Genomic DNA, 57,471 nt, shown 5'->3' with positions numbered 1-57,471 from the left:
AAATAATAAAAGCTAACGGAAAAACACCCACAACAAGAATTCTAAACGAAGATGAATACATAGAGGAAATCTGCAAAAAAACACAAGAAGAACTAACCGAATATCTAGAAGCAGACACAAAAGAACACAAACTAGAAGAACTATCCGCCTCCTAGAACTAATAAACGCCCTAGTCGAACACGAAGGCACAACACTAGAAGAAATCAACAACATCCGTAAAAAGAAAGCAAAAGAAAGAGGCGGCTTCTCAGATCGAGTCTTTCTAATTGAAGTAACCGATAACTAGCCCCTCATAAGCCCCTTCCAAGCCCCTACCAAGTAATAAATCACTAAGAAAAAACACAACAAAAACAAAAACACCAACAAACACCGTAGTAGTAGTCAAAAAAATTTTTAAAATAACACGCCAAAAACCCGCTCAGTCTCCCATATATATTATGAAGGGGCTTTTAATTTTGAACGGAGACGGGAGGAATTAGGATGGCGGTGTATCGTAATGTGCAGGTGAATTTTTGGCAGGATGATTTTGTTTTGGATTTGACGCCGGAGGAGCGGTATTTTTATGTTTACTTATTAACTTGTTCGAAGACGACGCAGTGTGGGATTTTTCCTTTTCCGAAGCGGTTAGCTGAGATGGAGACGGGTTATAATCGGGAGACTGTTGATAAGCTTGTGCAGCGCTTCATTGATTATGGGAAGATTCTGTATGATGCGGATACTCGGGAGTTATTCGTTTTGAATTGGCTTCGTTATAATCCTGTGACGAATACGAATGTGGAGAAGTGTGTGCTACGTGAGCTTAAGGGTGTGAAGAATAAGGAGTTTGTACATATGTTTCTTCAGAAGTGCGTAGAGGAGGAGCTGAATGTTCCGATGCTTTTAGCGCATTTCGGTATGCCGAGTGATTTAGCTGTGGATGATGTTGAGCCAGATCCAGTTTGTGAGGAGACAGAGGAAGAAGAGGTTATAGAGGAAGAAACGGGAAGTCGCGTGTTTTCTTTTTATGAGCAACATTTCGGTAGTTTGTCTCCGCATACTGTGGAGGAACTGAGTGCGTGGATGGATGATTTGTCAGAGGAGCTTGTGCTGAAGGCTCTTCAAATTTCGTATGAGAATAAAAATCGGAAGATGGCTTATGTGAAGGGGATTTTGCGTGGTTGGCACGGGAAAGGGTTTACGAAAGTGTCTGAGGTTGAGGCGGATGCTGCGAATTTCCGGAAGAAGGGGTCGTCTGTTAGTACGGGGGAGACGGAGGAGTTTTTGGCGAGGTGTGAGGAGTGGGAGAAGAATGCGCCGTCTGAGGAAGAGTTGCAGCGCTTTTTAGCGGAGCGCGGGTGGCGTCCATGAGTATTCAAAATGTGGAGGCGGAAAAGACGGTGTTAGGTTCTCTATTACTTGATGGAGAGCTTATTAAGGAGTGCCGTTTGACGGAGCAGTATTTTTCTCTGTCAGTGCATAAGTCTATATTTCAGTTAATGCGAAAAATGGAAGAAGAGGGGCAACCGATTGATCTTGTGACGTTCATTTCTAGGGTAGATCCGAAGTTTTTAGAGGGGATCGGGGGAATGGAGTATTTTATAGGGTTAATGGATGGTGTGCCTACAACTGCCAACTTCTCTTATTATGAGGGGCTTGTTCGAGGTGCCTGGAAAATGTATCAGGCTGGTGTTCTCGGGCACAAGATGGGGGAGCGTCTTATTGCGGAGAAGAGTGAGAAAGTTATCGGTGAGACGATTACGGCACTTTGTGAGTTAGAGGAGAAAGACTCTGTATGTGAGTTTGATTTGAAGGATGCGTTAGTTGATTTGTATGAGGAGCTTCATCAAGATGTAAAGGAGATTACTGGTATTGAGACTGGTTATACATCGTTAAATAAAATGACGTGCGGATTGCAGGAAGGTGATTTTGTCGTTCTTGGTGCGCGTCCTTCTATGGGGAAGACTGCGTTTGCGCTTAATGTTGGACTGCATGCGGCGAAGTCTGGAGCGGCGGTTGGATTGTTTTCGTTAGAGATGAGTAGTAAGCAATTGTTAAAAAGGATGGCTTCTTGCGTAGGCGAAGTGTCAGGAGGTAGGCTGAAAAATCCGAAGCATCGTTTTGCGATGGAAGATTGGGAGAAGGTAAGTAAGGCGTTTGCGGAGATTGGTGAGTTGCCATTTGAGATTTACGACAATGCAGGCGTTACGGTACAAGATATTTGGATGCAAACTCGTAAGTTAAAGAGGAAACACGGTGATAAAAAGCTTTTAGTCATTGTAGATTATTTGCAGCTTATTACAGGCGATTCGAAGCATAAGGGCAATCGATTTCAAGAGATTAGTGAGATTTCTCGTAAGCTTAAGTTATTAGCGCGTGAGTTAAATGTTTGTGTAGTAGCGTTATCACAGTTATCTCGTTCTGTAGAGTCGCGGCAAGATAAGCGTCCGCTATTATCTGATTTAAGAGAGACGGGACAAATTGAGCAAGATGCGGATGTCATTATGCTTATGTATCGAGAGGATTATTACGATAAGGAAACAGTGCAGAAAGAGATGACGGAGATTCATGTGGCGAAGCACCGGAATGGGCCTGTGGGGAGTTTTAAGCTGAGGTTTTTGAAGGAGTTTGGGCGGTTTGTGGAGAGGGAGAAGTAGTGAGAGGAAGGTGTTTTGAAAATAGCATGTGCATGTGAACCAAAGTTGTAACGCTAATTTTATAAGTTATATAATAAAGAAAATGGTAACTAATAGTTAAGGGGGATTAGCTATTGGCAGGGAATGATATTTCTTATCATAATAAAGATATTCTGATGAAGTTTTTAAGTGAATGTTATAGGGATAAAGGGCTTGAAGCATATGGGTTAAAAGGTTATCCAAGAATAAAAGAATTGTTGCTAAATGAATTTTCGAGAGTTCGTGCAGATCAAAGGCGCTCAGATACTTTATTTGAAATGGAAGATGGTTCAATTTTAATGTTAGAGTATGAAAGTAATAACCGTTTCCTCGAAAACCATTTGAAGTATATGGATTATGCGAATCAAATTATGTATCGTTACTATAATAAGAGGAAAGAGTTACCGGATATTCGAATCGTAGTTATTTATACAAGTGAGGTAATGAATCCTATAGAAGAAATAGATGTATGTAGTATACGTTTAAATTCTAAAGCGGTTTTACTAAATGAATACAATGGTGATGCCATTCTTCAAAAGATTATTAGAAAAATGGAAGAAGGAAAATTTTTGACGGATGAAGAAACCATGAAATTAATACTTGTACCACTTATGCATAGTAGAGAGAAAAGACAAATTTTAATTGAAAAAACGATAGAAGTAGCAAAGTGTATCTCCGATGAGCAAGAACAAATTCAAGTTATTGCTGGGATTCTTGTAGCTACAGATAAATTTATTGATGAAGACTACGCGAAAAAGGTAAAGGAGTGGTTACGGATGACAAAAGTAGGTCGTTTATATGAGCAAGAGAAGCAAGAAGAAATTGATAAAGCACTTTCGGCAGCTGGAATGCTCTTTAAAGGAATGAGTGTAGAAGAAATAGCTAAAAAATTAGATGTAACAATTGAAAAGGTAAAAGAGTGGGAGAAGCGTTTATCTCATTAATCGCCGGGGGAATGGCAGCGTTTGTATAAATTTATATAAAAATAGCCGACTGTTTACTATATAATAGTCGGCTATTTTTGTACGGAGAAGTTGTTAGGTTTAATACGCAAATCTTTTGGTTTGCTCTTGAATATGTTCCTCATTTCCCCATAAAGAAAGATCTTCTCTCTGCAGTAATCCATTGCTGCAAGTCATCTTGGCTACGTCGGACAAGTCGATTTACTAAAACATCATGCCATACATAATCCTCTAATAAGTATATATGAACGGGGTCATCTGTATAAAAAGCAATATTACGCTCTTCAAGTGATGGTCCATAAATCATTTCTTTAGAATCTATCGATACAATAAACCAATGTTCTGTAGACAAGGTTTCTGTATAAGGTGTTATGCGATGGGCTTCTAGATTTTTAATGGGATTTTCAACATGTAGGGTAATACCTTGTATTGTAACTTTATCAGCTACTTCAGATAGATCTTCTTTTAACGCTTCATACATCTCATCCCACATTGAAATGACAATACGTCGTTCTGCTTTTTTTATTAATGCCTGACAATAGCTAATGATTGTTTGATTGTCTTTTAAAGTAATCACTCGATTATCTGTTTTTTCTTCGGAAGTTTCTAGTTTTTTTAATGAATCACTTATTCCTTCATATGTAGACTGCCATTCTGATTGCGCCTTCTGTAAAAAGATTTCAACAGGTAGAGGTGAATAGCGAGTGGTGTCATTTATTTCTTCTTTCATGACAATTCCTTTTTCTACAAGGTTACCTAAAATCTCATAAATTCGCGCTCTTGGGACACCCGAATCTTTACTCACTTGGTAGGCTGTGACAGGCCCTTGTTTAACAAGAGATACATAAGATTTAGCTTCATATTCATTGAAACCAATTTTTTTAAGCTGTTGCACTATGTAGTCCACTTTTTTCGTCCTCCGATGTTTGCTTTTATATTTCAACGTTACAATAACTGTTTACATTTAGCAAATTATTAGTTACTATTCGAATAGTGACTAAAGGGGAGGTTAATAGTATGGATTTTTATTTAGACCCATCTGTATTAATGATTTTGATTGTTTTTGGATTTGTAGCTGCATTTATTGATTCAGTTGTAGGTGGTGGCGGACTCATTGCTTTACCAGCTTTATTATTTACAGGATTGAATCCAGCAAGTGCAGTAGCCACGAATAAATTAGCATCAACAATGGGGAGTGCAACTAGTAATATTGTGTTTTATCGTTCTGGTAATCTTGATTTGAAATCGGCGTTTAAATTAGTTCCGCTCACTTTCATAGGTTCCATAATAGGGGCATGGACCGTTCATTTAATGAATCCAGAAGTATTGAAGCCATTAATGCTGATCATGCTTGGTGTGGTCGCTATTTATACGATATTCAAGAAGGATTGGGGAAGTATTTCCACTCATAAAAAAATGTCTGGTCGACACGTCATTATTTTTACCTTTTTTATTTTTGTTATTGGTTTTTATGATGGATTTCTAGGTCCTGGAACAGGTTCGTTTTTAATGTTTTCTCTTTTATTTATTGGGTATGACTTTTTAAAAGCAGCAGGTAATGCGAAGCTTCTTAATTTAGGAAGTAATATTGGTGCATTGTTGATGTTTATGTATGTAGGGCAAGTAAACTATGCATATGGTTTTATAATGGGGATTGCTCAAATTGCTGGAGGGATTGTTGGCTCCAAATTCGCTATAAAAAAAGGCAGTGGGTATGTTCGTGCTCTTTTCATTACAGTAACTTGTTTATTGTTAGCGAAAAATCTGTATGACTATATTCAGTAAGTAATTAAAGAACGTAGAAAAGGTCAAATATGTAGATTACATAAAATATAAGAAGACACTAGGGAGAAAATTCCTTTTAACATTTTTTAGATGCTACCTTATTTGAAGATAGCATCTAAAAAGAAAATCTAAGTGAAGAGAATGAAAATAATATAAACTCATATTTTTCTATGTAAAATTTCATTTGTTTTGTTTACATAATATCTTTACAATCATTTGATAAAATAAAGTCAACTGCATATTGTGAGAGTGGATGGTTATCCCTTCTTTCTATTCGGAAGGAAAGGAGGTGATAATATAGAGTTTTTGTTTGACCTTGTAAAAGAGTTTGTCAAAGCGACTGTGCGCGAAGTTTCAGCGTATTTTTTGCGGAAGCAACTTCTGGATAAGGACAACAAAAAACCCACTCCGCGCCGTAGGAAGCAAAAGGGTGGGTTTCGTAAAAAGAAATAGCTTATAATAACTACCACCCATACGGTAGCAGTTAGGGAAGAGATGTTAGTGCATCTCTTCTTTTTATTATATGCCATTTTATTTGATGTCACACTTATATAGTATTCTACGGAAAATATATCATATTCCTATTTTGTGGTCAATTTGATTGCATGATTGAAAAGGTGTAGTCTTATTCCTCTTCAAACTGAAAAATATCCCGATTAATAAGTTGATGGAGATACCTATCCATTTCAGCAGCAGAAACTTTTCTTTCACTTTTAAACCACCATGCGCTTAATGAGGTGATTGCCCCTGAATAAAATTCAATGATTAAATCATTGGGCATCGTATGATTTTTGTGCAGTTGATTTAACGCTTCTATTTCTTGTTTTCTCGTTTCGTGACTTAAATGCTGTGTTCGGTTAATAAATTGTTCATCAGACATTTGCGTTTCTAATATTTTACCGATTTCTTCATGGTGTAGAAATTGTTCCATTACTTGAAATGGTTTACTTAATCGATCTGAAACCGGTATTTCAGCAATCATCTTGCTGTATCGTTTAAATCCAAATGCTAATAAAGCATCTTTATCTTCGAAGTGTTTATAAAAGGTTGTTCGGTGTACCATTGCGCGGTCACATATTTGGTTAATCGTGATCGTACTATATTTCTGTTTTGATTGCGTCATTAATTCAAATAAGGAATCCCACAGTAATTTATGTGTACGTCTAATACGTAAATCAAGTTGTTTTTCACTATCGTTCATCTACAATTCTCCTTTTTTGTAGATTAAATATACAGTGGCTGAAAATTGATTCTCCCTTTTTAATCTACATATGTATATTATATTACATGTGTTTAGGTATATTTAAAGTTTTTTAAGTAAGAAACAGGAGGAGAATCTGTAAATGAATATGACAACTAAGAGCCCTGCAAGTGGCAAAGTTGATACTTCTAATTTGAAACATACCCCCATTTTAATTGCGTTACTTTTAGGAGCAATGGTTGCATTATTAAATGAAACATTACTTGGTAATGCGTTAACGGTATTAATGAAAGAATTTGACGTAACAGCTTCAACGATTCAATGGCTTTCTACAGCATACATGTTAGTAGTTGGGGTTTTAGTTCCAATTACAGCGTTACTTCAGCAATGGCTCACAACGAGACAAATGTTTTTGATCGCTATGGTAACGTTTTTAGCTGGTACATTAATTGCGGGATTTGCACCGACATTTTCCGTTTTATTAATTGGCCGTATCGTCCAAGCTGTAGCGACGGGGTTAATTACACCGTTATTAATGAATACGATTTTAATCATCTGTCCACCTGAAAAACGTGGTGCGACAATGGGGTTAATCGCACTCGTGATGATGGCAGCTCCGGCAATTGGCCCTACATTATCTGGAGTAATTGTGGATTCATTAAATTGGCGCTGGTTATTCTATATTGTTATTCCTATCGTGATCATTTCCATTATGATTGGGATGAAGTACATTCAAAATGTTTCAGAGTTAACAAGGCCAAAAGTAGATTACCCATCTATCCTTTTATCGACATTAGGATTTGGCGGGCTTGTGTATAGCTTTAGTGCATCGGGTGATTTAGGATGGTCCGATGCAAAAGTGTATGGCACTTTAATTGTTGGGCTTATCTCATTATGTATTTTTGCCGTTCGACAATTGAAAATTGAGAATCCAATTTTAGAATTACGAGCATTTAAAGTTCCGATGTTTACATTATCAGTTGGATTAATTGTCATTGTGATGATGTCGTTATTTTCAACGATGACTTTATTACCGATGTTCCTGCAAACCGTTTTACTCGTTACAGCTTTTAAATCAGGAATTATCATGCTTCCGGGAAGTGTTATTAGCGCCATAATGGGACCAATCGCAGGTAAACTATTTGATAAATTTAGTCCGAAAGTTATTATCGTTCCCGGCATTGTCTTAGTAGGAATTGCAATGTTCTTATTTAAAGGCATTACTCCTGATACATCAATGGTACAAATTATTGTCATGCATAGCGTATTAATGGTTGGACTCATGTTTGTCATGACAGCACAAACATACGGTTTAAATCAATTAACACCAGATTTATATCCGCACGGAACAGCACTATTTAGTACGTTGCAACAAGTAGCTGGTGCAATTGGTACAGCTATCTTTATTTCGAAAATGTCTTCAGGAACAACTAAGTATATGGAAAGCTCCGCAAATCCACTGGATCCAGTAGAGAAGTTAAACGGTTTAACTTCAGGGTTCCAAGGTGCATTTGCACTTGGGTTAATCTTTATTATTGTTGCATTTATCGTGTCGTTATTCTTAAAAGAAGAGAAAGAAGGAGTAAAGGCAGCGAGGGTTTTACAGAACGAACATTAAGGTTTATATAAAAAAGACATCTTTCCCTAGAAAAGATGTCTTTTTTATATTTTTTTCGTAACACTTGTTTTGGGTGTCTTCATACATAAGAATTGGTATGTACAATAATTATCCTTTTTGAGAATAAGGATGCAAAGCCGTACTAATAACTAATAGTTCACCAGATGATTTAGTGACATCGTATATAGATCCTGTTATGAGAATAGGCATAGCGATGATTATAAAGTTATTATATTTGCATTAAACGATTTGCGCGTTTTTTATAGTAAAAATTAGAGCCTCTTCAATAAAAAGGAATTAAATATGGTATTCTTTAGTTAATATATTTAAACGAAGACAGGGGAAATGAAGATGGACAAGAAGCTAACGTATTGGCTAGCATCTATTATAGGGGGAGTAGTACTTGCAACTGGTATGACTTATGGAATGTTACAGTTTGCTGAAGTCCCGCTTGGGAGTGAGGACCATGTTTTTGCAGAGGTTAATAAAGAAGACACACTATCGAATGAAGCAGAAGTGAAAGGCTCAAATGCACAACTTCACATTACAGTAACTTCTACTGAAGAAGAAGTGATTTCAGCTATGCATAGCATGACTCATCAAAAAGTAAAAGCGTGTGAAGGAAAGGGAGCAACCCCTATGTCCAAAAAGAATGCAGAGAAAGTAAGAAACATTCTAAACGGAAACAATTTCAAGAATAAAGAAGAGCTATTAGAAATTACTGAAAGATGGGCAAATAGAGATTTTAGTAAAATTTTAGAAGAACATAACTATTTTATTAAACTTCAAGGTGGCAAGATAGGTGAAGCTACAGTAATGGATAAGATAGACGAGAAAGTATTCTGTTTCAATACTTTCGGTGATGATGTAACGGCCGCATTAGTTAAATCAGGAGATCTTCAGCCACGTTAAAGTGTCTTTCTCAATTATAAGAAAAGCCTCAAGTATTCATATACTTGAGGCTTTTCCAATGGAAAGATAGGAATGATCCGAATTCCTTACATTAAGAACAAAGTGGAATTACTCCTAAACCAATTAATAAAGCTGCAGCAACTGCTGGAATTGGTACAGGAATTTGAATACCTTCTACAAACAAGAAATACTGACCACTTACTATTTTAAAACAAACTAATTGCATGGCTATTCCTCCCTTCTTTTAGAATTAATACATTATATTAATTTATCTATTTATTGTTATAGTTGAATTATTCATTTTTAAAAATATAGTTAATATGTGAATAGTTTTCGAAAGGACCTGCTCAATCAATACGAAAAAACATAAGATGAAACGAATCCATTAAAATACATGAGTGAACCTTAGTTTTCCCCTCTTATCTAAAGGAGGAACTATTATGGGTTATGGTGGTAGTTGTGGCGGTTGTGGCTTCTCGGGAGGCTTTGCTTTATTAGTTGTGTTATTCATTTTATTAATCATCGTTGGAGCTTCTTGCTTCTGCTAAAAACTATTGGAAAAGACACTCATATGGAGTGTCTTTTCTTTCGTGCAAAATGATTCCTGATAATATCCAACTGTATATAGTATACGGTATATTTTTTCCTCATTAGACATATAAAAATGTTGGAGGGATGTTATGAAACTAGTAGGGAAGCACATTTATATTCGGCTTTATAAAACTGCTGATGCTAACGAGTTAGCTAACTTACATATTAGAAATCGCGAATTTTTTCAACAAGTTTGCCCGTTGCTCCCAGAAGTTTTTTATACAGAAGAACATCAAAAAATACGTCTTGAACAAGCTCTAAAAAAGACAGCTGAAGGGCAAGTATACCCTTTCGGAATCTTTTTAAGAGAAAATGATAAACTGATTGGAGACATTTCATTAACTCAAATTGTTAGGGGAGACCCCCAAAGCTGTTATACGGGATTTACTTTAGATAAGGAGCATAATGCAAAGGGCTATACAACAGAGGCTCTTCAACTTGTTGTAGATTTTGCTTTTAGGGAATTAAAGCTACATAGAATTGAAGCAGGAGCGATGCTTGATAATATAGCATCTATTCGTGTATTAGAAAAAGTAGGGTTTAAAAAAGAAGGTATAGCGAAAGAAAATATAAGGATTAATGGCAAATGGACAGATCATCAAATATTAGCTATTATCAATAGTTTGGATGTGTAAGCTTATTTTGATTCCAATAACGATAATTATGTAAAGGGCTGTCTATATCGACAGCTTATTATATTTTTTGCTTAGCGTGATTTTTTCGGAATGCTGGCGGCAGCCCATCGCTATCAAGTTAATAAATTGATTGTTCCCTAAAGCAAAAAAATGAACTTAATTCTCATAGATAAATATAGAGAGAAGAAATTCTGTTTTTGGAGTACCTCAAAATCTTGGCTTGATGGGCATGGGGTAGCGTCAGGCAAAGTCGGATTTAAGTTCACCCATACTAGATGTGAAAGAACCCAATAAAAAAGCAATGACCCTTTTTTATAGTTATGATGTAATCACTACAAAAACATAATAACCAACCAAAAGATCATTGCAATGGATAACATTATTTGCTTACAACTAAAGGTTTATAAACTTTCTTGTCAAACAAATACATAATATGGCTAAGTACCAAGAAAAATACTATAAGGCCACCGATGTAGACAAGGGATTTTGCTCCTATTCTGTCATAGTCAAAGAAAAAGTAAGCATAATGTACTGGCTTCCCATCAATTGGCGATATATTGTACACATATCCCATTAGACCTGCGATAGTAGCAAATGCCACATATGAGAGCGGGTATATCAAAACATAATATACATCTCGGTATTTTAAATGATTAGATTCTGTAAATAGAAAATAATCCACAAGGCAAAGAATAGGTGTAATCAAATGTACTGCAAGATTATCAAATTTCCAAAGATAAAAACTTCCACCCATTGTAAAGGTAGTAGGAGCAAGCAACACCCAATAAACGATAAGTGTTAAAAGTAAATCAATTACACATATCATTTCAAAGCGTGGAAAATAGCCAGCACTTCCCGTCTTCCCATCATTTATCAATCCCTTAACTGTACGTATAGTAAGTATACTAAACAAGATCAGTGCTAAAAAATTACTTTGGATAGTATAGTACATAAATATCTTAAAATTCATTTCGCCCGATTGGATGCCCATACGTGATAATAGACCATATAATGCAAAAATAAGGCTACCAATTCTAAATAATACTGCTATCACTCTATTATGTATCATACGATTCCTCCTAATTTATATTAATATCATTTCATTCAACCAAATATTCATCCATCATTTCATCTTAAATTTTTACATGAAACGTTATTTTAGCGTTTTAGCGAAGCTTTGTCAAAAATTTACCCTTACCTTCATTTGGATTTTTAGATTGACTGTTACTATTCAGCCTTAATGATTAAATAAAAACTATAAATAGACCAGTCTATAGTTGGACTGGTCTACCTGTAAATGCCTTTTCTATTGATTCTAGAATAGAGAGTTGTTTCCTTTTACAAGTCTCAACAAAGCTCATAACCGTGCAATATAATTCATTTCCGCTTTGTTTTCTAAAGCAACCCGATACCTTCTGTTTCAGCTTGCATTTTCGTAAATCTCGCTCGGAAAGATTATTGTTATATGCTATCTTGAAATCCCTTAAGAATAGCAAATGATTCGATTATACTTCGTTAATCTGTTCAGAAGAGTCTTTTTGGATTCCTTGGCATATTTCCCTTTAGTTTGGATATTTTCTTCATACCCTTTACTAAGCAGATTATCATATCTGGTTTCGTATGCTATAATTTCTTCTTCAGGGTAGCAGGTCGTTGCAAGAGTAAGTGAATGCTAGTGAAATATATAATGGTTGAATGCAGAAATAGGAGAATAAATGGTTCACATAACGACTATGTACTTAGTTCATCATTAAATTAGAGTTAAATTATTTTTTGAGGTATTTTTATTAAAAAGGTATTTTATTTGTTTGAAAGGAGTTAGAAAAGTGAAAAAAAAACATCAAGAACAACCAACCTCATGGCGGCCTAGAGGTTTTATTCAATGGTTACTGACAATCCTTGCAGTAATTGTATTTCCTATTATCAGCATTATGACATACTATATTTGGAATCCAGGCGGTTTTCCTAATATAATGAGTGCCCTCGGAGCGGGTGCATTGATAATACCTACGTTGCTATTAGGTATAACTGTTGTGATAATCATTTTATTAGTATTAGCTGTCTGGAGGAAAGCTTTACTAGCTCGTGCAATTTTGATCCCTTTAGTTTTATTATTAAGTTTTCTAACTGTCGAGCCAATCATTAAAATGTTAAACTATGCAAAAAACGAGAATGTTTCCGTTTCACTTAGTTCTCATTTTTTTGGTAAGACAGAAATCACATCAAAATTCACACAGGACGTCGTATACGAAACAACACCTGATGGCGTGGAATTAAAGCTTGATGTATGGCGAGCCCATGGAGACTCAAAACAATCACTACATCCCGCTATTGTAAAAGTGCATGGAGGTGGATGGGTTGAGGGTGATAAAGAAATGGCCCCTCACTGGAGTCAATGGTTAAGTGAATTAGGATATACTGTGTTTTCTATACAATATCGTATGCCACCTCATGCAGGATGGAAAGATGAAGTAGCTGATGTAAAATCAGCAATAGGATGGGTAGCAGAACATGCGGATGCTTACAATATTGATCCTGAAAAAATAAACGTAATGGGACAGTCAGCAGGTGGAAATCTAGCTATGCTAGCCGCCTATAGTATGGGAGATACAAAGTTACCTCCTTCAACAAATGTACCGTCAGTAACTATTAACTCTGTGATTAATATATACGGTCTGTCTGATATGGAGGGAATTTATAAGAATAGTCCAAGTCCTGATTATATGCAAGATGTAATGAAAAAATATATTGGGGGTACACCTTCACAATTCCCTGATCGTTATAAAATACTTTCTCCGATCAGTTACATTCAGGAAAAAACACCTCCAACTATTACACTTTTAGGAACAAGTGACCGAATTGTACCAGAAGAACAGGCTGAAATTTTGGATAAAAAACTAAAAGAAAATAACGTTTCTCATGAACTTTATCTTCTTCCAAGAGCTGACCATGTTTTTGATGGAGCACCAGATAGCTTGAGTACTCAGTTTGCTTATGAAAAAGTAAAAGCCTTTCTTCAAAAGTATAATAAATAAACATGGGGAAGAATAATCCGGGAAGCTTTATTTACATCATTGTAAAAATTTAAACAAGCATTTTGATGAGTTTTTTCAAAATGCTTGTTTTTTAGTATAAATCCAGTATTTATAGTTTTGGAATTTGATTTACACTTCCCAGTGTAGGTGCTCCTTCTAGACCTAATATGGTGTTAGTGGGGTAGCGCCACATGGCTATCAAGCTAACATTTTTAAGTACCCCCTAAATGAAAATTTTGTGTTTTTATAGAACCAAAGTTTATTTTTATCGTTTTGGAGAACAACAGATTTTTTAACTTGATAGCAAGGGGGTATTTCAATAGCATAGCTTAATGGATGTGTGGTGGGCCCCAATAAGGTTGTTTAAAATTCGGCTTTGGAGACATTTTCAAATACGTTCAACATCCAAACTAAGCTAAGGTAATTACAAATGAAAGTGTCCTATTAATATATTTCAAAAAACATATAATTCCATTCTCTTGCTATATTTTTAGTTAACCCACTTGACTATAACGTAACGTCATAGTGCATAATTTTAACTATATTAAATAAGGAGTGAAAGAAATGAATATAAAATCATTACGGTCCGATAAAATATATCGAAAAATTTTACAAGCTCCAAAAGAGGAAAAGGTTGAATTATACAGACAAGAAATGTTGGCTCCGTTTATGGGGAAATGGGAAATTCAATATGTTCCTTTTAAAGCTGAGGAGCAAAATGGCTTTGATGTTATTACATTGAATAATATAATGAGCATTTCTCCTAATCAGATTACAAATGAGATTACACCAGAATTAGAATTGATTTCGTCTGATTCTTTTTGGTCTGAGTGTAAAGAAGCTGTTAGGAAAAGCCTTCATTTATTTAGAGAGCATGATGTGAACCTTCGTGTATCTGATTACTTATTCACGATTCTATTAGGGGATCCAAATAGCCCTTCATTAATGTTAAATGAAGGATATAGTGGTGATGGAGGTATCCCTGGCTATATTTTGTGTACATTTGTGCCAAATGAATACACAATACCTCGAATGAAGGCTGCTTTAGCACATGAATGTAATCATAATGTTCGATATCAATTTATTCAGTGGGACCATACGGTTACTTTAGGTGAATTAATTGTTAGTGAGGGTTTAGCAGAAAACTTTGCTACTTCTATTTTTGGGGAAGATCTACTCGGTCCTTGGGTATCGAAAACAACTATGGAAATGCTTAATAGACGTATTAAACCCGTGCTCAAGGAACAATTACAATTAACAGGATTTGATAAAATTGCACCGTATCTTTATGGTGATGAATTAGCAAAACTTCAAAACTATATACCAGTCAATATGCCTTATGCTGCTGGTTATGCCTGTGGATACTATTTAATCAAATACTATTTAGAGAAAACAGGAAAAAACATCTTTGAAGCCACAATAATTCCTGCCAATTTAATACTAGATGAAATAAAAGGATTTTGGGATGAAGAAACAATTATTAACGGTTAAAGATATTGTCCAAATTACAGGCATAACCAAAAGAACCTTACAATATTATGATAAAATAAATCTATTAAAGCCAATTTACTTAACAGATAATGGTTATCGACTCTATGATAGGAACAGTTTAGCACAGCTTCAAACGATTCTATTTTTTAAGGAAATGGAATTTTCTCTAAAGGAAATTGCGGATGTATTGAAGCTTACGAGAGAAGAACAGCAACAATTGTTAAAGAAGCATAACCAAACTTTATTGTTAAAAAAACAACGTTTAGAAGCAGTTATTACTGCGGTGGATGAGTATGTATCAGGAAAGGATATTTACAACTTAAATATTTTTAATAATTCATCCATTTTACCATTACAAGAACAATATACTCATGAAGCGAAATTCATCTATGGGGAAACAGAAAAATACAAAGAATTTGAGGAGAAATTGAAAAATCTCTCTCCTAATGAAAAAGCGAACTTATTTCATGAATTCGAACAAAAAATGGAAAGAGTGTTTAGGAAAATTGCTTCCTATATTAATCAATCACCTACTTCCGATGAAGTACAGCAATTAATTGTAGAGTGGAAAAGTTATCTCGAACAATCTATTGTGTGTGATTCTGAAATGTTGACATGTATTGCAAATGCGTATAAATTTGATAATAGATTTAAAAATTACATAAATCAATTTAGTAATGAAGACTTAGCTGAATTTTTATATAATGCAATTATATATTATATAAATAAAAAGAAAAAAATAATGTCATACTATTTATAATAGGGGGTCACCTTACATGGCCGTCAACTTAAGAAGAATAAACGCCACCAAAACAAAAAAAGCCCCAACTTATTTTTTTTGAAAATAAGTTGGGGCTTTTGAAACAGAAAAGTATATTTTTAACTATGAAAACTACGATAAATTTTTCCTTTTTTCCTACTTGCTAAATTCAGCAAGTAAAATTTTTTTAAAAGGATTAGGACTGTCAGTTCTACCCAAACTATTCCAATTGACGACCAACGTATGCTTGCCTCCAAGTTTACCTCCAACAAGAGTAGTAAACCCTAGAATGCCACCTGTGTGTCCCCATATCGAGACACCGCTTGGAAGCTTAGTTTCATAGATTCCAAGACCATATCCATCGATTCCTTCTTTTCCTGTAGGAACTGTAGTAAGCATTTGTTTTAGTTGCTGTTCTTTCAGTAATTTGCCACCGAGCAAGTAAGAGAAGAATTTGTTTAAGTCGTCAGCAGTAGAAATCATATCTCCAGCAGAGCTACCTGCACTTGGGTTATAATAAGTAACGTCTTTTAGCTCACTTGCTCCGTCTGGTTGGACATATCCACGGGCATGGTTAGTGCCTGGAATAACACTTGAGTTGCCTGGTAGGAATGTATTCGACAATTCAAGTGGTTCAATAATTCGATTTTCAACCTCTTCCGCATAGCTGTTTCCAGTTACTTTTTCAATAAGAATGCCCAGTAATACGTATCCTGTGTTTGAATAAGACCAGCCCTTTCCTGGAGCAAAGTCTGGGGGAAGAGAAATCCCCATCTTCACTAACTCTTCAGCCGTATACGATTTTTTTGTATCCGTAAAATCAACGTCTTTTGACCTTGAGTATTCAGCGATACCACTTGTATGGTTCAATATCTCCCGGATAGTAATCTTGTTACCATCATATCCATTTCCTTGAATGACACCAGGCAACCAGTCTTCGATGTGGTCGTCTAGCTTCAGGCGATTCTCTCCAACTAATTGAAGTACAACTGTTGCGGTGAACGTCTTCGTTACACTCCCAATGCGAAAGCGAAAATCTGTTTTCATTGGTTTCTTAGTTCTCAGATCCGCTATTCCAGCGGCATACCCCCACGTTTTTCCACCCTCAGAAGTTTTAGCAAGTATCCCCGGGTATCCAAATTGCAATGTATCCCGCATTGCTTGCTTGACGGAAGTACGATCTCGTTGAGTATTTGTTTGTAACGAACTAGATACATTTTGAGTAGGCTCTGCTTTTACAATTGAGGTTGGTGTTGTATATAACAGGGAACTTCCAGCTATTAAAAGGGCCAGACTTGCACATGTAATTTGACTACGTATTTTCATATGGCATTCCTCTCCTTTATTCATATTGTATAAGTGTTTGCTTACTGTTCCTTACTTCCTGACAAGACTTAGGGAAAGGCCCTCACGCATATAGATTAAAGCCCCAGTACAAAGGTATCTATTAATACCAACAATTTGAGCCAGTTAAATCTCCATCCCTTCTACAACTAAATTATTCAAAGGTATGAAAGCATATTATGTACCCTTAGTTATTGTTAGGATTAACACAACATGAGACATAGCCCCAACCCATATTTTACTTTATTTATCCATGATATGTATTGAGAAAGAATGTAAATTCGAATCCTTTCCGTACCCCAACTATTGATCGTTTTTTTCACCTATTATAATTAGTTATTTAGAATTTCATAATAAAAAACTGTAAACAAATAACGAGTTCCTTAGCGAACAGGAAGTGGTTGGAAAATGTATCTAACGTACAAGTTACTTTTTTTGATATGGTGACCCCATCGCCATCAAGCTAAGGTTTTGAAGTACCTACTAAATGAAATTTTTCTTTCTCTACAGTTAGTTATTTTGAGAAGTCAGCTCATTTTTTGTTTTTGGGGTGTTTATTTTTCTTAAGTTGATGGATGTATGGTGCTACCCCTATAAGCTCAATAGGTCATAGTTGGAAAAAAAGTAAGGCTATGGCCTATTTTTACACGTATCTCGGCTGTACCCCTTCTACAGCAAAACGGGTGAAAATCTCATCGATATGAGAAAAAACGGTTTTTGATATATTAGGTGTCGTTTACAATTGTACCCTTTCTGATAATCAAGCCGCTTAATTCAAAAAAGTGAAACCCGTTAGGGTTTATTTCGTATGCAAATCTTTCAATCACCTACACTTGCCCTTTAGAAAAAAGAAACAATCTCACCTAAAATTGATTTTACATAAACTTAGCTTGATAGCGATGTGGCGATACTCCTAACAGACATAAAAATGATTCGTTTGTTTTTTTATTGAATATATACAAACATTATTATAATATGTTTGTATATATTCAAACGAAATAAACTTATGTTTATTTATATTCGAAAGAGATAGGAAGTGTTAATAACAATAAAAAAATGGGTATACCACCAACAACAAAGAGCTGCAAAAAGAATGAAACCAATACGGAAAAGATGCTTTCTTGAGAAAATCGAAAAATAAGCATTATTAGCTCTTGAAGAAAAATAGCTAGAAAAGTTACAACCATATGGAGAACGAAGATATAGCCAAAAAAAGTCTTAAAAAGGGGACAAAATTATGGAAAAAAGAAAGTATTCAGTAACACCTCAAGATCGAATGAATTATTTATTAGGTCTTTATTCTGCAGATCAACAAATTAATGCAGTTCTTTATTTTCCTGTAGGTATATCAAAGAAAATACTTGAACAATCAATAAGGATAACGTTACAATTGCAGCCGGTTTTGAACAGCCGTTTTGTAGAAAATGATATTCCTTACTGGGAGGAACATTCATCTGGTACTAACGCACCTATTTGTCTTTTTGCAGAAGGAAATGATCAAGAACTTGAAATGATGGCAATAGATTTTATTAAGGAATCTGGAGATCGTATTCAGGGGCCTATGGTTCAAGCAAAATTATTACGAGGCAATACAACAGATATGTTAGTTGTGAAATTATCTCATCTATGTTCAGATGGTGCAGGAGTCAAGGAATATATTAATTTGCTGGGAGCAATTTATACGCAACTTTCCTTGGGACAATCTAAGGATCAAATTATAAAGGAATTTGGTGAGGGGAATGAGAGTTTTCGTGATCAATCACCTGTGTTCAAATATGCTGGAATATCAGACGTAAAAAGTGCGTATCGTCCTAACCAAGAACAACAGGCATCGTTATGGTCTTTTCCATCTCAACCGAACAAAAATACATACCCAAAAATGTCCGTACGGCGATTGAGCCATGAGCAAACTCTACGTTTAACCCAATGGACAAAAGCACAACAGGCTACCTTGAATGATACAATCATGACTGCATACTTCCAAGCTTTATCACGTTTCACTGTGTATGCAGAACCTCGCACCACAGAAAAAATGATCGGTTTAACAATTGATTTACGTCGATATCTGCCTAACTATACAACTGGTGCTATTTGTAACTTATCCGGTATGGAAATGCCAGTGATTAAAATGGAAGACGATGAAACATTTAATCAGACTCTTGTTCGAGTTAAACAATCAATGGATAAAATAAAGTCTCAAAATCCAGGTCTTTCTTCAGCAGCAGGAATGGAGCTACTGGCAGAAATGAAGCTATCTACAGTGAAGGAAATGTATAATCAGCAATACGAACAGGCTGTACAGATGGGGATGGCGTTGCCATTACTGACAAATTTGGGAGTGATCGCTGATAAACCTATTGAGTTTGGTGAAATTCAAGCTGAGGACGGGTATATGACATCACCTATTATGTATGCACCATTCTTTTCAATGGGAGCAAGCTCTTATAATGGAAGACTTACATTTACGATTGGTTATCATGCGCCGGATACATCAAAAGAAAAGGTAGAAAAATTTTTAGAATGTGTGGTTAATCAACTATCATCATTGTAAGGTTCTGGTGCAAAGATAAAATAAAAGAGAATATAGCGCAAATATTTCTAGCGGAATTGTATTTTAGGGGCTCGCCCTCATGCCATCAACTTAAGAATTCGGAATTACCCCAGAACGAAATTTTAGCTTGATTGCGATGGGGTCACCATACCCATAAAAGAAAATTGTACGTTTAGACATAAAATTGACACATTTCGCTTAGTTCCTTGTATGTTAAGGAAGTAGTTTGTATATTTGAGGAGATGTGCGAGACAAGTGTAAATGTAGGAGAATCCAATATTTTCTATTCAAATATGATAGAATAGAAGTATATCCAAAACGGAGGAATAACAAATGAACTCAAACACAAAACAGTTTATTTATGATATCCAGCAAAGAAAGAACAATTATATAGAAAATGTATTAATAGCAATACAACACCCTAAAAAAGAGCAATCTGAACAAGTCATTCAAAATATAGTAGAGAAGATGGATATGATGATTAGTTTAGTTACTACTTACATGGCTATTGAATCAGAATCTACAAAAGAATTAAAAGAGCTTCAAGAAGAACTTATTCATGCTCAGGCATATATTCAAAAACGGAAATTTGAAGAAACACAGAGATAAAACCCTGTGTTTTTACTTGGTGGACTATGACATTAATTTTTTATAAATTTGATTATTGCTTTGGCATAATCCATACAATTTGTTGAATGAATACAATATATGGCGCCGTATCTTCAATGAGCAAATGATCTGGTTTCACATCCTTTAATTTACCTCTTATATTGCCTCTTACAGTTTCAATAACCACATGCTTACCAATTACTGATTGTAATGTCTGATATACATAGGGGTTAGGTGTACTTACCATATGTTGTTCACTCAAGTCATTTCCTTTCGAATAACTCATTCTATAAGACTCCTTTCTAACTTGCATTCTTTCTACTAATATATGATATAAATCTTATAAATATGCTAGAAGGATAATTCATTATAGGAACGAAAATAACATTTTAATAGAGTACGGTTTCTATTTCTACGTTGCTAAAAAAATGATTTATATAAAGTTTCTTTTACCAGTTAATAGGAGGTGATAAAGGGATATTTTGAATATACATCTAGGTTGTTCCTTTCTGGATATGTATCATTTTAAATACGCCCTTTATTAGAATAGTGCTCATACTTTTTTTGAGATTCTTTCGTAATACGTGCGTTAAGTAAAATTGCTAATAATAAAAACACTCCATATTTTCCTCCTGTAGCTCCTATGATAATCACACTACTACAAACAAGTATAATTAGTAGGATAAACGAAACTGAATAAATACGGTCACAATTCTTTGACATCTTTTCGTATTTTATGCGTTCTTTCCTTGCATTCATCTAAATTCCTCCTTTAAATTATCCATTTCACTATCAAATAAATCTCACCCTTAAAAAGGAAATAATATATCGTTATATAAATTAGTTTGTTTTTTTATCAACTAATTTATATAACGTAAAAAGAAATCCTACCAATATTAAGCTTTCCAGCATGATAATCTCGACCCTCTCCTTCCTTTTAATCCCAACACATCAAATGAAAGTTGCAGCAAACAAAAAGGATCATCCCTTTTCGTAAAGGATCATCCTTTTCTTCATTCAACAATTTTTAGGTATTCTTGATTAATTAAAATAACAGCCGGTCCATCTACAACAATTCCACCAACTTCAATTTTTTCATAAGGCTCAATCTTAATAGAAGTAATCCCTTTCCGCTTCTTTAACTCGTTACTTAATTCTTGCGTTGGCATGCGTTTCATATCTTCACTCCTTCTTATTGTTTCATTTAATCTTATTATGTTAAATAAATTGTAAAAATGGGTTCTAGTTCTAGAAATCCCATCAATTTATATCGTTGACCATATATTTAGATGTTACCAACTCGCGTATCTCTCTTATGAAAAGAAGATAAACAATTACTATTCACTGTCTCAGTAAATGTAAAAATTCTTAAAGATAGAGATGAGATTGATTTTTTTCTAGAAATAATGACTTAGATATATATACCTAAAACAATGAAAGCCCTACCTCTCTTTCATCCTTACGGCTCCTTGTCCGTGCCAGTGTGAATCAGGATTACAAAAATTCAAGTGACTATTTGATCGAGTTATTTAATGAAACTTAGAACGTTCGTAAAAGAAATTTAAAAATAAAAATGGATTAGATTGAAGTAATAACAAAAGAGGTTCCTACTCTAAAAGTGAGTTGAAGAAATTGAATGTCTTTGAAATGATTTGCTTTTAATACTCATCATATTCCCGAAAGATTTAGAATGTTTTCAGAGGATATAATACATTATTTATAATGAACCTTAACAGAAACTTTTTATTTGATTTTCAGTGATTCCTTTAATTAATTCTAGTTCGCTGACCAAAAATCTATATGCATCATCCAGCAATTTTTTTTCGCTTGTATTGAGTGCTTTTTCTTTCTTCATACGCATTAAATCCCGTACAACTTCAGCACCTTCTTGTATTTCACCCGTTTTTATTTTTTCCGTGTTCACTTTATGCCTTTGTTTCCACGGCAGTAATTTACAGGATTCTTCATGGTGAAAAATGTGTATAATGTGCTTTAATGCAAGTATATCAGTAACTGGGCGTATATTCGAATTCACTATTTTACCCGTAGGAATCATGACTTGCATCTTACTGATCGACATTTTTATGACAAAATACTGTTGTTTTTTTCCTGAGAATTCTTTTTCTTCTATGGCTTCAATTATACCTGCTCCGTGCATTGGATAAACAATGTTATCGCCAATTTGAAACATATAATCCACCTCCATATATGGTAACCTTCTTAACCTTAACACATATGTAGTTTTTTAACAAATATTTTATAATATCATAAAATTATTTTTATTGTCAACCATTTTTTAACAAAAAATTAAATTAAGTAAAAAACACCCCCAAAACAATAGGGAGTGTGTCAGATTCCCCATAAAGGGAAAGGGAATTCCCCCGCTTATATTCTGAAATCTCTACTCATTAACGTGGATTAGTTTTCCCTTGAAAACGACCAAATCGATCCCGTATTTTTTTCAATCTTGTGTGGTATTCCAAAATCTCAATTCTTGCTTTTTCAGCTAAAGGTGCAATTGGTCGTAAGTCTTTTAACCCCCAATAATCAACCACTACATCAAGTACTTGATCAAAATATTGTAGTGGTCCATAATTCGATTCTTTTGCAATTACAGCCATTCTATTTTCAAAATCAGGCATGACGGCACCTGGCATTTTAAAATTCTTAATCACATTGGCAATATGATAGCAATAATTAGGTTCTAATTCCAAATGTGTTCGAATGACGTCTCGATAAAACGCATAATGAAGTGTTTCATCTTTTGCAAGACGACGTAATAATGTAGCAAGATCTGGATCATGCTTACTTGCAACCTTAGCTACATTATTGTAAAACACCATCGTTGCAAGTTCTTGTAGCGTCGTATACGTCATGGCTTCGATTGGTGTATGAAAATCAGGCTCAAATCCACCCTCAACGACTGACTTTCTTAATTCATGTATACGTTTAGGGTTCACACTTCGAGTGAGTAGTAAATATGTCTCCAATAAATTCGAATGTTGATCCTCTTCTGAAGTCCATGTGTGAATAAAGTCCGTAATAACAGAAAGGGATCCTTTAAAAGTTGCAGATAAATACGTGGTAAACCATGGTAAATTCACTTCTGTTAATAAAGCTGTTTCAATAGCTGTAATTACACCAAAAGGAAGAGTAACTTGACTTTCATCCCAAGGAACTCTTTTAAAGTCCATTCCCTTATCCCATGGTAAAAACTCATGATAACCCCAGTCTATCTTCTGAGCTCTTATTTTATGTTGTTCATACAGTTCTTTTAAACGTGGTTCTAATCGGAAATCTAAATCATTTGTTAGCATAAAAGTCCCCCCATTTCTTATCACAGATAGTCATTCTGTTTTTACTCTTAAAATTTTCTACAAATAAATATTACGTTCCTTTTTTTAAGTCAAACATAATAAATTTGTAACAAAACCTTTTAAGAGCGCTATATTTTTATAGGATTTTTTTATTAAAAGGGGGACCGTTACATCTATTTTCTTTTTTTATAAAATAGATACTGAGGCATACAATATGTTAGTTAGCCTAAATAAAGAAACTAACCTCAGTAAATTCAGAATAACATTCATGGATGAAGATACTCGTCATGTTATAAATCTTCGTGAGTGTAAAAAGGTGCATGCTTATAAAGAATCATTTTATAATAAAGATAGATAGTGTTTTATACACATTAACAACTTATTTAGATGTAAATCCAATATATTAGATTAAGCACTTGAAAACCAAATACAGTGGATGAGATAGCCTTAAACGACAAATCCCAACTAGAACAATGTACATTGGCTATGTATGGTGAGTTAGACCAAATTTTGTTATACAACAAAAAAGGGAAGAGGCGATAAACATGCAGTCAACAGAAGCGCATATGAAGGAAAAACAACGTAGAGAAAAAATAGAAATTATATTTAGTCACAGGGTAAAAGGGGAGAGTTATTTTCACGGCTCTTCCTATCAATGGAAAAACATTGTATATCAAAATTATGATAGAATACAACAAAAAGAGATGGAAGTTGAACAACTCATTTCGAAAATGGAAAAAGCAGGGGTTCGTTTTACGCAGCACCGTTCACTCATATACTATCCCGTCATTGATTTTGTAAAATATATAGCTAAGATTTATAAGGAACCCCTCGAAATAAAATAATCATATTTAAAGGAAACCTTTATAAAAGGTTTATTTTCGATGATTTTTTAACTAAAACCTTAAAAAATCATTACAACATTCTTTTTATTTTCAATACTCATCGGTTTTGTTATAATATCAACCATAGCGTATTATATTCGTTTGTATATTTTCATATTTTGGGGATTTTATTACACAAAAAGACAACTCTTAATTGGAGTTGTCTTTTATTTTTTTCGATATACACAATACTCTTCTGATACAAAAACATCAAGATTCTTACAACCAAAGAAAAAGTAGGATTTCTAATAAGAGAGATCCTACTTTATTTCCTCATATTCCGTCATTATTTTATGAAACGTGTTTTTCTTTAGCTCTAACATTTGCATAAACATAGTAGCTGTCTTTTCTTCACCTTTACATTTATTACAAAAAATGTTATTATTAAAATGAATTATTTTTGTTCGGTGTAAAGGATTTGTAACTTTTCACCTTTATGATCACTGAGAGCAAGGATAGTATTACATTGTGTGTGTTTACACACTAGGAGGCAATACAAATGGAAAAAGGTAATGTAAAATGGTTTAATGGCGAAAAAGGCTTCGGATTCATCGAACGTGAAGGTGGAGACGATGTATTCGTTCATTTCTCAGCGATTCAAGGCGAAGGTTACAAAACTTTAGAAGAAGGCCAAGCAGTGACTTTTGATTTGGAGCAAGGTCAACGTGGACCTCAAGCTTCAAACGTACGTAAAGCTTCTTAATTTTACAAACCAGGGAAGGCAGGCTCTTTTATGAGAGTCTGCTTTTTTTCCGTGTAACAAAGAACCACCGACTCGTAAAGGACATGAAAACAGTAAATCAAATGGTAAACCAAGTCTAGCATATACTTACTGAGTATTCTAATTTAATTTTTGAGCTACCAACTTTATAAGCCTTTTTTCTAGCATAAAAGTACCCCCTAAATGAAAATTCTCTTTCTCTACAGTTAGTTATTTTGAGAAGTCAGCTCATTTTTTGTTTTGGGGGTGTTTACATTCCTTAAGTTGATGGGCATGGGGTACCACCCCATCGCTATCAAGCTAAGCTTATGCAAAGTCAATTTTAGGCGAGATTGTTTCTTTTTTCTAAGGGGCAAGTGTGGGTGATTGAAAGATTTGCATACGAAATAAACCCTATTGGGTTTCTCTTTTTTGAATTAAGCGGCTTGATTATCAGACAGGGTACAATTGTAAACGACACCTAATATATCAAAGACCGTTTTTTTCTCATATCTGTGAGATTTCCGCCCGTTTTGCTGTAGGAGATTGAACAGGCGAAGTAACACCTTTGATAGCTCTTGGGTGTTTTTTTGTATAGTTTGGAATAGAAGAAGAAAATAGTCTTTAATCATATATATGGCTTTATACTCACTAAGCTCTCGTTTTTTCTTCATGAGGAGCAATTGGCGCATTTGAAACATGATAGAAGAGCAGAGTAGAATGGCAATCAACTGACCATATAAATGGCACTCCAATCGTTCTGGTTTTATCTTTTTACAATGATGAATTTGAAAGAATGACTTCCATGTTTTAAATAAAATTTCGATTTGCCAACGCAAAGAATACCAGTCATGTACCTGTCCCATCGGGACAATATCTGTAGGGGTGTTTGTCATATATACATTGATACCACTGAGTCGTTTACTACGAGTAGAATACTTCATTCCTTTCTTTTTTTCTCTTACAGCTTGATCTTGTAATCGTTTTTGTTGCTGTTGTTTTGTTAATCGATGAACAATTACACGAGCTGGCACTTTATCAATCATTCCTACATAAGCATCAGCTATTTCACATGTTTGTCCTGGTTGAAGAGAGTTCAGTAACATCTCCATATCTAACTGTATATACTCTGTACCTTTCTTAATTCTTCCATCTTGAAAATAATCAGGGCTAGGATTTTTTTGATAAATACGTGTATTCGACTTGATACGAGAGATATAGTAGGCCTCTTTATCTTGTATATATTGAAGGTCTTTTAAATGAAAATAACCTAAATCTCGGATACATAAATCATTCGCCATCACAGTTGGGGCACACAGAGAGCCGTAAGTACGATCATGTTGTTTACCTGGACCTGTATGAATATGAAGGAACTGTCCACTTAACAAATCATACTCAAGTTGAATTTTTATCCCAGCAGTATGGCTACATCCTCCTGCACCTGGATAAACCGATGAAAATACATCCGGGAGTTGAAATGCAGTTGAATCTAAAATACGAATACGCTTGAAAACAGAAGTATATGAAGAAGAAATCGGTATAGATGAGGCCAATTTTTGGTTTAGTAGTTCAGCTAATATGTGTTGTAAAAATTGGACGGCCGCTTGATTAAATCGTTGATTCAGTCCCTCAGGACTGATGAGCACTTCTGTTGTTGCTTCTAAACAGCTAGTTAACTGAGTTAAAGAAGTAGTAGCAACATTTTGGCTCATCCATATACATAAGGCGACTAAATCCTTTGCTTTGTACTTACTGGTTCGTTGTACAAAACCAACATCTCTAGCAAGATCTCGTAAGATATTTGGGGATAAAAAACTTTGAATTTCTTGAGCAAACAGTTTTAATTCGTCAGATATAGAAACAAACATACAAAACCGCCATCCTTTCCTATGATTCTACAGAAAGAATAGCGTATTTTTTCATTTTAGGGGATATTTTATTCAGCTAGTTTGATAGCGATATAGTGCTACCTCATCGTGTATAAGAGAGTATCCTTTATTTTGATTGGTTAATTATTTAATATGTAATTTTTCTTTTACTTTTGAAGGTAAATCACCTTGTTGAACTTCCTCATAGGATTTTACTTCTTTATGATTTATTTCTGTATTGTTGTTATCCTGTTGATCGATATAAAGGCGTATGAAGGCATTTTCTTTAAGGGGGGTGTCTTTTGGTTTTACACTTCCAAATGTAACTGTTTTTTCTACTCCATCCTTATTATAAGTAGATAAAGTATAGAAACGTTGGTTACCTTGTACCTCACCTTTGTTTGTTATTTGTACATAGTATTGTTCTGTTCCCATTCTATTTATAGTAGGTGATCTTTCGCACCCTATAGCAAAACTAGAAAACAGTACGAATAATATAAATATAACTAATGATTTTTTCATATAACTCGCTCCTTATCTTTGTATATGGAAATTATAGTAAAGGATTTATAGTGAAGAAATTGATTTTAGTGACATTAATATTACAAAATTGTAAGGGTTATTAGGGGGACACCATACATACCCATTAACTTAAGAATTTTATAACACCCCCAGGATGAAAATTCCGTGTATTTTTAATAGAAAACGGCTTATTTTTTCGTTTAGGGGGTATTTGCTTTTCTTAGCTTGATAGCGATGGGGTACCACCCGCATTTTAACGAAAATATACGCTAAGTAAATTTCGACATAAAAGAAGCCGATTTTTCTACTCTAAGAAATTTCCGGCTCTAATTCGTTATAAATTAGTTTCTACTTTGTTTTCTTCATATTCTTTCACTATTTTATAAAAAGTATTTTTCTTCAGTTCTAATAGCTCCATAAACTTAACTCCTGTTATTTCTCTATTTTTCCACTTTGGGTAAGTTTCTTCTATTATAATTAGTTGCTTTGTGCTTAATGTTGAAAGGTTAAATTGAGGACGTCCTAAGTGCTTTCCTTGAGATTTAGCTACAGCAATCCATTCTGCTTGTCGCTGATGGATTTTTTTACGCTCTTGGTCTGCAACAACTAGTTTACAAGCAAGCAATTTCCACAATTCTTAAGTGATTATTTTCCTTTTTTTAAGGAAGAGGAAAAAACACCAAAAAAAAGAAGATTGAGATCAATCTTCTTTAAAAAAGGAATAGATGACAGATTACTACTCCAACTCCTAATCAATTATAATTAAGCGTGTAGTGACATTCAATTCATTCTAAATTTTCTCAATATTTTTGTCTTATTATTAAATTATAATATAAGTAATTCTTTTTATTATTATATGTTTGTTCTTTCCTGTTGCAGAATCCTTATGATAAGGATTCTTTTTTTGTATCAAAAATCTACAAAGAAAAAAGATAAGATCGGGAACACAATCTTATCTTTAGCACAAGGAGTAAACAAAAGGATAACTATCATATTGTTATTATAATTTATTTTTCATTAATTTTGAATATTAGAACCATAATTAACAAGTATATCTATATTGAGAAATTTATTACAAAGTTAGTTATAAATGATTCAAAACTCCAAAGTAAACTTTTAGCCAAAAGCTTACATTGAAATCCTTTGTTTAATTTATCTCAATTCCCCTGATACCTCAAAATTCAAAGGAAAAGTATACATTCAAAATTTGATGAATAAAGAGATTAAAATACCGGTAATCAAGAAAAAAGACTGTTTACGAAAATAGCCAAAAAGAAAAAGCTAGATTCAAGCTAACTTTTTTTCATAATTTCCGTTATCAGTAGTATCCCAAAAAGCTAACTACTTGTCTTTTTTAGATAAGTAATTAGCTTTTTGGGATACTTTAAAATATTAGCTTGATGGCTATTTGGTGGTACGCCAAATAGTATAATTAACAATCTTTTATATGTTGTGTAACTCGAAATCAAATGTTTATAAAGTTAAGACTACCAAGGAATTTAGAATTCAAGGCGGTTACACAAGATATAAGATAGGGGTAAGTAAAGGAAAGAATTATATGTTTTTTCAAATCCCTAAAAGGGTTCTATAGATCAATAAAATATGTTTATTTCAAATTGTCACATTTATGTAACATAATTGATTTATTTTATAATAGGAAACTAACACGAAACGAGGGAGAAGTTATGAAAAAAATCATACCGATAGTCGCATTAATAGGCATGATGAGCTTAGGGATACAAGAAATGAATGTGAAAGCTGAGATATACAAAAGTGCAGGTTCCAAAATGGATTTTTGGAATTCTAAAAGAACAGGCACTAATTTTATGAATAGCACTTCATTACCTGAGAATTACAAGAGTGCAAAGGAGGCCAATATTGAATATGTTCGTTTAGCACCTGATAAATGGGCAAAAGATGAAGCTTTCTTCTCTGGAGACAAACCAGATACACCAGGAAAAGATTTTCTTATAGGTAATGCAGATAACTATCAAGGATTAGTGAAAGAGGATGTAGCAAAATTAAAAAAAGATTTAGATGCTGCACAATCACAAGGAGTTAAAGTTGTACTTACAATGCTTTCATTACCTGGTGATCGTTGGCGTCAATTTAACAATAATAAGAATGATGATAGAATCTGGGAAGAAGAAAAATATCAAGAACAAGCAAGCCAATTTTGGAAGGACCTTGCGCTTGAATTAAAAGATCATCCTGCTGTGGTTGGTTACAATATTATAAATGAGCCACACCCAGAAACATCTAAGAAAAATAAATATAATGATTTTTGGACGGAAGATTATGAGAAATGGTATTCAAAAGTGAAGGGGACCCCAGCAGATTTAAATAAATTTTATCAAAAAGTTGTTAATTCAATTCGAGAAGTAGATAAAGAAACACCCATTATTTTAAATTCAGGTCTATATGCCACACCTTGGGCTTTTAAATATCTTGAACCAGTTAAAGATAATAAGACATTGTATGCATTTCATATGTATGAGCCATATCAATTAACAAGCCAACGTGAAAATCAAAATAAAGAGTATCAATATCCTGGAATTGTAAAAGTAGGAGAATTAAAAACACCTATGATGTGGGATAAAGATGGATTAAATACATTCTTACAGCCTGTTCAAAATTGGTCTGAGAAAAATCATATACCATCTAATCGAATCATAGCTGAGGAATTTGGGATTAATCGTACCGTTCCAGGAGCACCTCAATATATGCAAGACTTAATGTCTATATTCAATCAAAAGGAATGGCACAAATCATTCTATGCATTCCGTGAAGATACTTGGACAGGAATGAATTATGAATTAGGAACAGGAAAAATAAAATGGGATGAAGAGGGGAAACCAATACGTCAAGATAATCCAATTTGGGATGTAATAAAAAATGATTTACAATCTCATAAACTTCTCAAGTTAGGCGGCCGAGTATGGGAGGATAATAATCAAAACGGCATTCAAGATCAAAGTGAAAAGGGAATGGACGGCGTTCGTGTTCAACTGTTAAATAAAGATCGTAATGTAATAAAAGAAGGAAAAACAGATGAAGAAGGGCGCTACTTGTTTGATGGGTTAACAGCAAACACATATCGTGTACAAGTAGAGAAATCATCTGGTTATATCTTCATGCCAAAACAAAGTGGACAAAATGTAACGGTTGACTCCGATGTAAATGAAGCTGGAGTAACAGACACTATTATTCTTTCAAATGACGATGTAACAATCGATGCCGGAGTAAATAGAAATAGATTCAAGGATGTCCCACAAGGACACTGGGCATTTCATGCGATTCATAATTTAGCGGATGAAGGAATTATTGCGGGTTATGGAAATGGAATATTTGGTATGGGAGACGATGTAACACGTGAACAAGTAGCTGCGTTAATTTACCGTACTTTGCATATAGAAAAACAAGATGAATATGAAAATCCATACAGAGATATCAATAAAAATTCAACAATGTTTCCTGAGGAAATATTAGCTTTAACTAAGCTAGGGATTTTCCAAGGGGATGATCAAGGAAACTTTAGACCGAAAGCTACATTAACACGTGCAGAAATGGCACAAGTTATTACGAAATCTTTTAAACTAGATGTGAAGGCTCCACATAATTTCAACGATGTTCCAGCAAATTCATGGGCAAAAGATGCGATTAGTGCCGTGCAATCGAACCATATTGCAGTAGGAGTTGGAGAAGGGAAATTTGCTCCGGATATGAAAGTAACACGTGAACAGTATGCACAATTTTTATATAATGCAATTTCGAATGAGCGATCCCATCAATAAAAAGAAAATAAAGTTGAGCGGCCTATTATATCATCAATATAGGGGAGTATTACTGCACGTAAAAGTTTAATTGGTGATAGCCTAAACCCATCAACCTAAGAGTGAAAAAAATGAAATTTCGTTCATATGAACTAAAAAAACCTTCCAATATTTTGTGTCCTTAAAAATAATCATACCAAATAAACCTAGATAGGTATCATTTTTAATATACAAATTTGGATATATTACATTTGCGATAAGAATAAATAAATCGTAATTCTTATAAAAGTCCTATTTTATTAAGGGAATAGCAAATATATTATAAATAGTTTGATATAATGAAATGCAAATTAATTTATAGAGCGAGGTATATAATATTGAATAAACGACGTATTTTTATTGGTGCTGCAATGAGCAGTGTTTTACTATTATCTGCATGTGGTAATTCAGATAATCTTGCAACATCAAAATCAGGAAATTTGACCCAAGAAGAATTTAATAAAGAGTTGAAAGAGACAGCGGGAAAAGTCGTTCTACAACAAGCAATGTTAAACAAGATTTTACTAGATAAATATAAAGTTTCAGATGATGAAGCAAAGAAAAAAGTTGAAGAATTAAAAAAACAAATGGGTGATAATTTCAAAGCCTATTTAACACAGGCTGGAGCTAAAGATGAAGATGATCTTAAAAAGAAAATTAAATCACAAATAGCTTTTGAAAAAGCTGTTAAAGCTTCGGTTACAGAAAAAGAAATAAAAAGCCTTTATAAGCCAAAATTAAAAGCAAGTCATATTTTAGTAAAAGATGAAAAAACGGCGAAAGAAATAAAAGAAAAATTAAATAATGGAGAAGATTTTGCAGCATTAGCAAAACAATATTCAGAGGATCCTGGTTCAAAAGAAAAAGGTGGAGAATTACCTGAGTTTGGTCCAGGTGAAATGAAGCCTGAATTTGAAGAAGCCGCTTATAAATTAGAAGTTGGACAAGTAAGTGATCCAATAAAAGCTTCTTATGGTTACCATATTATTAAATTAACAGAGAAAAAAGAGTTAAAACCTTTTGATCAGGAAAAAGATAATATTCGTAAGGAATTGGAACAGAAACGTTTACAAGATCAACAATGGCAACAACAATTCTTCAAAGATTTATTCAAGAAAGCAGATATAAAAATATCAGATAAAGATTTAAAAGATACTTTTAAAGAATTTGAAAAATAAGGATATGTACAAAAAAAGAACCTAATAGGTTCTTTTTTTGTACATATCCCTAAACTAATGAAATATAATCTACTTACTTGCCTTAAAAATAAGTAGGATTGCTTATTTCTTTTTGAGTATAACATGTTATATCTGGATTATGTATTTGTATAAAAACTAGCTATGTCATTGTCATATGTATGTTGAATAAGGGGTCTCGCCACATTGCCATCAACCTAAGATTTTGAAGTTCCCCCCAAAACGAAATTTTTATCTCTCTACAGCTGATTATGAGAACTAAGCTTATTTTTAACTTATGATTTCACAGTTTCAAAAAGAAAAACCACAGCAATTGCTGTGGTTTTTCTTTTAATGACCTAAACTATGTTGTGAATGCTCATAGCATTATACGTTGGATTTCGAAAAAAATGTTAAAATGTAAACTTTTAAATAAATTTACTAGGTTCTAAATAACGCATGATAACATTATATAACTAATAAACTATTTCCAACGATCTAATTTAGGAATATTTCTTACAAGAAACTTAGCAAGAAATTTAGGGGTTTTTATATTTTTTATTAAATGTTCTTGTACAAATTGTTGCATTTGTATTGCTGTAATATCTTGAACAAACTTACCATCCATATAACAATGACTACAATATTTAACACTTTTACTCCCATTACTTTCTGTACCTCCACCTAATTCATCTTTCGAAAGAGGCATTCCACAACTTTGACATACTTTATATTTTTTCATCAAAATTCTCCTTTGAAAATTAACCACATCAAATAATAAACAAGTGTACAACAACATAACAAATTTATAAAGAGGTAACTCCACATTGCTATTCAGCTAATAAAAAGAAATACCCCATGCCCATCAAGCTAAGATTTTGAAGTGCCCCCATCGCTATCAACCTAAAAAATCAAAATCCCCCCATAACGAAAATTCTATTCATTGTTGACTACTTATAATGATAGGTTATGTAAACTTTACATGAATAAGGTATATAATATATAAATAACGATTAACTGAGGTGAGAGTATGGAAGATACATATAAAATCCCAAAATTAGAAACAAAGCGTCTTTTATTAAAAAAACTAGATTTTCATGATTTAGATGATTTATTTGAAGTCTATTCGGATCCTCAAACAACTACATATGTACCTCGAGAGGTACATAAAAATAAAGATGAAACTCGTATTTTTTTAGAAAATACGATGGATACAGCTAAGAAAGGTAAGTCTTTCATATGGTCTATTATGTTTAAGGGGGATCAGAAAGCTATTGGAACCTGTGGCATCTGGAAATTATCACACAGTAGCGCTTCTTTAGGAGCCGTTATTAACCCACTGTATTGGGGAAAAGGAGTGATCGTTGAAGCTTTAGAAGAACTAATAAAGTTTGGCTTTCAAGAATTAGATTTAAATCGTATTGAAGGAAGATGCGACATAAGGAATACAGCGTCTGAACGAGTTATGCAAAAGCTAAAAATGACATATGAAGGAACATTGAGACAAAGTGTAATGATCAATGGTATGTATTGCGATTCTAAGGTATATTCTCTTTTAAAACATGAATACGGTAACTTTCGATAACGAAAATTATGTAATGTTATCAAACGACTAAATGAGGTACCGTCACATTTCCATAAAGCTAAGGTTTCACACTATTCATTAAGCAAAAAAGACGTTATTCTTACTGTAGAATTATAGGAAAGGATGGCGTTTTTTGTATGTCTAATTCTGTATCTGACGACTTACAATTATTTGCACAGGAGATTAAGAGTCTTTTATCCTCAAATACCTTACAGAATCTAGCTAGAGATGTTGGATTTGTACAGCGAACAAGTAAGTATCAAGCACAAGATTTAGTAGCTTTATGCGTATGGCTTAACCAAAGTGTAGCAAAAACTTCCTTAACCCAGTTATGTAGTTGTTTAGAAGCATCAACAGAAGTACTCATAAGTCCTGAGCTACCCCTTGTAGCGATAAATTTTTAGAGGAAGCATCCATAGCGGCTTCTTTTTTCTTTGTTATATAAAATTTATATAACAAAGAAAAACCCAGTGACTTCATGCACACATAATGATATCACTGGGTTTTATAAGTTTAACATTTTGTATGTTTTGTAGAACTTATTTATTAAATAAAAAAATCCCTTCACGATTTCTGAAGGGGTCAGTATACATTGAAAGGGTACTTTCATTTTAATATATAAAAGAAAAAACTCGTATTGATAAAATTAACCTTTTTGTCTTTGCTCCTTTTAATTCACTGTAAAGAAACCGTAAGGATTAAATTCATCCTATGTAGAATTTTGTGTTCCTCATTAGACATGTATATTAGATAAATCATAATCTTTTATGCAATATTGCATAAAAAAATACCCTTTAATCTTGCTATAATTTTGATTGTAAATTGTTGCATCCAACATTTTATAATCTTCTATATTCATTAATATAGAAACCCTAATTACAGGAAAAAGGGAAGAATATTGGTGGTTCTTCTCTTTTTCCTTATTTTTTACTGTTGAATGATATAAAAAGTATGTTTATTAATGAAACCTGTTAAAATACAAACTTTTAATTAACAAGCGAGAAATAAACACTTCATTATTTCTTCTATATTTAAAGAGCTCTTTTCTAATACAATAAGAACAGCTAGTAATCACTACAAGTTCTTTTTCAGATAATGTATAAAAGGTGAATCAAACTATCTCATTAATCGTAACGGGGAAACCATCTTACATATGGCTTGTTTTCATTATATAACAAATACAATTTATCACTTTACTCATATTGTAGGAAGTAATTTGTCTAACTCCTCTTTTATATAATTATACAAAAAGTTCTAAAAATTTGAATTGAGGTAAAAATCATGAGAAGTTTTAGTTCATTATTGATCTCTACTATCTGTTCAACAATCCTTTTAGTTTGGAATTCCTTTTCTTTCTATACTGGATTCACAACAGGACATACATACTATTGGGTTAACGGTATCATAGCCTTGGTTTTCTTTCTATTCTTTGTCTTAAATATGCGAGATATTATCAAGAAAAACTACAGAACATCAGGACAATAGAAGTTGATACATATGTGGGAAAGATTTAAAAACTATAAGTATTCCTCAAAGGAATTAAAGTTCATGCTTTGGCTATTTGGTATTACTTGTTTTGTACACTCGGTCGCTTTCTTTGGTGGACTATTTTCTTCCGAATTCCTTTGGTTTAAAGGTCTTTGCGCTATTGCAGCATTACTAGCTTTTATGGATGTAAAGCGGAAAATCAATAAGTATAAAGTAGCATTGTGAAAAGGATTCATTACAGGTTCCTTTTTCCTATGCGAAATAAAAAAAGCAGTGGATTGGCTACCTATCCATGTTCATCCACCCCAAGGCAATTTTTAATTTAGGTATTGAAATTCTCTAAATCTCGATGTATTATATTTTTGTATTTTCTCAGTTCCTAAGCCGAGAAAACATCATCACTTTTGAAAGGACCCGAACTCCAGCGGGTTCTTTTTATTTACTTGAACTCATTTTTGAATTATTGTATTATATTTTCAGGTCCTACTTATATAAATCATTATCAAGAGAATCTGCGGGTTTGCAGGTTCTTTTTTTTGTTAAATAAAAAAGCAGTGGACACGGCATTTTTATTAATTGATTATGATATCAATGTTGATTTAAAACGGTTTATATAAAATCAATAAATGAGATTTTTAGAGGAAGGGCGGACCTTTATTTATTAATTCACATAATTTTCAAACACTAAAACTCTGGATGTTAATATTTGTTATATAATGGAATCAAGCCGTAATCAATATGGTTTCCCCGTTATGAATAATAAGATAATTTATGTGTCCCGTGTATTCGCTTTAAAACAAAAAGAACTTGTAGTGATTTCTACAAGTTCTTTTTGTTTTTCTTATTGTATTAGGGGTACCGCCACATCGCTATCAACCTAACAGAACAGGTTGCTCCCAAAAGTTTTTTATACAAAATAACATCAAAAAATACGTCTTGAACAAGCGTTAAAAAAGACAACTGAAGGGCAAGTATATCCTTTTGGAGTCTTTTTAAGAGAAAATGATACAATGAAGATAATATTAGGGAATTATGGGGATGATTACGTTGCTTACTTTGATAAAATTTGTAGTTAGTTATGCTGCAAGTCTGTTTGCTTTTATTTTTGGATGGTTCTTAATTTCATATATTTTTAATCCTAGCTTTATTCACCCGGACGTTTTACATGGATTCATAAAAACTATCGTCACTTATGGTAGTATACCAGCTCTCATAGCTTGTTTACTTGGGGAAGTTTTATATAGGAAAATTAAACGATGTCGAGAGTTTCAATTTGGAATTCCTTTATTTATAGGACTAGCAGTTATCTATACACTTATACCATTTCTTTTTACTTTTACTTTTTCACATTTCTTTGACTTCGTTGTACCTGTTATTATGGGTTCCTTAGCGTTTTATTTAGTACGTAGAAAAATATAATTCTCATTTTGGTGCATTATAATAGCTATCTCTAAATCACTAGTTTCAAAAAGCCTTCACGCAATGATGATTGCATGAAGGCTTTTGATGTTTTCTTATTTTTTTGTCTCGTTAACCCATGTAATAATGTCCTGGATGACGTACTCTGGAACATTAGCAGGGATTTCATATTCACTAGGGAGGCTTAATTCCCCGTCACCCTCCGTGAAGAAATGATTCAATTTCGGATATTTTTTGAACTGAACATTCCCACGGTTTGAAAGTCCTTTCTGCCATTTTGTATATTCATTTTTTACTGTTACTTGATAATCGCGTGCTCCTTGCAGAATGAGTAAAGGCTCTTTTCTTGATTTTGCCTCTTCAACTGGACGCCACCTAGAAACATCATACATAAAATGAGGTGACCCAAAATTGTAGCCAGCTGGAGGATGGTCAGGATTGAAAGTAGGGTCCTGAATAAAAGCAGCCTGTCTTTTTAGTTCATCGATTTCTTCCTTTGATGCCCCAAGGTATTCATACTGATCAATGGCAATGTCAGTCAAAGGGCGTGCAGGTGGTGCGAGTAAGATACTTCCTCGAACAAGTGAGGAAGGCGCTTTGCTCAGTATACGCGGCATTGTGCCAGCTCCTTGGCTATGTCCGAGAATGAAAATATTATTTGGATCAATGCCTTCCTGCTGCGCTGCTGACTTTGCTGCATATATGGCATCATCTGTAGTATCACGGTCTAATGTAACAGGTTCTGCACTCATCTTTAATGCATGTTCTAAGGTACGTTTTTCATAGCGCAACACTGCAATTCCGTTGGATGAAAGGCCCACCGCAAGGTCTCGTAAGATTTTTGTTCCCAAATAGGTAGCATCGCGATCATGGATGCCAGCACCATGCACAAGAACAACGACGGGTACCTTTTCACCACGCTGATGCTTCGGAACTGTTAATGTCGCTGGTAACGGATAGGTAGAATTTCCAATGACGATTTCACGTTCTTGATAGGAGTCAGGTTGATCATAGCTAGGATGTGGGATGGTATAAGATTCTTCGGGTGGCCTTTCTCCAATTTCATCTACTTTCCCGCCAGGTGTGAATTTAAGGAGTAGCGGTATGGTAGTTCCTTCGGTAGCTGCTGGAATTTCTACCGTCTGATGGACCAAGTTTCGTTCTTTTATCACGGGGGTTCCCATGCTTTTTATCCCGCTCCAGCCACTTTGTGTCCACCAGTTTTGTAATGTGGTTGCTGTAAACTTGGATCGAAAAGCAGTAGACGTCAACTGTAGTGCCTCTGCATACTTACCTTGCTGGAGATATTCAAAAAATAATGATGTACGCTCCGTTAAAGAGACTAGTTTCTTTTCAGCAGATTGTTCTTCGCGTGTATCTGCGTGAATAGTTGTTGTAAGCGGGAAAGATGAAACGCCTAAAGAAAAGAGTAGGGGAAAGGTAAGTACTGATCTTTGTATTTTCTTTTTTTTATTCATGTTTTAACCTCCAATACGTGATGGTACAAAACAGGTATGGTAATTAGAATTCTGGTGCGAAAACTTCAAAATATTTGCAAGTAATCTCCAAAACTTGGACATACTCATATTATTATTCTAAAAAACGTAGATTTCTTCTCTTGTCACATGCATATTAATCCCAGAAATAATCTTTCTTCCTTCACTTTATATTTTGATTATACAAAACAAAGCTCTCGTTTTTCTTACTTGATACTTACAAATTCCTTAAGTAAAGGATATTTTAAAATCTTAGCTTGATGAATATGTAGCGGTACTCCTATGTTAAGAGATAGCTTAAGGACCGAGGATTATATTGTTTTTATAAAGGGTTGATGTTATGTTTGTTTTGTAACATATCGTGTTTTATGCATGTAGGAGGATTTATTGAAGAAATTATTAATATTGTTTTTATTAGCTACATTTTGTCTACAGATTACAGGATGTTCTAATAATATGGGTACACTAAGGGAGAAGTCTAAAACTTCAACAACTGTGAAGTCTAAACGCATCAATAAAGGGTGGTACAAACATATGTAATAGTTTGTATCACCCTTTGTTGATGATAGAAGTCATAAAGAAAAGACACCCTAAGGTGCCTTCCTTCGACTTGAACCATCTTAATTTTAATAATATATTGGACTCCCATCCAACTATTATTTTACCATGTTAAATTGTTTTATTCATTGAGAAATATGCTTTAAATCTATATTTTTAAAAAATATATAGATTTGAACAATATGTATACGAGCCACATATCAAAAAAAGACACTCTCAAGAGTGCCTCTCCTTAGCAGCCGAATCCGCCGCCCCAACAGCTAGCGCCAACAATGATTAATAAGATGAAGAGCACAACAAGTAAGGCAAATCCGCCGCCGAAACCACAGCCACCACCACAACTACCGCCATAGCCCATATTAACTCCTCCTTCCATAAAGACCATTTATTAATGGATTTAATTTAATTTATGTTTTTAAGGGTGAATGGAGCAGGTCCTTAAAAAAATAAAAGGATTTTGGAAGTTAAAAAGAGTTGACGATCTTATTTTTGTCACCGGAATTTTGTCTTCTACATATTGTATTTTATTCTGTGTATTGGGGGAAGGAGGATCTTATGGCTAATTCTGAGATGATTTTACGTTTACTTACGGATTTAAAGATTGAACAACAATTGTTGAAAGAACAGTTAGAGAAAATGCAAACAGCTGTGACTATTCTTGAAGAAAAATCAGTGACGCTTAAAGAAAAACCAGCGACTCTTAAAGAAAAAACAATGACTCCTGAAGAAAAACCATCTGTTACAAAGCAAAGAGCTTTTTCTGGACGCCCAACATCTTTTCGTGATTGGAGAGCATCTAGTCAAAAAAATTAGGGAATGTTATGTGAAATGATAAATAAAAAAGTACAGTCTGCTGTAGAAAAGACTGTACTTTTTTATGTCGGTAGAGAATGTTAAGGGAGACGCATTTATTGGCCTATTCCACTTTTAATTGGAGTTCTTTATCTAACTTATCATTATTAATTTTTAAAGTTAATCCTTGTGTGTTTTTCGGTACATCAAATACAATGTTTCCTTCCGAACTTTCATTAGGATTAACAATATTAAATTTGAATGTGGAGATATTCGCAGCTTTAAGTACTGACTGATATTCATTGGAAATGTGATATTCTCTTCCAAATCCATCAATTAATTTAAAGTTGTTAATATCTAGTGTAATGGGTTCTTCTTTACGATTATAAACGGCGATGTCTAATACTTTAAAGACACCTTGTGCTTTAACTTCTCCAGTCCCTAGAACATCTAATGACTCGGCAGATCCCATTGACATGTATACATCAGAGGAATCTACATTGGTAAGAAGTTCTTTTTGCGGATCCTTGCTGCTAAGTTTGTCATTCTCTGTTTTTTTAGAAGTCGCCTGCTCATTTTTCGCAGGCGCATCATGTGAACTGCAAGCTGATACTCCAAACAAGAATGTGCTACATAATAATGATGCTAATAACTTTTTGTTCATCGTTTGTTTCTTCCTTCCAAAATAGAAGCACTTTTAATGAGTGCTATATATATTTGTCTTTATATGTATTACATTTTATATCTTATTATATTAATTTTGGAAGGAAAAGGGAAAAATGCACATTTCTCTGATTCGAATTATTTATCTGTCTAAAAGTTGAAATTAAAATGAGCCCCATAAATGATAAACCATTCCACTGACAAAAAACACTAATCCTAAAAATAAAACAATTAAAGCAAGCACTCCATTTTTATTATGTTCCATAAAATTAGCTCCTTTTTCATTTACTTACATACAAAAAGCCTTTAGTCGTAATTATGGCTAAAGGCCTTAATCTTCATACTTTGTAGTTTATAAAAAAGTTGTACTTCTGTATTAATTTGGAATATGATTATTTAAAGAGAAGGTGATGAGTACATGCAGGAAACAAAACAATTCCCGCTTATATCGGGAAATCTCTCATTAGATTTAGTAAATACAGAGTTAGTTAGGCGTGGACAACGTTATGATTTATTAATAACAGATGAAGATGTATTAGAATGGCTACATGTAATAAAGGTTAATCTTCCTTTTTGGAATGAAAAAACACTTATAGGAATTCAGAAGCGAATGGATCAAGTTACATCTAGCATATTAGAGGTAAGAGAAGTATTGAGAAAACAGTTTGAGGCAATTGCTGATCAGCAAGAAATTTCTAATGATTTTATTACGTATTTAGAAAAACAAATTGAGAAGGCACCATTTACATATAAAATCATTGAACAGCAGCTAGTATCTATCCCAGTTGGAGAAATCGAGGATGTACTCGCATCGTTAATTGCATTTGACGCTTTAACGTTAATAGCAGAAAATAAGCTTATTTCCCTTAAAAGGTGTTCAAATCCTGACTGTGTTTTATTATTTATAGATAAGAGTGGAAAACGAAAATGGTGTTCTATGAAAATATGTGGGAACCGGAAAAAGGTAGCAAAATTTCAGGATCGAAAATTTGAGGAAGTTTAGAGAATCAACTTATAACAGTTGATTCTTTTTTTGCATTTTAAAACTAACCCCTTAAATTAATATTTACAGGTTAGTTATGCTGGGTTATAATTGTTGGTAAATAAAGGAGGAGAACGATGGATAATATAACAGCAACTAAGCAGAAAGATCCTCAACCAATAAGTGTACGATATTTTACAAAAATGAAAGGGAAAGGAAGAAGCCCATTACAAGTAAATGTAAAGGACTCTTTAACGGGACTACTAGGGGGATTTTTAACAATTCTTACCTTAACATATTTAACGAGCATAACCTCTACAGAATTATTAATGGCTCCATTTGGTGCGAGTTGTGTATTAGCGTTTGGAGTTTGGAATGCGCCATTATCTCAGCCGCGTAATATTATTGGAGGACATTTGATTTCAACTTTCATTGGTCTATCAATATATCATTTGTTTGGGAATGAATATTGGACAATTGCTTTAGCGGTGGGGATGGCAATAGCCGTTATGATGTTAACGAGAACGACGCACCCTCCGGCAGGCGCCGATCCGATTATCGTAATTTTAGGGGCAAATAGTTGGAGTTATTTAGTAACACCAGTTTTAATTGGCTCCGTTGTTATTGTAGTTATTGCTTTATTCATTAATAATATGAGTAGTAAAAGAAGTTATCCAACTTTTTGGATGTAGTTTGTGAAGTGAAAAATAATTTAATTGAGTATTCTATTCTTACTATGTTTTATTTTTTATATAGTAAAAGCCTTAGTCGTAATTGTAGCTAATGGCTTGGGTCCTCATACTTTGTAGTTCATAAAGAAAAGACACTTTAAAGTGTCTTCTACAGATTTGAATTATTTAATTCATGTAATTAATATTCGTTAGCATAAAACTCTTTTATTAATTTTATTTCATTTGTATCTGGATTAAACTTAAATATTTTAATTTGATTCGATTCGTCTTTGTATGCAAATGTATTCTCACCAACTTGGGTCATATTGCTGGTGTTTAAGATAGGGTCGCTACCGTGATCAGTAATTTCCACAGTTTTCTCACGATCCCAGAATGCAATGACAATAATCAAAATGATAAGACATACCCGTATAAAACGTAATTCTCTTGCAACAGGATGTTCCATCTGTTTGTCTCCTTTACTGTTTGATAGAGTCTGTTTATAAAAGAGATAATTCCTAGGGATATAAATAAAAAAGACACCGTAAAGTGTCTTTTTTATTTTAGTTATGCGCATTACTTAATAAGACGCTAGTTCCTCAGTCTGGCTATGAGTAACTATGTAGGGTAATTCCATTATAACATTTTAACCAGTAATGGGTCTATATGGAATTTAATTGATTTTCTTTTTGATTATTCAGAACGATTAATCGGGTATTTGGATGAAGGAAGCGGTGAGGAAGAAGGGACTTAACTTGTTTTAGAAGAGTGTCTTCTTTTTGTATCATTGTGAGTAAAGTGTAGAGTTATATTTCCCTTTACACGAACATAACGGTATAATATAGTTAAGTTAAGTGAACTTAACTATTAAACAAAACGAAATAAAAGCATGGAGGAATAACGCTATGACTAGAACGTATAAAGAAGTAATTAATGAAATGAACCGAGCTTATAATGAATTCTACATTTTACTATTCCAGGAGTTAAAAGATGAATTCGGTCTTACAGGACAGCAAGAGAGCATGCTATTTCATATTAATTTAAATGAAAACACGACAGCAAATCACATTGCGACTACTTTTAATATATCAAAAAGTGCCGTTAGTCAAGTTTTATCTAAATTGGAGAAACAGAAGATGATTTCAAAACAAGTAAACCCTAATAATAAACGGGAGTATTTTCTTACACTTGGTCCAAACGGTAGTAAGTATATAGAGCGGTTGTCGGAGTTAGATGATGTATTAATTGAGAAATATTTTTCTAAAATCGATATAAACGCCCTAGAGCAAATGACAGATACGTTAACGAAAATAAATAAAGTCATATTGGAAGAAAAACAGAAAGATCTTGATTGTAATGAGTAAGAACGTAGATGAAGCAATTAGTAGAAAGGAGGAGAAGTGTATTATGAGTTTCATACCAAATATGATTACGATAGCAAATTTTGTATGTGGGCTTTTAGCTATTTACGCTGTTTTCGTTCACGATATTTATTTGGGAGCAGTTTTTATTATTACAGGTATGTTGTTTGACTTTTTAGATGGTATGGTCGCTCGGAAACTTGATTCTGTTTCGGAAATTGGTGGAGAGTTGGACTCATTTGCGGATTTAGTTACTTTTGGTGTGGCACCGTCTATTCTGGCATATAGTGCCTCGTTAAAAGATTTGCAGTCTATCGGGATGATATGCGCGCTCACTTACAGTATTTGCGGCATGCTTCGGCTTGCAAGATTTAACACACAGCAAAGCAAACTCCCGACCTTTATCGGCATGCCAATCCCATTCGCGGCAATGTGTCTCCTCATTTTATGTTTTTTAAAGAATCCAGTTTCCGTGGCGTTTGGTACATGCGTACTCGCTTATTTAATGGTGAGCAAAATCAAATTCCCTCATTTTAAAAAAGATATATCTGAAAGTTTGAAGTCCGAAAGATGGGACTAATGAGAAAGGTAAGGAGCATAACATGATTCGTATGGCATTAAGATCATTCAATATACAAATATATTGTTTGCTAGGCGTAATGTTATTGGGATGGTGGATGACACCTTTTTCAGCCCAGTTCGTAGGGATAAGCATTGGCCTTTTGGTGAGTATGTACTGCGCCTGGATTTTAGGAAGGCGTATTGAAAAGTTCGGAGATAGTATTGTAAAAAAAGAAAAAGCACCGATGCTTGGAATGATGAATCGGTTCGCAGCCGCAATACTTGGTGCGATTATTATGTATGAAATTGAACATCATGAATTCATGTGGACATTCGCTGCTGGAATTATGGGTGGGTATTTCTTGGTTATTATTAATTTGGGGTATTACAGTATGAGGGATGAGAAGGAGTAAAGTGAAAACTAAGTTTAAGCATACTGTTGCCTAACAACGAATAGCGGATTAGTAATTAGAGTAATAATAAAATCTAACATAAAATTTAAGAGAAATTTTATATTTCCCCCACTTTTTATTTTAAAAGTTTTTTCTATCCTATAAACAAGTTACATCAAGGAGGAGACTGAAAATGAATAAGTGGGGATTTTTTTATTTTTAATATATTCCCTATATTCGAAGACAAAGTAGAAGATTAAACATATGAACAAAGTACTGGTTCTTAAACTATATTCTAAAATAATAGATGAAAATGTAAAGTTAGGGGATTCCACATGCATACAGAAGTTTTAATGAGTTATTTGTATACTTATTTTTTTACAATTATGTTTTGTATTTTATTTCAAATTGGATTTTATTTTAAAGCGAAAAGAAACATATCTATTCGGCATTTTCTATGGGTATATGTTTTTCTGTTCTACCTTTCGTTAGTGTATAAGGTGACGCAGATTGCAACTGTATGGGATATAAGTAGATATGAAACGTGGATTCGTGTAAGTCAAATCAACTTGACTCTATTTGATACGGCAGGTAGTACTACGTATCTTTTGAACATCGTACTGTTTATGCCGTTCGGTTTTTTATTACCGATGATTTGGCCGTATTTTAGAAAAATAAAAAACACGGTATGTGCAGGATTCTTTTTTTCATTGGCAATTGAGTTAAATCAATTGTTAAATAATAGAATTACAGATATTGATGATTTATTTACGAACACCCTCGGGGCGAGTATTGGGTATTTATTATATAGAGCTTTAAAAATGATATTTAAAAGAGAGGGGGAAAAGCTTGATACCAGCTCTTCTCTAGTTATAAAATACGAGGCTATTTTTTGTTTAGTATGTTCATTTGTAGGAGCGATGTTAATTTATCATCCAGCTTTATTTGGAAGACCTGTCATCATTCAGTGAGGCAATTACGAATTTCTTTTGAATGCTCGAGTGATATTTCAATTTGCAAAAAGCCTTTAACTTGTTATAGTTAAAGGCTTTTATCATCATAATTTTTACTTACCAATTACCCACTCTAACATCCGCCTTCAACCACTTCACCCAATCCAAATCCTCTACCTTAAGTAAACTAAGCGAAACACCCTTCATATCTAAAGAAGTTAACAGCGTACCAATCTTTACGAATGTCACTTGCAATCCTTCAAGTTCACACAAACGGCGAATGTCGTTTGCGAAAATGTATTGTTCCATTAATGGAGTTGCGCCGAGTCCATTAATGAGGATAGCGAAGTTGTCTCCTTTTCTCCAGCGATAAATGCTTTTTAGTTTGTTCATTAGTTCGATCGCTAATATTTCAGAAGAGGATAGTGCTTCTTTACGGTAACCTTTTTCTCCGTGAATGCCGACGCCATAAAACACTTCATCGTCATTTAATGTGAATGAAGCTTTTCCTTTTACTGGATCGTTGACAGGGGAAAGAGCAACTCCTAATGTGTGTAAGTTTTTAGTGATAGAGCGGCCAAGTGTTGTTAGTTCTTCTAGAGAATGGCCTTCAAGAGCGGCCGCACCAAGTATTTTTTGAACGAAAACAGTACCAGCGACGCCGCGTCTTCTTTTATTAAAAGAAGCATCATCTTCAATTGAAACGTCGTCATTTACGATGATGTGGTCAATTTTTCTTCCTTCTTCTTTAGCGATCTGCTTTGCCGCAAGAAAGTTCTCAACGTCATCTTTAAAGTTTTTAATAATGAATAGTATACTTTTATCTTTTGGCATAAGGCGAGTTGCCGCCGCAATTTGTTCCACTGTAGGCGGAGTGAAGATGCTTCCGTTTACTGCCGCTGTAAGCATACCTTTTCCTACATAGCCAATATCAGCAGGTTCATGTCCGCTACCACCGCCACTTATAATAGCGACGTCTTGCTTCATTTTTTCGATATCTTTTACATAAATGATGTTATTCGTTTCATCGTAATTTACTTTGTCGTTATGTTCAAAATAAAAGCCGTGCAGCATATCTTGAACGATATTTTGTACATCATTCATAATCTTTTTCATTGCTTTTGCCACCCTTTAATTACTTTGCTGATTGCTCCAGTAATAGTAGTAATTGATTGTTTATCATATTTTTCATAAGAGAAGACATAATGGAAGGATCTACTTCGCACTTACTTTCAATCCAATCTTTTATCGTTCCAACGAAGCCGTGACTATAAAAGGAGGCAATCGTATTTTTTGTCTCATCAGAAAGGCTGAATCCACAGCTCACAGATAGTTCATCGATAATCTTCATATATAAGTTTTTCGTATGCTCAAATAAATAGTGATTAAACGAGTTTTGCTCAATGACTTTAAAAGCATTTCGGTAAAATTTTTGATTTTCATAAAAGTAATCAAATAATAAATCGAAAATGTTTTCCCACGTTTCATAATCGAGAAAGTCGATAATGTTTTCCTTCGTTTCTTCTCTATAAATCCAGCTTAATAGTTCAAATTTATCTTTAAAATGATAATAAAAAGTTTGCCTACGCATTTGACAGTGTAACATAATATCGCTCACTGATATTTTATGAAACGACTCTGTTTCCATTAAATACTTCAATGAGTTCGCGATTATCTTTTTAGAAATTATAGAAGAGGTCATCTGAATCATCCCTAGAATGTTATTAATATGAAAATCCTATCTATAAATGAGAGCGGTGTCTTTAGACAGATTGTCCATTTTGTCCGTTTACTATAAAACGCTTTCATTTTAACATGGTTAGTAAGAAGAAGATTTCAAATATATCACAATATATTAAAGGAATTGAGGGAGAACTACAATGAAAAAGATTATAAACAAACCAGAAACATTAGTAATGGAAATGTGCAACGGAATGGTTATGGCTCATCCAGAGCTTGAGCTTTTGAAAAAATATAAAGTGATTAAGAAGAAAGAAATGAACGAAAATAAAGTAACGTTAATTAGTGGAGGCGGTAGTGGTCACGAGCCGGCACATGCAGGATTAGTCGGAAAAGGAATGTTAGATGCGGCAGTGTGCGGAGATGTGTTTGCGTCACCTTCACAAATTCAGGTATACCAAGCGATTAAAGAGACAGCTAGTAAAAAAGGTACGTTATTAATTATTAAAAATTATAGCGGCGATATTATGAATTTCAAAAACGGTGCGCATTTAGCGACGGAAGATGGAATTGAAGTCGACTACGTAAAGGTGGACGATGATATTGCGGTAGAAGATAGCCTGTACACAGTAGGACGCCGCGGCGTTGCGGGCGTTATTTTAGTTCATAAAATTGCCGGCGCAGCAGCGGAAGCAGGTATGGCTTTAGGAGCGGTGAAAGCTGTAGCAGAAAAAGCAGCGGCTAACGTGCGCACAATCGGTTTAGCATTAACGTCTTGTACAGTTCCAGCGAGTGGATCACCTACTTTCACACTTGCGGAAGATGAAATGGAATACGGTGTAGGTATTCACGGCGAACCAGGAATTAAGCGTGAAAAAATGCTGTCAGCAGATGAACTAGCGAACCGTATGACAAATGACCTTGTAAAAGATTTAGGAGTAAAAGATGGCGAGGAAATCGCAATTCTAGTTAACGGTTTTGGCGGAACACCACTGCAAGAACTTTACTTATTTAACAACGCAGTTACGAGAGAACTAGCTGCAAGAAACATTAAAATTAATAGAGTATTCGTCGGTAACTATATGACAAGTATTGATATGGCTGGTATGTCTTTAACGGTAATGAAGTTAGATGAAGAGCTAAAAACATTACTATCAAAAGAATGTAATACACCAGCGTTTAAAGTAGACGGTCCAGTTGAAAGTGTAGAGTACGTAAATGTACTTGAAGAGACAGAAGAGAAGGAAGTTTCATTTGAACTAGAAACTGCGGAAGAGCACGCTGTTATTAAAGATAATGTTATTACATTAAACAACATGATTTATCTCGTTGATAAAATGAGCGATATTATTATTAAAAATGAAGTACCGTTCTGTGAGCTGGATACGCATGCTGGTGATGGCGACTTCGGAATGAGTGTGGCAAAAGGATTTAAGCAATTAAAACGTGAGTGGCACTCTATTGTAGAACAAGAAAACGTAACGATCGGATCATTCCTTGACGGCTGTTCGATGATTATTATGGAACATTGCGGCGGCGCATCTGGTCCAATTTGGGGCGGTGCATTCCGCGCAGCTAGTAAAGCAGCAGCCGAGAAGCGTGAGTTAACAGTGAAAGAATTCGCTGAAATGCTGCAAGCAGCATTGCAAGGCATCCAATCGATCGGTGAAAGATCATTCGGCAGAGGAGCAGTAGTTGGTGACAAAACACTTGTTGACGCACTTGCTCCATGTGTAGACTCTTGGTTAGATAGCGCCTCAAACGAAGTAGACGTAAAAACTGCCTTTGAAAAAGGAGCAGAAGCAGCGGTCAAAGGAGCAGAGTACACGAAAGAAATCGTAGCTCGCATGGGCCGCGCTGGTACAGTTGGCGAAAGAAGCTTAGGATATCCAGATGCAGGTGCACATGCACTTGGGGTTATCTTTACGGAGATTGCAGGTAGTTTGAAATAGTAATTGGAAAGTCCCTCTGCCTTAAGGTGGAGGGATTTTTATATAGTTGATATGTAGAAGACTTCTTTCGGTTCTTTCTCAGTAAAATATGAGTTTGTTACTATTTTTGATAAAATCTTATTTCAAAAATACAACTAATATTTCTCAACATTAATATATTGAAAATAGTTAGAATATTTAAGATAATCATTTGTGAAGAAGTAAATTATAAAAAAAGGGGGAATTTATTTTGTTACGTCGTTTATCTATTTGTACAGTACTAACAGCTTTTATATTTACTTTATTTACATTTAACGGCTCTGCTTTCGCGGCTACGAATGCTACTGAAAATCAAAATGTAGTAGCAGCTTGTGCAAAGGGAGGTACGGTAGGTGTATATGGTGCAAAGATGCGCAGTGGTTATACTGTCGATTCACCTGTCTTACATACATTTAATGATGGTACGAAAATTACTGGAACATGGGTAACTGGTGAATATGTTCAAGGTCATTACAGTAATTCTAAACAGTGGTTAAAAGTTACATATAAAGGGATGACAGGTTATGTATCCCATACAACATTATATAACGTTTGCTCATAAAACTATGTACCATAATAGCTTTGGATATATTGAGCTAATCTCTTCTCGAGATTAGTTCTTTTTTATCTCTTAGTTTTTAATGGGGCATTTTTTGAAAAAGACCAACGATTCATTAAATCGATGGTCTTACGTTTATATAGTATTCATTTGTATCTATATTAAATTTTTCATTGTTTTTTGCTTATTTTAGACTTAGTTTGTTTGTGATTGCAGCTTATCAATTTTCCAGTATGTTTGTAGAGGGTCTAAAGAGCTTTCAATATAAAACATATATTCATCTGCGGTACGTGGTACTTCAAAAGCTATTTTCAATTCTACCGTTTCATTTGGTTTAACTTGTATATCAGAAGGGTTTTGATCAAGCGCCTTTCCTTTATAGATCTTTCCGTCTTTTTCATCTTTTAAGTTATATTTTAATTCTGATAGTCCAATCGTTTGACCTCGTACATTTTTTACAGAGACATTAACAACTACGGAATCGTTGCTAGCATTTAAATAGGCACTTTGAACAGCGGTCAAGTAATAGCCTCCCTTAACACTCTCACCAACTAATAAAATACCTTGTTCCAAGCGGCTCATATCTTCTTTTTCTTCAAAATTTATTAATTCTTCATTTTCATTTTTTGCGGTTGGTTCTTCTATTGGACCATTTTCAACGGCACTATCTGTTTTATCTTGTGTGCAAGCAGCCGTAACACTGACTAATACTAGAATAAAAGTAAGTAATATAGATAATTTTCTCATAAAATTTATCTGTCTCCTTAAGTTTCTCAATTTTGTGCAACTATACATATAAGATTAACATAATGTCTCATTATTGGCTCAAAATAGGGGGTCTTTTAGACAACTTATTCTTTTTACTTTTAATATACATTCGATTGGTTCTCGCGATATTTGTTAATCTTTTAAAACATTGGCTTAGTAATACCGAGGGTTATTATAGATATATTAATCATGTAATTTGTCCATATCAAAATGAACGTTTTTTGCATTTAATATATTGTAAATATATTTTATTTTGGAAGGATGTGATTATATGGCTCATAAATCTACTGGAGTGTTTCGAGTTCCAGTTTCTGAAAATGGGATTATTCCAACTGCTCTCAACATTATGTTAAACAATGATTCACGCTGTCATACTAGTAATGTAACGGTAACTGTTAAGAGAAGTCGAAACACCTTTTTCCCAACTCAAAATGAATTAGTTGAAATCTCTCGTACTTTTGTTTCTTTAGAACCAAACAGAACAACTAAGATTGTGTTGTTTACTCCAGAATTCCAAGTAGAAGATTTCCTTGATGTCATCATTAGTGGAAATAGAGAGGATGTTAAGGATGTTCTTGTATATTCTTTCTTAGCAGATTCAGTAGGTCATAATCTGCCATCTACTGTTTTCAGAAATGCAGAATACACTTTTGCTTGCTGACACTGTGATAATGTATTCTTTACTGTCGTATATCTGAATTGAAATGTTACAAGTAGCATTTCACGGCATACAATCTATTGGTGAAAGATCGTTCGGCAGAGGAGCGGTAGTTGGTGAAAGAAGTTTAGGATATCCAGATGCAGGTGCACATGCGCTTTGGGTTATCTTTACGGAAATTAGAAAATCCCTTCTACCTTAAGGTGGAGGGGGTTTCTTAATATTATTTTTTGATATATATTGCTAAATATGTTCCCATAATTCATTCTATTGTATTGAGAATAATGTCATCTATATCAAAAAAAGGCTTATAAAAGGAACTTGTATTTGAGGTGGGTTTATTAACCAATTTTATATATAGCATGAATGAAAATGAGATAAATAAAACAATATTCCCTATTATGTTTTTAAAAATAAATTGAGCAGGTCCTTGTAAAAATAAAAAAAAGACACCTAAAGGTGCCTTTCGCCGACTTAAATTAATTTTAATATTATCGATCTAAGTTTAAAAGCTGTAGGGATTTTTTCTGTGGGTTTTGTAAGTAGTTTTTACGAAATTATGAGTGTTTTTTATTTTGTAATTCAATAAGTTCATCTGGTAGCATTTTTGTATAATATTCTTTTTCTGTTAGTTCAAATATAAATAATGCTTTTTTCCAGTTATAAATAACCTCTTCTACATTATGTTGTTTCATTTTTAATAAACACTGACCTTTTAAATAGAATAGTTCACCTAGTAGGTATAAAGTATTTAGATTAATTGCTAATTTAATACCTTTATCAATGTACTTTATTGCCTCTTCATATTGATATGTGAAGTCGAAACATTTTGCTAAATTTAACATGAGTTTTAATTTAATTTCTTTATCTCTAGGAAAATCTAGCTTATTAAAATTAGTTAAACATTTTTTGAATATATTAATACTTTTTTCATATTCTTTATTTTCCGCATAAAATATAGCCATTGTTTGCATAATATCTATTTCTCTTTCTGATAAAAAATCAGAATTAGTTAAAGTCAGTTTTAATGCATTATTTAAAAAATCTAAAGCAGTTTTTATTGATTTATCCACCATAAATATAGCAATTGCTTCATGCCATATTAGAAATTGTTTCTCATCTTTTGTTTGAAAATTATTTAAGTTTTTCTCTTTTTTTACTATTTCATAAAGTTCTTTATATTGTTTTTGTTTTAAGCAATCTTTTATTACGTATTTTACATTTTCTACATATTTTAATCTTTTGTTTTGAGTTAGTGCAAATATGTTATTTGGATCAATACCAAGTCTTTCTGATAATTGATATAACAATATACTAGATGGATAAATCATACCTTTTTCAATCTTGCTAATTTGACTTTGTGAACATATTCCATAACATAATTCGGATTGTGATATATTTTTTTTAATTCTAAGTTCTTTAATGGTAATACCCAAATCGTTAAATTCCATTTTTCCACCTACTATTTAGCACTTTATTAATATAAGAACATTCTCTAACCTTAATGTAATGTAAAATTAATATAGTTGCAATTATTGTTTTAAAGGGCTTATCGTTTCTATAAGATGGTGAGATTTTTTTATGTACAAAAAAGACACCCTAAGGTGCCTTACGCCGACTTGGACCACGTTCATTTAATATAAACCTATCTGTATTTTCACATGCTTCTCTAATCCCTCTATTTTCCATTTGATAAAATAAAATCCCAATATTACCAATAATTAAATAAATATTTCTACATATTCAAGATATTTACATAAATTATAAAAGTGATACATTTAAGTTGTAATCTATAAAAACTATTAAAGGGGGATTTATTTTGTTCAAGAAATTAGTAGTAGGAGCGTTAGCAACAGGTATTGCATTAACAGGAGGAATTGGTGCAGCTTCAGCTGATACACAAAAAGCTGTGAGCTCTCCGAAGCAAGCAACATGCTCAATTCCTTATGAGTATTCTAATGGTAAATTCAAAAGAACTCTTTATTACTCAAATGGAGTATATGCTAATAGTTTTAATGAAAATGTTTGTGGCGGGACGATTACGTGGTATTTAAAACATGTTCAAAATGGAGTTGCTTTTTACGAAGGTAATTTAAAATAGTAGATTTTTTGAACCTCATTTATTGAGGTTCTTTTATTTTTAGTTTTTAAACTGGTTCTCTATAAAAAAGACACCCTAAGGTGCCTTCTTGCGATTTGCTCCATTGTAATATGGTATTGGATGCCAGTCCAATTATTATTTTACCACGTTAAATAGTTTCGGTTATTGAGAAAAAAGACAACTCATTATTTGAATGCAAAAAAGCCCTAGGGGGACTAGGACTTTTTGCTAGAATGAAAATGATTTAAAAAAAGGACTTATATAACGTAACATATGAATGTTTCGTAAATGTATCAAAAAAATGAACAAAATAGTTATTTTAAATAAAAAAAGCTCCGCGATAAAAGTTGCGGAGCTTCATAAGGTCGAGTTATGTCGTACTCACAAGGGATTTTAACATGAATGTTGTGGTAAAAATACTGGTAAATTTATCCCGTAAAAGCCCGATTGGTTTAACTCATAATTAGTGGGGGATAAATAAAACTCCCACTGATTAAAGTTTCACTTCATTCGAAGGAATTCATGTTTTATAAATTAGATTATGAGAGTTGATATTCTCCATATTGACCAGAAAAGAACTAAAAATTCTAGTGAAATTCCAAGTGTTCGTTTCCTAGTTTTTTGAAATTCTTTTATTAAATAGCCAACAGCACTAATTGCTATAAGAATAAAAAGAATAAGTTCGAGTGTAACTGGCATTTTATCTACTCCTAATACATTGATTTGCCATATATAGATTATAGGATGTTTTTACGGCTAGTGGTGAAAAAATTAATAAAACTATCTCTAATGGAGTTTTGTTTGAACTTCTAAAAGAATTTGTGAAAACCATTGTACGTAAAGTTTCTGCGTATGTTTTTAGGAAACAAATTTTAGACAAAGATAACAAAAAAACCACTCCTCATCGCCGTCGGAAGCAAAAGGGTGGGCTTTGTAAAAAAAATGAGCCCTAATGGATATAATGTACAAAAGAAAAGACACCCAAAGGTGTTTTACTCCGACTTGATAACAACATTTTATGTATTAAAGGTCATCAAAAAATGTTGTATTTGAAACACGTGACGTTCCATTAATATATTATAAACTAGATGTAATTATATATTGAATATAAAATTTAGGAAGTTGGTGGGAATAATAAAATGCATAAAATCCTTATTAAAAAAGAAGCCCTAGGATTAGGGGGCTAGGGCTTCCTGTGTTAGTATATCTCGCACGACATTATAAAAAGAAAAGAACTTAATGAAGATAACAGAGAAATGTTTCGTAAATGTATCAAAAAAGTGAACAAAATAGTTATTTTAAAAAGAAGAGAAACTAGCAAAAATTAGATACTTTTGTATAAGAAAGGAATAGATTAATAATTTAATATAAAAAATACAAGATATGCAATATTGCATATCTTGTATTTCATATTACATTGAACCCAATCATGCCTTGAATAGAGAGGGTTTAAAAGAAATATAATAATCTAAATTGTTTACCAATTAATATGGTAAATTATAGATAAATAAAGAAATTTATGTTAATGTACTTATGGTAATATACTGTTAAAAAAAGGAAGAGGTGAAAAGTTTATATGTTTAAAAAAGGCGTATCATTGCTATTAATTCTCATTTTATCTATTTCTACATTTAGTATAGTAACTCACGCTGCTAGTAGTTCAGAATCTGTGAATCAATCATTCTATGGGTATAAGGAGCCATCTTTTAATTCAGCTAAAACAAATGGCGGATCAGAGTATGGTGCTCAAAATGTAGGAGTCGTGGAAAAAAGAGATAATGGCTGGTGGAAGATTGAAACATGGGAAGGTCCAGTTTGGATTAACTTAAATGGGGAAGAACGTGTCATGGGAGATTTCTATGGATATGATGAACCTTCTCTCTCATCAAAGGTTGCGAATGCTGGAGCGAAGTACGGGCGACAAACATTTAGAATAGTAGATGGAACAACAGATGGTTGGCTTAAATTTAAGACGTGGGAAGGCGAAAAATGGATGAATCCTGCGGCTGAACAAATTACCGTCAACAAAACGATTTATGCATATAATGAGCCTTCATTTAATGCAAAGAAAGCAAATTATGGAGCACCATTTAACCCACAAAATTGGGGAGTAGTAGAAAAAAAAGAAAATGGCTGGATGAAAGTAAGTACTTATGAAGGTTATAAGTGGATCAATCCAGATGGAGAAGAAAAATTCATAAACAAATCATTCTATGCGTATAACGAAGCTTCATTTAATGCAGCAAAAGCAAACGCTGGAGCATTATATAGTCCACAGAACTTTAGAGTTGTGGATGGGACAACTAGTGGATGGTTAAAGGTTAAAACATGGGAAGGCGAGAAATGGATGAATCTAGATGGAGAAGAAAGGTTTATAAATAAATCATTCTATGCGTATAATGAACCTTCATTTAGTTCAGGAAAAGCAAACGCTGGAGCATTATATAGTCCACAGAATTTTAGAATAATAGATGGGACAACTAGTGGATGGTTAAAGATTAAAACATGGGAAGGTGACAAGTGGATTAATTTAAATGCGGAAGATATAGGCGTAGAATTCTACGTGGAAGCTACTGCATACAGCGTAGAAGGTAGTCCACCACATGAAAGAATTACGGCAGCTGGAATAGACATAGGAAAAAATCCTAACATCAAGTTAATTGCAGTTGATCCTAAAGTTATTAAACTAGGAACAAAAGTTTGGGTTGAAGGATACGGTGAAGCAATTGCTGGAGATACAGGTGGAGCTATTAAAGGCAATAAAATTGATGTTCTATTCCCTACAGAAAAGCAAGCACGTGAATGGGGACGTAAAAAAGTAAAAATTAGAATAATGAAATAGGATATATCTATTCTTAGCTTTGAAGATTATATATTAGACAAAATAAAAGGGAGGATATTTTTATGTTTAAGAAAAGTATAGGAATTTTATTGTTTTTAATTCTATCTATCTCGACATTTAGTATAGTAACTCACGCTGCTAGTAATTCAGAATCCGTGAATCAATCATTCTATGGGTATAAGGAGCCATCTTTTAATTCAGCTAAAACAAATGGCGGATCAGAGTATGGTGCTCAAAATGTAGGAGTCGTGGAAAAAAGAGATAATGGCTGGTGGAAGATTGAAACATGGGAAGGTCCAGTTTGGATTAACTTAAATGGGGAAGAACGTGTCATGGGAGATTTCTATGGATATGATGAACCTTCTCTCTCATCAAAGGTTGCGAATGCTGGAGCGAAGTACGGGCGACAAACATTTAGAATAGTAGATGGAACAACAGATGGTTGGCTTAAATTTAAGACGTGGGAAGGCGAAAAATGGATGAATCCTGCGGCTGAACAAATTACCGTCAACAAAACGATTTATGCATATAATGAGCCTTCATTTAATGCAAAGAAAGCAAATTATGGAGCACCATTTAACCCACAAAATTGGGGAGTAGTAGAAAAAAAAGAAAATGGCTGGATGAAAGTAAGTACTTATGAAGGTTATAAGTGGATCAATCCAGATGGAGAAGAAAGATTCATAAACAAATCATTCTATGCGTATAACGAAGCTTCATTTAATGCAGCAAAAGCAAATGCTGGAGCATTATATAATCCGCAGAATTTTAGAGTTGTGGATGGGACAACTAGTGGATGGTTAAAGGTTAAAACATGGGAAGGCGAGAAATGGATGAATCTAGATGGAGAAGAAAGATTTATAAATAAATCATTCTATGCGTATAATGAACCTTCATTTAGTTCAGGAAAAGCAAACGCTGGAGCATTATATAGTCCGCAGAATTTTAGAGTTGTGGATGGGACAACTAGTGGATGGTTGAAGATTAAAACATGGGAAGGCGACAAGTGGATGAACCTAAACCAAACAGATTCTGGTTCTTCTGGAGTAATTGATTTAGCTTTAAAACAACTTGGAAAGCCGTATGTTGAAGCTGGGACAGGACCAAATGGATTTGATTGTAGTGGCTTTATTTATTACGTATTTAAAAATAATGGATATAACATTGTGAGAACAAGTGTTGCAGGATACTGGGGAATGGTTACAAAAATAAGTGATCCTCAACCAGGGGATTTAGTATTCTTACAGAATACATATAAGCAAGGTCCTTCTCATTTAGGAATATATTTAGGAAATGGCGAATATATCCATGCAGCGGATACGACAACAGGTGTAATTAAAAGTAAGATAAACAGTCCATACACTCAGAAGCATTTCTTGGGGTATGCTAGATTTTCAAAATAATTAAATTGGATTCAATAAAAAGACAGTTATCTATGTGAACTGCACCCCAATTGTTAGACACAGTCTAACAATTGGAGGTGTAGTTTTTTTATGACTAAATTTACTTCAGAAGACAAAATAAATGCAGTAATACATTATCAAGATGG

General features: G+C 33.7%; 57 protein-coding genes and 5 pseudogenes (1 of these 62 only partly in view). 38 read left to right on the top strand and 24 right to left on the bottom strand.

The window, feature by feature from the left end; translation table 11 throughout:
* The 4 genes and pseudogenes from ACTFSL_RS17435 to ACTFSL_RS17420 form a co-directional block, all read left to right on the top strand.
* A pseudogene (locus ACTFSL_RS17435) lies at positions 1-286 on the top strand (nucleoside triphosphate pyrophosphohydrolase) (it extends 40 nt beyond the left edge of the window).
* Between the two features lie 194 nt (positions 287-480).
* Positions 481-1,347, top strand: coding sequence for a DnaD domain-containing protein (locus ACTFSL_RS17430; RefSeq protein WP_000312060.1), 867 nt, complete (start codon positions 481-483; stop codon positions 1,345-1,347).
* Positions 1,344-2,633: a replicative DNA helicase gene (gene dnaB / locus ACTFSL_RS17425; RefSeq protein WP_440042124.1), complete on the top strand. Its 1,290-nt coding sequence runs from the start codon at positions 1,344-1,346 to the stop codon at positions 2,631-2,633. Before ACTFSL_RS17430 ends, dnaB begins: the two co-directional genes overlap by 4 nt.
* A 113-nt stretch (positions 2,634-2,746) precedes the next feature.
* Positions 2,747-3,595 (top strand): transcriptional regulator, encoded by an 849-nt coding sequence (locus tag ACTFSL_RS17420; RefSeq protein WP_440042122.1) that lies wholly within the window; start codon positions 2,747-2,749, stop codon positions 3,593-3,595.
* A 139-nt stretch (positions 3,596-3,734) separates the two neighbouring features.
* Here the strand turns inward: ACTFSL_RS17420 and ACTFSL_RS17415 are convergent, their stop codons facing one another.
* Positions 3,735-4,520, bottom strand: coding sequence for a TrmB family transcriptional regulator (locus ACTFSL_RS17415; protein WP_048538038.1), 786 nt, complete (start codon positions 4,518-4,520; stop codon positions 3,735-3,737).
* Between the two features lie 110 nt (positions 4,521-4,630).
* On the opposite strand from ACTFSL_RS17415, the gene ACTFSL_RS17410 reads away from it, so the two are divergent.
* Positions 4,631-5,398, top strand: a complete 768-nt coding sequence (locus ACTFSL_RS17410) for a TSUP family transporter (protein ID WP_440042121.1) — start codon at positions 4,631-4,633, stop codon at positions 5,396-5,398.
* A gap of 625 nt (positions 5,399-6,023) precedes the next feature.
* Here the strand turns inward: ACTFSL_RS17410 and ACTFSL_RS17405 are convergent.
* Positions 6,024-6,599 (bottom strand): TetR/AcrR family transcriptional regulator, encoded by a 576-nt coding sequence (locus ACTFSL_RS17405; protein ID WP_098312147.1) that lies wholly within the window; start codon positions 6,597-6,599, stop codon positions 6,024-6,026.
* A 142-nt stretch (positions 6,600-6,741) separates the two neighbouring features.
* Here ACTFSL_RS17405 and ACTFSL_RS17400 point away from each other — a divergent pair, with 142 nt between their 5' ends.
* A complete protein-coding gene (locus tag ACTFSL_RS17400) occupies positions 6,742-8,217 on the top strand; it encodes an MDR family MFS transporter (RefSeq protein ID WP_394230920.1) in 1,476 nt (491 codons plus the stop codon).
* A gap of 351 nt (positions 8,218-8,568) precedes the next feature.
* Complete coding sequence (locus ACTFSL_RS17395; protein ID WP_098033319.1) at positions 8,569-9,129, top strand: PRK06770 family protein; 561 nt, start codon at positions 8,569-8,571, stop codon at positions 9,127-9,129.
* A gap of 91 nt (positions 9,130-9,220) precedes the next feature.
* Here the strand turns inward: ACTFSL_RS17395 and ACTFSL_RS17390 are convergent, their stop codons facing one another.
* The gene (locus ACTFSL_RS17390) at positions 9,221-9,355 is read right to left on the bottom strand and encodes a hypothetical protein (RefSeq protein WP_001177693.1); all 135 of its coding nucleotides are present in this window, start codon (positions 9,353-9,355) and stop codon (positions 9,221-9,223) included.
* A gap of 214 nt (positions 9,356-9,569) precedes the next feature.
* On the opposite strand from ACTFSL_RS17390, the gene ACTFSL_RS17385 reads away from it, so the two are divergent.
* Entirely contained in the window at positions 9,570-9,677 is a 108-nt protein-coding gene (locus ACTFSL_RS17385; protein ID WP_000540375.1) for a YjcZ family sporulation protein, read from the top strand.
* 132 nt (positions 9,678-9,809) lie between these two features.
* The gene (locus tag ACTFSL_RS17380) at positions 9,810-10,355 is read left to right on the top strand and encodes a GNAT family N-acetyltransferase (RefSeq protein WP_098033318.1); all 546 of its coding nucleotides are present in this window, start codon (positions 9,810-9,812) and stop codon (positions 10,353-10,355) included.
* A 379-nt stretch (positions 10,356-10,734) separates the two neighbouring features.
* Here ACTFSL_RS17380 and ACTFSL_RS17375 read toward each other — a convergent pair whose 3' ends face one another.
* Together ACTFSL_RS17375 and ACTFSL_RS17370 are read right to left on the bottom strand one after the other, a co-directional pair.
* Positions 10,735-11,424, bottom strand: a complete 690-nt coding sequence (locus ACTFSL_RS17375; RefSeq protein ID WP_063546627.1) for a Pr6Pr family membrane protein — start codon at positions 11,422-11,424, stop codon at positions 10,735-10,737.
* Between the two features lie 202 nt (positions 11,425-11,626).
* Positions 11,627-11,851, bottom strand: a complete 225-nt coding sequence (locus ACTFSL_RS17370; protein ID WP_142330421.1) for an IS66 family transposase — start codon at positions 11,849-11,851, stop codon at positions 11,627-11,629.
* 312 nt (positions 11,852-12,163) lie between these two features.
* Between ACTFSL_RS17370 and ACTFSL_RS17365 the strand changes: the two genes are divergently transcribed.
* From ACTFSL_RS17365 to ACTFSL_RS17355, 3 genes are all read left to right on the top strand, one after another.
* Positions 12,164-13,390, top strand: a complete 1,227-nt coding sequence (locus ACTFSL_RS17365) for an alpha/beta hydrolase fold domain-containing protein (RefSeq protein WP_440042120.1) — start codon at positions 12,164-12,166, stop codon at positions 13,388-13,390.
* 564 nt (positions 13,391-13,954) lie between these two features.
* The gene (locus tag ACTFSL_RS17360; RefSeq protein WP_061667712.1) at positions 13,955-14,881 is read left to right on the top strand and encodes a DUF2268 domain-containing protein; all 927 of its coding nucleotides are present in this window, start codon (positions 13,955-13,957) and stop codon (positions 14,879-14,881) included.
* The gene (locus ACTFSL_RS17355) at positions 14,856-15,641 is read left to right on the top strand and encodes a MerR family transcriptional regulator (protein WP_440042119.1); all 786 of its coding nucleotides are present in this window, start codon (positions 14,856-14,858) and stop codon (positions 15,639-15,641) included. Before ACTFSL_RS17360 ends, ACTFSL_RS17355 begins: the two co-directional genes overlap by 26 nt.
* A 156-nt stretch (positions 15,642-15,797) precedes the next feature.
* Here the strand turns inward: ACTFSL_RS17355 and ACTFSL_RS17350 are convergent, their stop codons facing one another.
* The gene (locus ACTFSL_RS17350) at positions 15,798-16,967 is read right to left on the bottom strand and encodes a serine hydrolase domain-containing protein (RefSeq protein WP_088351392.1); all 1,170 of its coding nucleotides are present in this window, start codon (positions 16,965-16,967) and stop codon (positions 15,798-15,800) included.
* Between the two features lie 1,255 nt (positions 16,968-18,222).
* Here ACTFSL_RS17350 and ACTFSL_RS17345 point away from each other — a divergent pair.
* Positions 18,223-19,536: a condensation domain-containing protein gene (locus tag ACTFSL_RS17345; RefSeq protein WP_440042118.1), complete on the top strand. Its 1,314-nt coding sequence runs from the start codon at positions 18,223-18,225 to the stop codon at positions 19,534-19,536.
* Between the two features lie 333 nt (positions 19,537-19,869).
* Complete coding sequence (locus tag ACTFSL_RS17340) at positions 19,870-20,145, top strand: hypothetical protein (RefSeq protein WP_059304073.1); 276 nt, start codon at positions 19,870-19,872, stop codon at positions 20,143-20,145.
* Between the two features lie 52 nt (positions 20,146-20,197).
* On the opposite strand, the gene ACTFSL_RS17335 is transcribed toward ACTFSL_RS17340, so the two are convergent.
* The 5 genes from ACTFSL_RS17335 to ACTFSL_RS17315 form a co-directional block, all read right to left on the bottom strand.
* Positions 20,198-20,431 carry a YuzF family protein gene (locus ACTFSL_RS17335; protein WP_059304072.1) on the bottom strand — a complete coding sequence of 78 codons (234 nt, stop codon included), beginning with the start codon at positions 20,429-20,431 and terminating at the stop codon, positions 20,198-20,200.
* 239 nt (positions 20,432-20,670) lie between these two features.
* Entirely contained in the window at positions 20,671-20,904 is a 234-nt protein-coding gene (locus ACTFSL_RS17330) for a hypothetical protein (protein ID WP_059304071.1), read from the bottom strand.
* A gap of 254 nt (positions 20,905-21,158) precedes the next feature.
* Entirely contained in the window at positions 21,159-21,323 is a 165-nt protein-coding gene (locus ACTFSL_RS17325) for a BC1881 family protein (RefSeq protein ID WP_000827566.1), read from the bottom strand.
* Positions 21,324-21,874: 551 nt separating this feature from the next.
* Entirely contained in the window at positions 21,875-22,336 is a 462-nt protein-coding gene (locus tag ACTFSL_RS17320) for a CarD family transcriptional regulator (protein WP_000486304.1), read from the bottom strand.
* Positions 22,337-22,553: 217 nt separating this feature from the next.
* On the bottom strand, positions 22,554-23,462 hold the full coding sequence (locus ACTFSL_RS17315) for an acyl-ACP desaturase (RefSeq protein WP_000957097.1): 909 nt from the start codon (positions 23,460-23,462) through the stop codon (positions 22,554-22,556).
* Between the two features lie 545 nt (positions 23,463-24,007).
* On the opposite strand from ACTFSL_RS17315, the gene ACTFSL_RS17310 reads away from it, so the two are divergent.
* Positions 24,008-24,307: a hypothetical protein gene (locus ACTFSL_RS17310; protein ID WP_059304069.1), complete on the top strand. Its 300-nt coding sequence runs from the start codon at positions 24,008-24,010 to the stop codon at positions 24,305-24,307.
* Positions 24,308-24,606: 299 nt separating this feature from the next.
* Here ACTFSL_RS17310 and ACTFSL_RS17305 read toward each other — a convergent pair.
* A pseudogene (locus tag ACTFSL_RS17305) lies at positions 24,607-24,714 on the bottom strand (integrase); the annotation flags it as partial.
* Positions 24,715-24,845: 131 nt separating this feature from the next.
* Here ACTFSL_RS17305 and ACTFSL_RS17300 point away from each other — a divergent pair.
* Positions 24,846-25,049, top strand: a complete 204-nt coding sequence (locus tag ACTFSL_RS17300) for a cold-shock protein (protein WP_000410775.1) — start codon at positions 24,846-24,848, stop codon at positions 25,047-25,049.
* Positions 25,050-25,483: 434 nt separating this feature from the next.
* On the opposite strand, the gene ACTFSL_RS17295 is transcribed toward ACTFSL_RS17300, so the two are convergent.
* From ACTFSL_RS17295 to ACTFSL_RS17285, 3 genes and pseudogenes are all read right to left on the bottom strand, one after another.
* Positions 25,484-26,914, bottom strand: a complete 1,431-nt coding sequence (locus ACTFSL_RS17295) for an IS4 family transposase (RefSeq protein WP_336577444.1) — start codon at positions 26,912-26,914, stop codon at positions 25,484-25,486.
* A 144-nt stretch (positions 26,915-27,058) separates the two neighbouring features.
* Positions 27,059-27,436 (bottom strand): YxeA family protein, encoded by a 378-nt coding sequence (locus ACTFSL_RS17290; RefSeq protein ID WP_336577443.1) that lies wholly within the window; start codon positions 27,434-27,436, stop codon positions 27,059-27,061.
* Positions 27,437-27,770: 334 nt separating this feature from the next.
* Positions 27,771-28,040, bottom strand: a pseudogene (locus ACTFSL_RS17285) (recombinase family protein); the annotation flags it as partial.
* Positions 28,041-29,121: 1,081 nt separating this feature from the next.
* Here ACTFSL_RS17285 and ACTFSL_RS17280 point away from each other — a divergent pair.
* Together ACTFSL_RS17280 and ACTFSL_RS17275 are read left to right on the top strand one after the other, a co-directional pair.
* Complete coding sequence (locus ACTFSL_RS17280; RefSeq protein ID WP_080446900.1) at positions 29,122-31,230, top strand: S-layer homology domain-containing protein; 2,109 nt, start codon at positions 29,122-29,124, stop codon at positions 31,228-31,230.
* Between the two features lie 356 nt (positions 31,231-31,586).
* Positions 31,587-32,426, top strand: coding sequence for a peptidylprolyl isomerase (locus ACTFSL_RS17275; protein ID WP_059304068.1), 840 nt, complete (start codon positions 31,587-31,589; stop codon positions 32,424-32,426).
* A gap of 481 nt (positions 32,427-32,907) precedes the next feature.
* On the opposite strand, the gene ACTFSL_RS17270 is transcribed toward ACTFSL_RS17275, so the two are convergent.
* Entirely contained in the window at positions 32,908-33,165 is a 258-nt protein-coding gene (locus ACTFSL_RS17270; protein ID WP_000760218.1) for a zinc ribbon domain-containing protein, read from the bottom strand.
* Between the two features lie 288 nt (positions 33,166-33,453).
* Here ACTFSL_RS17270 and ACTFSL_RS17265 point away from each other — a divergent pair, with 288 nt between their 5' ends.
* The 6 genes and pseudogenes from ACTFSL_RS17265 (at position 33,454) to ACTFSL_RS17240 (ending at position 36,915) form a co-directional block, all read left to right on the top strand.
* Entirely contained in the window at positions 33,454-34,008 is a 555-nt protein-coding gene (locus tag ACTFSL_RS17265) for a GNAT family N-acetyltransferase (protein ID WP_059304067.1), read from the top strand.
* A gap of 137 nt (positions 34,009-34,145) precedes the next feature.
* Positions 34,146-34,385: pseudogene (locus tag ACTFSL_RS17260) on the top strand (IS4 family transposase); the annotation flags it as partial.
* Positions 34,386-35,289: 904 nt separating this feature from the next.
* Positions 35,290-35,493 (top strand): hypothetical protein, encoded by a 204-nt coding sequence (locus ACTFSL_RS17255; RefSeq protein WP_075313732.1) that lies wholly within the window; start codon positions 35,290-35,292, stop codon positions 35,491-35,493.
* 12 nt (positions 35,494-35,505) lie between these two features.
* On the top strand, positions 35,506-35,721 hold the full coding sequence (locus ACTFSL_RS17250; protein WP_059304065.1) for a hypothetical protein: 216 nt from the start codon (positions 35,506-35,508) through the stop codon (positions 35,719-35,721).
* Between the two features lie 665 nt (positions 35,722-36,386).
* Positions 36,387-36,509, top strand: a pseudogene (locus ACTFSL_RS17245) (GNAT family N-acetyltransferase); the annotation flags it as partial.
* 25 nt (positions 36,510-36,534) lie between these two features.
* A complete protein-coding gene (locus tag ACTFSL_RS17240) occupies positions 36,535-36,915 on the top strand; it encodes a hypothetical protein (protein WP_059304064.1) in 381 nt (126 codons plus the stop codon).
* Positions 36,916-37,010: 95 nt separating this feature from the next.
* Here ACTFSL_RS17240 and ACTFSL_RS17235 read toward each other — a convergent pair whose 3' ends face one another.
* Together ACTFSL_RS17235 and ACTFSL_RS17230 are read right to left on the bottom strand one after the other, a co-directional pair.
* Positions 37,011-38,393, bottom strand: a complete 1,383-nt coding sequence (locus ACTFSL_RS17235; protein ID WP_059304063.1) for an alpha/beta hydrolase family protein — start codon at positions 38,391-38,393, stop codon at positions 37,011-37,013.
* A gap of 808 nt (positions 38,394-39,201) precedes the next feature.
* On the bottom strand, positions 39,202-39,327 hold the full coding sequence (locus tag ACTFSL_RS17230) for a YjcZ family sporulation protein (RefSeq protein ID WP_000540377.1): 126 nt from the start codon (positions 39,325-39,327) through the stop codon (positions 39,202-39,204).
* Between the two features lie 197 nt (positions 39,328-39,524).
* On the opposite strand from ACTFSL_RS17230, the gene ACTFSL_RS17225 reads away from it, so the two are divergent.
* On the top strand, positions 39,525-39,782 hold the full coding sequence (locus ACTFSL_RS17225) for a hypothetical protein (protein WP_000013694.1): 258 nt from the start codon (positions 39,525-39,527) through the stop codon (positions 39,780-39,782).
* Positions 39,783-39,885: 103 nt separating this feature from the next.
* Here ACTFSL_RS17225 and ACTFSL_RS17220 read toward each other — a convergent pair whose 3' ends face one another.
* The gene (locus tag ACTFSL_RS17220; RefSeq protein ID WP_059304062.1) at positions 39,886-40,425 is read right to left on the bottom strand and encodes a DUF4352 domain-containing protein; all 540 of its coding nucleotides are present in this window, start codon (positions 40,423-40,425) and stop codon (positions 39,886-39,888) included.
* A 417-nt stretch (positions 40,426-40,842) separates the two neighbouring features.
* Between ACTFSL_RS17220 and ACTFSL_RS17215 the strand changes: the two genes are divergently transcribed.
* A complete protein-coding gene (locus ACTFSL_RS17215; RefSeq protein ID WP_001158435.1) occupies positions 40,843-41,427 on the top strand; it encodes a CGNR zinc finger domain-containing protein in 585 nt (194 codons plus the stop codon).
* Between the two features lie 116 nt (positions 41,428-41,543).
* Positions 41,544-42,098, top strand: a complete 555-nt coding sequence (locus ACTFSL_RS17210) for an HPP family protein (protein WP_000368844.1) — start codon at positions 41,544-41,546, stop codon at positions 42,096-42,098.
* A 178-nt stretch (positions 42,099-42,276) separates the two neighbouring features.
* Here the strand turns inward: ACTFSL_RS17210 and ACTFSL_RS17205 are convergent, their stop codons facing one another.
* The gene (locus ACTFSL_RS17205; RefSeq protein WP_000400965.1) at positions 42,277-42,543 is read right to left on the bottom strand and encodes a YmzC family protein; all 267 of its coding nucleotides are present in this window, start codon (positions 42,541-42,543) and stop codon (positions 42,277-42,279) included.
* 439 nt (positions 42,544-42,982) lie between these two features.
* Between ACTFSL_RS17205 and ACTFSL_RS17200 the strand changes: the two genes are divergently transcribed.
* From ACTFSL_RS17200 to ACTFSL_RS17185, 4 genes are all read left to right on the top strand, one after another.
* Complete coding sequence (locus tag ACTFSL_RS17200; RefSeq protein WP_000198939.1) at positions 42,983-43,441, top strand: MarR family winged helix-turn-helix transcriptional regulator; 459 nt, start codon at positions 42,983-42,985, stop codon at positions 43,439-43,441.
* The gene (gene pssA, locus ACTFSL_RS17195) at positions 43,434-44,018 is read left to right on the top strand and encodes a CDP-diacylglycerol--serine O-phosphatidyltransferase (protein WP_153016478.1); all 585 of its coding nucleotides are present in this window, start codon (positions 43,434-43,436) and stop codon (positions 44,016-44,018) included. Before ACTFSL_RS17200 ends, pssA begins: the two co-directional genes overlap by 8 nt.
* A 22-nt stretch (positions 44,019-44,040) precedes the next feature.
* On the top strand, positions 44,041-44,412 hold the full coding sequence (locus tag ACTFSL_RS17190; protein WP_073524879.1) for an ATP synthase subunit I: 372 nt from the start codon (positions 44,041-44,043) through the stop codon (positions 44,410-44,412).
* A 314-nt stretch (positions 44,413-44,726) separates the two neighbouring features.
* Entirely contained in the window at positions 44,727-45,362 is a 636-nt protein-coding gene (locus ACTFSL_RS17185) for a VanZ family protein (RefSeq protein ID WP_440042116.1), read from the top strand.
* Positions 45,363-45,461: 99 nt separating this feature from the next.
* Here ACTFSL_RS17185 and dhaQ read toward each other — a convergent pair whose 3' ends face one another.
* Both dhaQ and dhaS read right to left on the bottom strand, forming a co-directional pair.
* Positions 45,462-46,460, bottom strand: coding sequence for a DhaKLM operon coactivator DhaQ (dhaQ, locus tag ACTFSL_RS17180; protein ID WP_440042115.1), 999 nt, complete (start codon positions 46,458-46,460; stop codon positions 45,462-45,464).
* Positions 46,461-46,479: 19 nt separating this feature from the next.
* Entirely contained in the window at positions 46,480-47,046 is a 567-nt protein-coding gene (gene dhaS, locus ACTFSL_RS17175) for a dihydroxyacetone kinase transcriptional activator DhaS (RefSeq protein WP_000204220.1), read from the bottom strand.
* 178 nt (positions 47,047-47,224) lie between these two features.
* On the opposite strand from dhaS, the gene dhaK reads away from it, so the two are divergent.
* Both dhaK and ACTFSL_RS17165 read left to right on the top strand, forming a co-directional pair.
* Positions 47,225-48,976, top strand: coding sequence for a dihydroxyacetone kinase subunit DhaK (dhaK, locus tag ACTFSL_RS17170; RefSeq protein ID WP_440042114.1), 1,752 nt, complete (start codon positions 47,225-47,227; stop codon positions 48,974-48,976).
* A gap of 229 nt (positions 48,977-49,205) precedes the next feature.
* Complete coding sequence (locus ACTFSL_RS17165; RefSeq protein ID WP_000946193.1) at positions 49,206-49,556, top strand: SH3 domain-containing protein; 351 nt, start codon at positions 49,206-49,208, stop codon at positions 49,554-49,556.
* A 192-nt stretch (positions 49,557-49,748) separates the two neighbouring features.
* Here the strand turns inward: ACTFSL_RS17165 and ACTFSL_RS17160 are convergent, their stop codons facing one another.
* The gene (locus ACTFSL_RS17160; protein WP_440042113.1) at positions 49,749-50,300 is read right to left on the bottom strand and encodes a DUF4352 domain-containing protein; all 552 of its coding nucleotides are present in this window, start codon (positions 50,298-50,300) and stop codon (positions 49,749-49,751) included.
* A 292-nt stretch (positions 50,301-50,592) separates the two neighbouring features.
* Here ACTFSL_RS17160 and ACTFSL_RS17155 point away from each other — a divergent pair, with 292 nt between their 5' ends.
* Together ACTFSL_RS17155 and ACTFSL_RS17150 are read left to right on the top strand one after the other, a co-directional pair.
* Positions 50,593-50,982, top strand: a complete 390-nt coding sequence (locus tag ACTFSL_RS17155; protein WP_000940664.1) for a hypothetical protein — start codon at positions 50,593-50,595, stop codon at positions 50,980-50,982.
* A 43-nt stretch (positions 50,983-51,025) separates the two neighbouring features.
* Positions 51,026-51,181, top strand: a complete 156-nt coding sequence (locus tag ACTFSL_RS17150) for a dihydroxyacetone kinase, ATP-dependent (RefSeq protein WP_440042112.1) — start codon at positions 51,026-51,028, stop codon at positions 51,179-51,181.
* Between the two features lie 355 nt (positions 51,182-51,536).
* On the opposite strand, the gene ACTFSL_RS17145 is transcribed toward ACTFSL_RS17150, so the two are convergent.
* Entirely contained in the window at positions 51,537-52,430 is an 894-nt protein-coding gene (locus tag ACTFSL_RS17145) for a helix-turn-helix domain-containing protein (RefSeq protein WP_063535790.1), read from the bottom strand.
* Positions 52,431-52,798: 368 nt separating this feature from the next.
* Here ACTFSL_RS17145 and ACTFSL_RS17140 point away from each other — a divergent pair, with 368 nt between their 5' ends.
* From ACTFSL_RS17140 to ACTFSL_RS17130, 3 genes are all read left to right on the top strand, one after another.
* Positions 52,799-53,080, top strand: a complete 282-nt coding sequence (locus tag ACTFSL_RS17140) for an LCI fold-containing protein (RefSeq protein WP_000473814.1) — start codon at positions 52,799-52,801, stop codon at positions 53,078-53,080.
* 1,576 nt (positions 53,081-54,656) lie between these two features.
* Complete coding sequence (locus ACTFSL_RS17135) at positions 54,657-55,922, top strand: 3D domain-containing protein (RefSeq protein WP_086692745.1); 1,266 nt, start codon at positions 54,657-54,659, stop codon at positions 55,920-55,922.
* 62 nt (positions 55,923-55,984) lie between these two features.
* On the top strand, positions 55,985-57,325 hold the full coding sequence (locus tag ACTFSL_RS17130) for a C40 family peptidase (RefSeq protein WP_440042111.1): 1,341 nt from the start codon (positions 55,985-55,987) through the stop codon (positions 57,323-57,325).
* Positions 57,326-57,471: the final 146 nt, after the last annotated feature.

The sequence above is a fragment of the Bacillus cereus group sp. MYBK108-1 genome, from assembly GCF_051917185.1.
Classification (GTDB): Bacteria; Bacillota; Bacilli; order Bacillales; family Bacillaceae_G; genus Bacillus_A; species Bacillus_A cereus.
Note: the sequence above shows the minus strand (reverse complement) of the source record. Positions and strands in the feature narration are given on the sequence as shown.

Coding starts and splice junctions, on each gene's coding strand:
- ACTFSL_RS17430 (WP_000312060.1), top strand. CDS start 481: ATGGCGGTGTATCGTAATGTGCAGGTGAATTTTTGGCAGGATGATTTT.
- dnaB (WP_440042124.1), top strand. CDS start 1,344: ATGAGTATTCAAAATGTGGAGGCGGAAAAGACGGTGTTAGGTTCTCTA.
- ACTFSL_RS17410 (WP_440042121.1), top strand. CDS start 4,631: ATGGATTTTTATTTAGACCCATCTGTATTAATGATTTTGATTGTTTTT.
- ACTFSL_RS17405 (WP_098312147.1), bottom strand. CDS start 6,599: ATGAACGATAGTGAAAAACAACTTGATTTACGTATTAGACGTACACAT.
- ACTFSL_RS17400 (WP_394230920.1), top strand. CDS start 6,742: ATGAATATGACAACTAAGAGCCCTGCAAGTGGCAAAGTTGATACTTCT.
- ACTFSL_RS17395 (WP_098033319.1), top strand. CDS start 8,569: ATGGACAAGAAGCTAACGTATTGGCTAGCATCTATTATAGGGGGAGTA.
- ACTFSL_RS17390 (WP_001177693.1), bottom strand. CDS start 9,355: ATGCAATTAGTTTGTTTTAAAATAGTAAGTGGTCAGTATTTCTTGTTT.
- ACTFSL_RS17385 (WP_000540375.1), top strand. CDS start 9,570: ATGGGTTATGGTGGTAGTTGTGGCGGTTGTGGCTTCTCGGGAGGCTTT.
- ACTFSL_RS17380 (WP_098033318.1), top strand. CDS start 9,810: ATGAAACTAGTAGGGAAGCACATTTATATTCGGCTTTATAAAACTGCT.
- ACTFSL_RS17375 (WP_063546627.1), bottom strand. CDS start 11,424: ATGATACATAATAGAGTGATAGCAGTATTATTTAGAATTGGTAGCCTT.
- ACTFSL_RS17360 (WP_061667712.1), top strand. CDS start 13,955: ATGAATATAAAATCATTACGGTCCGATAAAATATATCGAAAAATTTTA.
- ACTFSL_RS17355 (WP_440042119.1), top strand. CDS start 14,856: ATGAAGAAACAATTATTAACGGTTAAAGATATTGTCCAAATTACAGGC.
- ACTFSL_RS17350 (WP_088351392.1), bottom strand. CDS start 16,967: ATGAAAATACGTAGTCAAATTACATGTGCAAGTCTGGCCCTTTTAATA.
- ACTFSL_RS17345 (WP_440042118.1), top strand. CDS start 18,223: ATGGAAAAAAGAAAGTATTCAGTAACACCTCAAGATCGAATGAATTAT.
- ACTFSL_RS17340 (WP_059304073.1), top strand. CDS start 19,870: ATGAACTCAAACACAAAACAGTTTATTTATGATATCCAGCAAAGAAAG.
- ACTFSL_RS17335 (WP_059304072.1), bottom strand. CDS start 20,431: ATGAGTTATTCGAAAGGAAATGACTTGAGTGAACAACATATGGTAAGT.
- ACTFSL_RS17330 (WP_059304071.1), bottom strand. CDS start 20,904: ATGAATGCAAGGAAAGAACGCATAAAATACGAAAAGATGTCAAAGAAT.
- ACTFSL_RS17325 (WP_000827566.1), bottom strand. CDS start 21,323: ATGAAACGCATGCCAACGCAAGAATTAAGTAACGAGTTAAAGAAGCGG.
- ACTFSL_RS17320 (WP_000486304.1), bottom strand. CDS start 22,336: ATGTTTCAAATTGGCGATAACATTGTTTATCCAATGCACGGAGCAGGT.
- ACTFSL_RS17315 (WP_000957097.1), bottom strand. CDS start 23,462: ATGCTAACAAATGATTTAGATTTCCGATTAGAACCACGTTTAAAAGAA.
- ACTFSL_RS17310 (WP_059304069.1), top strand. CDS start 24,008: ATGCAGTCAACAGAAGCGCATATGAAGGAAAAACAACGTAGAGAAAAA.
- ACTFSL_RS17300 (WP_000410775.1), top strand. CDS start 24,846: ATGGAAAAAGGTAATGTAAAATGGTTTAATGGCGAAAAAGGCTTCGGA.
- ACTFSL_RS17295 (WP_336577444.1), bottom strand. CDS start 26,914: ATGTTTGTTTCTATATCTGACGAATTAAAACTGTTTGCTCAAGAAATT.
- ACTFSL_RS17290 (WP_336577443.1), bottom strand. CDS start 27,436: ATGAAAAAATCATTAGTTATATTTATATTATTCGTACTGTTTTCTAGT.
- ACTFSL_RS17280 (WP_080446900.1), top strand. CDS start 29,122: ATGAAAAAAATCATACCGATAGTCGCATTAATAGGCATGATGAGCTTA.
- ACTFSL_RS17270 (WP_000760218.1), bottom strand. CDS start 33,165: ATGAAAAAATATAAAGTATGTCAAAGTTGTGGAATGCCTCTTTCGAAA.
- ACTFSL_RS17265 (WP_059304067.1), top strand. CDS start 33,454: ATGGAAGATACATATAAAATCCCAAAATTAGAAACAAAGCGTCTTTTA.
- ACTFSL_RS17255 (WP_075313732.1), top strand. CDS start 35,290: ATGAGAAGTTTTAGTTCATTATTGATCTCTACTATCTGTTCAACAATC.
- ACTFSL_RS17250 (WP_059304065.1), top strand. CDS start 35,506: ATGTGGGAAAGATTTAAAAACTATAAGTATTCCTCAAAGGAATTAAAG.
- ACTFSL_RS17240 (WP_059304064.1), top strand. CDS start 36,535: ATGATTACGTTGCTTACTTTGATAAAATTTGTAGTTAGTTATGCTGCA.
- ACTFSL_RS17235 (WP_059304063.1), bottom strand. CDS start 38,393: ATGAATAAAAAAAAGAAAATACAAAGATCAGTACTTACCTTTCCCCTA.
- ACTFSL_RS17230 (WP_000540377.1), bottom strand. CDS start 39,327: ATGGGCTATGGCGGTAGTTGTGGTGGTGGCTGTGGTTTCGGCGGCGGA.
- ACTFSL_RS17225 (WP_000013694.1), top strand. CDS start 39,525: ATGGCTAATTCTGAGATGATTTTACGTTTACTTACGGATTTAAAGATT.
- ACTFSL_RS17220 (WP_059304062.1), bottom strand. CDS start 40,425: ATGAACAAAAAGTTATTAGCATCATTATTATGTAGCACATTCTTGTTT.
- ACTFSL_RS17215 (WP_001158435.1), top strand. CDS start 40,843: ATGCAGGAAACAAAACAATTCCCGCTTATATCGGGAAATCTCTCATTA.
- ACTFSL_RS17210 (WP_000368844.1), top strand. CDS start 41,544: ATGGATAATATAACAGCAACTAAGCAGAAAGATCCTCAACCAATAAGT.
- ACTFSL_RS17205 (WP_000400965.1), bottom strand. CDS start 42,543: ATGGAACATCCTGTTGCAAGAGAATTACGTTTTATACGGGTATGTCTT.
- ACTFSL_RS17200 (WP_000198939.1), top strand. CDS start 42,983: ATGACTAGAACGTATAAAGAAGTAATTAATGAAATGAACCGAGCTTAT.
- pssA (WP_153016478.1), top strand. CDS start 43,434: ATGAGTAAGAACGTAGATGAAGCAATTAGTAGAAAGGAGGAGAAGTGT.
- ACTFSL_RS17190 (WP_073524879.1), top strand. CDS start 44,041: ATGATTCGTATGGCATTAAGATCATTCAATATACAAATATATTGTTTG.
- ACTFSL_RS17185 (WP_440042116.1), top strand. CDS start 44,727: ATGCATACAGAAGTTTTAATGAGTTATTTGTATACTTATTTTTTTACA.
- dhaQ (WP_440042115.1), bottom strand. CDS start 46,460: ATGAAAAAGATTATGAATGATGTACAAAATATCGTTCAAGATATGCTG.
- dhaS (WP_000204220.1), bottom strand. CDS start 47,046: ATGACCTCTTCTATAATTTCTAAAAAGATAATCGCGAACTCATTGAAG.
- dhaK (WP_440042114.1), top strand. CDS start 47,225: ATGAAAAAGATTATAAACAAACCAGAAACATTAGTAATGGAAATGTGC.
- ACTFSL_RS17160 (WP_440042113.1), bottom strand. CDS start 50,300: ATGAGAAAATTATCTATATTACTTACTTTTATTCTAGTATTAGTCAGT.
- ACTFSL_RS17155 (WP_000940664.1), top strand. CDS start 50,593: ATGGCTCATAAATCTACTGGAGTGTTTCGAGTTCCAGTTTCTGAAAAT.
- ACTFSL_RS17150 (WP_440042112.1), top strand. CDS start 51,026: ATGTTACAAGTAGCATTTCACGGCATACAATCTATTGGTGAAAGATCG.
- ACTFSL_RS17145 (WP_063535790.1), bottom strand. CDS start 52,430: ATGGAATTTAACGATTTGGGTATTACCATTAAAGAACTTAGAATTAAA.
- ACTFSL_RS17135 (WP_086692745.1), top strand. CDS start 54,657: ATGTTTAAAAAAGGCGTATCATTGCTATTAATTCTCATTTTATCTATT.
- ACTFSL_RS17130 (WP_440042111.1), top strand. CDS start 55,985: ATGTTTAAGAAAAGTATAGGAATTTTATTGTTTTTAATTCTATCTATC.